We start from the raw sequence: 57,245 nt of genomic DNA, 5'->3' as shown, positions 1-57,245 counted from the left end.
AGGCGAGGATGCGCTGCTCGGGCGTCCAGCAGTCTGATCTTGGCGGCGCGTACGGCGTCGAGCACCGACCCGAGCAGCGCCAGCGGCCTGGCCAGCGCCACGCCGAGCTGGTTGGCCAGGCGGTGCACCAGCATGCCTGGCCAGAGCCGGTCGCCCTGCCCGCTCGACTCCAGCGTCAGGTCGGCGGAGGCGATCCGGTAGTCGCACGTCAGGAGGGCTTCGAGGGCCGCGCCCGAACATCCGCCGGCGCCTCGGCGAGGTTGGGTGCGGTGAGCCGCTCCAGCCGGCGCAGCGCCCGTTCCCAGCGGTTGACGAGATGGATCTCGGCGGGCCCCGGTCACGCGGGGCCCGAGTCTCCGGGACGCAACCGGACTATCGCCACTGCACAAAGCCGTGTCGACGACGAGTGAACACCCGTCGTCAACACGGTGCCGCACGGAACGCGATTCGTCCAGGCGGGGTAGCTCCGGGTGTGCGCCTCACGCCTGCACGTGTGCTAGCCTAGATCCAGTTGCAGTTGTGGTACCCATATGAACTTGTGTGCACCTGACGGTATGTAGCCTCAGGTGCATTTTTTGTTGCCGGTCTTCTCCGGGTGTGTGGTCCTATCGCGGCGACGCGGAACCCGTCTTATGCGGGTTCCGGCTTTGCACCTATCAAGAGGAGAACAACATGGCTTCTGGCACCGTGAAGTGGTTCAACGCGGAAAAGGGCTTCGGCTTCATCGAGCAGGACGGCGGCGGCGCCGACGTCTTCGCCCACTACTCCAACATCGTCTCCCAGGGCGGCTACCGCGAGCTGCGCGAGGGCCAGAAGGTGGCCTTCGACATCACCCAGGGCCAGAAGGGCCCCCAGGCCGAGAACATCGTCTCCGCCTGACACTGACGCATCACGTAGCCGGGGCCCGCACCGCAGGGTGCGGGCCCCAGCGCGTTGCTCTTGTGGCGCCCCATGTGCCGTGACGGCCTCACCGGCCACGAAGGACAGCATGCCCGTTCTTCCGCCGCACAGCGGATGGACCACCGATGGCTCCGGTTCGGGCACCAGTCCGCTCCAGCCCTGCGACCGGCATCGCAACCGCCGTTCTCTCCGGCGAAATGCCGACTGTCCCGACACGAGGCCAGGCTGTTTTCCGTCGGCTCGGCTCGTCTTTCTTCGGCTCGTGCTCGCCGTTCCTGTGCCGCTTATCGCGCCGGGAATCACTTGACACGTGCCGCATCGAGGAAGGTTCTGCATGAACCACGCAACTCGCAAGCACAACCGCTACTCCCTCACCCGCACGGGTGACTCCGCCAACCCCGGCCGGGGTGAGCGATCCGGCTCGTCGACTCGGAGCCGTTCGGGCGCCTCCAGGCACTCGGGTGGTCACGGGCGCCGTCCCGCCGCGCTTCAGGGGGAGTTCGCGCTGCCGGTCACCGTCACTCCGGCGCTGCCCGCAGCCGCGACCTTCGCCGAGCTGAGCCTGCCGCCCGCGCTGATGAAGACGCTCACCAGCCTGGGTATGAAAGAGCCGTTCCCGATCCAGGCGGCCACGCTGCCGAACTCCCTGGCCGGCCGGGACGTCCTCGGGCGGGGGCGTACCGGGTCGGGTAAGACGCTCGCCTTCGGCCTGGCCCTGCTCGTGCGCACCTCCGGGCAGCGCGCCGCATCGCGGCAGCCGCTCGCCCTGATCCTCGTTCCCACGCGGGAGCTGGCCCAGCAGGTCACCGACGCGCTCACCCCGTACGCCCGGTCGCTGAAGCTGCGGCTGGCCACCGTCGTCGGCGGCATGTCGATCGGCCGGCAGGCCAAGGCGCTGCACGATGGTGCCGAGGTCGTCGTCGCTACCCCCGGACGGCTCAGGGACCTCATCGAGCGCGGCGACTGCCGTCTGGATCAGGTCGGCATCACCGTGCTGGACGAGGCCGACCAGATGGCCGACATGGGGTTCATGCCGCAGATCACCCACCTACTCGACCAGGTGCGCCCCGGGGGCCAGCGGATGCTGTTCTCCGCCACTCTGGACCGCAACGTCGACCGGCTGGTACGCCGATACCTGAGTGACCCGGTGGTCCATTCGGTCGACCCGTCGGCGGGCGCGGTCACCACGATGGAGCACCACGTCCTGCACGTCCAGGACGCCGACAAGCAGGCCACCACCGTGGAGATTGCCGCCCGCGACGGCAGGGTGATCATGTTCCTGGACACCAAGCACGCCGTGGACCGGCTCACCAAGAGCCTCCTGAACAGCGGCGTACGCGCCGCCGCCCTGCACGGGGGCAAGTCCCAGCCCCAGCGCACCCGCACCCTCGCCCAGTTCAAGACCGGAGACGTCGCGGTGCTGGTGGCGACCAACGTCGCGGCCCGCGGCATCCACATCGACAACCTCGACCTCGTCGTCAACGTCGACCCGCCGAACGACCACAAGGACTACCTGCACCGCGGCGGCCGCACCGCTCGCGCCGGCGAGTCCGGCAGCGTCGTCACCCTCGTCCTGCCCAGCCAGCGACGAGACATGACCCGCCTGATGGCCGACGCAGGTATCGTCCCGCAGACCACCCAGGTCCGTTCGGGCGAGGCCGAACTCAGACGTATCACCGGCGCCCAGCCCCCCTCAGGGATCCCCGTGACCGTCACCGCCCCAGTGGTCAACCGCCGGCCGGGACGGAACGGCCGACGATTCAGATAACGGTGGATGACCGCCCAGCGGCCCAGGACCTCGGGAATGTCGATCATCGACTTGCTCAGATCGCTGCGCTCGGCCATCGACGCCCGCGACCAATGCGTGGCGTTCTTGGGCGCCTCTTCCAAGGTCGCCACCACGACCTGTTCGACCTGGTCCAGCGTGATCGACGGCGGTCGGCCCGGCCGTGCCTCATCCATCAGCCCGTCCAGACGTCATCGCAGGAACCGATGACGCCATGTCGACACCGTGTCCGGATGCACCCGCAACTGCTCGGCGATCTGCTGGTTGTCCGAACCATCCGCACACGCCAGCACGATCTTCGAGCGCATCGCCAGCACCTGCGAGGATTGCGCCCGCCGGGACCACCGCTGCAGCACCGCCCGCTCGGCGTCGGTGACCGTCAACTCCGCCTTGGGCCGTCCCGTGCGGGCCTCATCGACCAAGGCATCCAAGCCACCGCGAGCCATAATTATCTTGGATTCTTAGCCTCTTCTTGCAGGCCAGAGCGTTGTGATCTTGTCAGGCACGTGAGGCATGTCGGCTGGCGTTGCAGGCATGTGCTCCCGGGCGAGGCCCATGCCTGCGATCGGACCGGCCGTGTCAGCGACCGTGTCAGCGCGACACCGGCTGGGCATCAGAGCGGTCCGCGACCGTAACGGCCATGAACGGTTCAGTGATGGCGGCCGCGACGCCGCGTAAGGCGTAGGAAGACAAGATCGTCCTGGACGGCATCGACTTGCGCCACACGCTGTGGGGCCTGCTGGCCCGCTACGGCGTCATGCTCGGGAGCCGCCGGAAAGCCTGCTTGCCTTCGAGCGCGCTCGAAAGTCTATCTTCGGCGTCATGACTACGACAAACGGGACCAAGACCTGGATCATCACCGGTGCGAGCTCCGGGCTCGGCCTGGCGTTGGCCGAGGCGGCGCTGGCCGCGGGCGAGCAGGTGCTCGGCACGGCGCGGCGGGCCGGCCGGTTCGACGCGCTCCGGGCTCAGTACGGTGACCGGTTGCTGCCGGTCGAGCACGACGTGCGCGACACGGACACGGCCGCGGCGGTTGTACGGCGCGCGCTCGACGCATTCGGGCATGTCGACGTACTCGTCAACAATGCTGGAGCCGGGCAGGTGGGCGCCGTGGAGGAGGTCACGGACGCGCAGTTGCGCGACATGCTCGAGCAGCACCTCTTTGGCCCGGCCGCCTACGTGCGCGCGGTGCTGCCGCACATGCGTGCGCGTCGTTCCGGTGCGATCGTGCAGATGAGCAGTCAGGGCGGGCGGATGTCCTTCCCCGCCGTCGGCAGCTACTCGGCCGGCAAGTTCGCGCTCGAAGGCTGGTCGGAGGCGCTGGCGGGCGAGGTCGCGCCGTTCGGCGTCCGCGTCCTCATCGCCGAGCCCAGCCGCTTCCGCACCGCCTTCAATTCCGCCGAGGTACTCAACACCGTGGACCAGAGCCCGATCTACGACGAGGTGCTCGGCGCCGTCCGCGCGAACATGGCCGAGGCCGACGGCATCCAGGAGGGCGACCCGGCACGCGCCGCCTCGGCCATCCGCGACATGCTCGACAGGCCCGACGCGCCGCTCAGGCTTCCGCTCGGCGCCGAGGCCGTGCGCAATCTCACCCGCAGCTACCGGAACGCGCTCAGCGACGTCGAGAAGTGGGCGTATGTAAGCCAGACGGCCGACTTTCCCGGCATGCCGCCAGCGCTACGCGCGTTCTGAGCTCCGTACCCTGTCGAACATGGCCACCGAAGACCTGATCGAGCGCATCCTCGCCGCCGGCGACGAACCGTCCGCGTCGGTCATCGATGCGCTGCACGAACTCCTCGACGACACCACGATCGAAACCTCGGCGACGCCCAAGAGCGTCGCCGAGGCCGCCCGCCTGATCGGCCTGTCTCCCCACACCCTCCGCTACTACGAGCAGGAGGGACTCGTACGGCCGGCACGCAACGCCTCCGGTTACCGCGAATACTCGGCGTTCGACCTGCGCCGCCTCATCTTCCTCACCCGGATGCGGCTGTCGGGAATGACCATGCAGGATCTCAAGCGCTACATCGCCCTCGTCGAGCAGGGCCCGAGCACCATCCCGGAACGCCGGCGCATCATGCTCGACCAGCGCGACCGCATCGTGCGGCAGATCCGCGAGCTCACGCTCGCCCTGGAGACGACCGAATACAAGATCCGCGTCTACGACGGGCACCCAGAAGGCTGACCGGCGTCCGGGGTGACCGCGCAACAAGCCCTGACGAGCCTTCTCAGGCGCTCCTAGACCTGTTCAGTCCCTTCACAACAGGTCTACAGGCGCACCCGTGCGTCGACGTGGTCCCGGGGGACAATGTCGCGGTGACCAGCCGCTGCGCGACGACGCAATGCGTCGACATCAGCGCCATCCGTTCGCGCGCGACTCGAGGGGATTGAGGGGGTTGATCGTGAGGGCGGCCCCCGCCCAGGAGGAGACGTGCGCTTCACAGCTGAAGGTGTGCTAGGTTGTATGTAGTTGCAGTTGTGGTACCCATGAAACTTGTGTGCACCTGACGGTATGTGGCGTCAGGTGCATTTTTTGTTGCCGGTCTTCTCCGGGTGGGCTCATCGCGGCGACGCGGGATTCGTACAGTGCGGATTCCGGTTCTGCACCTATCAAGAGGAGATCGACATGGCTAATGGAACCGTGAAGTGGTTCAACTCGGAAAAGGGCTTCGGCTTCATCGAGCAGGACGGCGGCGGCGCCGACGTCTTCGCCCACTTCTCCAACATCGTCTCTCAGGGCGGCTATCGCGAGCTGCACGAGGGCCAGAAGGTGGCCTTCGATGTGACCCAGGGCCAGAAGGGCCCGCAGGCCGAGAACATCGTTTCCGCCTGACGAAGCACTGCCACGAGCCAGGCCCGCACCTTTCCGGTGCGGGCCTGGCTCGTTTCCGGGTCAGAGTGTGGCGGAACGCAAATGTACGCTACGACTGTTCCCCTAGGTGACTGGTGTTTTTTGATCTATCTCGCGGTGGTCTGTCCGCTTGTGCCGGGGTGATCCGGGGTTGAGACCCCAGGAACAGCGGTTGGCGCTGAGAATGATCATGGTGCGGGAGGAGGTCTGCCGCCGCGTGGCCGAGGTGATCCGCCTGCGATAGCTCCCCTGATTCAGCCGTCCGTTGGGCCTTGACGGGCCCGGCCGGTCAGATCGCAGTCTGCTGGTCGTGGTCGCGCAGCATGCGCAGGACGGTCGCGGCCGAGGGGTGACGGCCCTTCTTCTTGCCGCTGGTGATGACGAGCCGGGCGGCGATGTCGCGCAGGCTGAGGTCCTGGCCGCGCAGGTGCAGGGCCATGGACAGCATGTTCTCGTCGGTGACGGCGGCGCCGCCGATGTGTTTGCCGCGGGTGCGAGCGGATTCGTGGCCTTCCAGGGTGCGGTCGCGGATGTACTCGCGTTCCATCCCGGACAGCGCGGCGAGCACGGTGAACACCACGTCGGAGGGGTCGTGGGAGCCCTGCAGCTCGCCGGTGAGGAACTCCAGGGCGATGCCTGCCGCCTTCAGTTGCTCGGCGAGGGCGGCCAGGTCGAGGCCGCGGCCGAGCCGCTTGTGCTCGTGTACTACCAGGGTGACCGCCACTCCGGCCGCGCGCAGTTCCCGGGCCAGGGTGACGGCCTTGTCGAGTTCGGGGCGGGTGGTGGCGCGGGTGGAGATCTTCTCGGCGAAGACGCGGGTGACGCCGGCGGCCTGGAGCGCGTCGAGCTGGGTGTCGAGGGACGGGCGGAGGGTGGAGGCGCGGGCGTAGCCGATGCGCGCGTGCCCCGCGGGCTCGGCGTCGGCCGCGGCCGCGCGGGGCAGCTGGGCCCAGGCCGTGCCCGGCTTGCGGAGGGCTGGGGTGGGGACGTTGAGCGCCTTGGCGAGCGCGGGCACGAGCCGGAAGCGGGCGGTGTGGTACTGGACGGCCACCTTGCCCCGGCCGGTGCGGCAGGGCGAGCCGGCCGGGGCGGCGCAGGAGGTCATCGGGCAGTCGTGGGCCTCCACGCGGAGGAAGTCGTCGTGGTGCACCCCGGAAGTGTTTCAGACGGCCACCCGTTTGCACCGACTTATGAAACAGCGTTCGCTGTGGACGCGCTCAGCCAGAGGCGGTGTTTCATAGGTGTTCGCTTGTGAAACACATCTTCTGTGTGCTCGGTTGCGATCGAGGCCGGTCCGCGCGGTGCGCAGTGACCGCGCGGAACGGCTGGACTGGGGCTCACCGGCAGCTGACGGTCTCCTCTTCAGGGAGAGTCTCGGCGTCGGCCAGCGGGCCGAACACGGTCATGCCGATCGGGGTGGCCGGCGCCATCACGATGCCGACGTAGCTGAACACGCGCCCGTGCATGGCCGGTTGGACGGTTTCCTGGATCAGCGTCATGAACGGGGTCGAGAACAACGGCACCAGCAGTCCGAAGGCGAACATGAAGCCGTAGAAGACCCACAGGTTGCCGCTCAGCCCGAGCGCCGCGGTCACCAGCCCGAAGCCGTAGACGGCGACGAGGATCAGCCCGATCCAGCTGCGTCTGGCCAGCACCGTGGACATCAGGAGGCCGCCCAGCAGCATGCCCAGGCTGAAGGCGATCTCCAGCGCCGCCAGCATCCACTCCTGGGTGCCGAAACTGCGCGCGACCAGCAGCGGTGTGACGAACGAGGGCGCCACGGTGAGCATGAAGATGGCCGCGTACACGACGAGCAGCCAGCGCACGATCGGGTGGGTGCGGATGTAGCGCATCCCGTCGGTCAGGTCCTGCCGGTAGGAGACGCGGGACTCGGCCACCCGCTCCAGGGTTGGGACGGCGACCAGGGCGAGCAGGCCGGCGGTCCTCCGACAGGCGGATGTAGGTGTGGGGGACACGTCCCCGCCCGTCGGCCGCGACCAGTGCCGCCGGCTCCAGCACCGCGTGGTTCTCGTCCGGGTCCATGGAGTCCAGCAGCAGCCGGAACTGGTGGTCGGTGGAGTCGGCCATGATGGCCGCCTTCAACTCGGCGAACAGTCCCGCATCGGTGTGGGCACTGCGCCAGTTCAGCCGGGCCACGCCGGGGTCGGGCACGCCGGGCACGGCGATCCGGGCAGCCGCGGCGTCGAGCAGGTTGTCGTCGACCACGTCCCACGCCTCGGTGAGCATGGCCGGGTTGCTCAGGCACAGCGCGGAGAGATGGACCACGCGGTCGAGTAGTTCCGGTATGGCGTTGGCGACGGCGCTGATGGTCAAGCCGCCGAGGCTGTTGCCGACCAGCACGACGGGGCCGTGTTCGGCGAGCCGGCGCAGGGCGTCGACCACGTGCCGCACGTTGTCCTGCAACGTGACGGCACGCAGCGGGGACGCGGCATCAGCCAGTGCCCCGGGGTCGTGCGGCAGCCGGTAATAGGCGGCGGGGACATCGGCTCGATCGCCGGGGCCGGGCAGGTCGACGGCGTGCGAACGGTGCCCGAGCAGGGCCAGTTCGTTCTGCAGGGGCCCCCAGGCCCGGGCGTTGCTGGAACCGCCGTGAACGAACACGAACGAGGGGCGCGAGATTGCGCGCATGAGAAGAATCCTCGTCATCCAAAGGCGGAAAGGTGGACGCGGGACCCGGTGTGGCGACGGCCTACACCACAGTCAGAGCGCCGACCTGGTGCGGATGGACTGCCAGTTGTGGATGACGGAACACGTAGAGCTGAGTGTAGTAGACGGGGGTGCGGCCTTCGCGCACCCCCAGTCGGCGAAATTTCAGCGGATACGCAGGTGATGGCGTCTGTGTGACGCGCCGCGTACATCTCAGTTGGTCATGCTCAGCAGGACGACGGCGGGCACGGCCGCGATGAGGGTCATGATCAGGGCGGCCGGAGCGAGCATGCCGGCGGCCAGCAGCGGTGTGACGATGGCGGCGCCGATTGGGGGCGTCGCCTGCATGAGCGTCCTGAGGAGGGCGAAGCCCCTGCCACGCAGGGGCGCCGGGATGCGCGCCATGCGCAGCGACTGCGCCCAGATGGTCATGGGCGCGCTGAACATCCCGATGACGAGGAATCCGGCGGCGACGGTGATCGTGAGCGGGGCGGTCAGCAGCGCCAGGAAGCCAGCGGCGGCGATGAGCTGAACCAGGGCGATGGCCCTGATCGGGCGGGCCCGGGGCTGTCGGGCGCCGGCGACCGCCGCGCCGGCGAGTTCGCCCGCCGACAGGGCGGCGAGCAGGAAGCCCAGGGCCTGCGGGCCGCCCTGGAGCTGGGTCTTGGCCAGCCAGGGACCCGTGACGAGCAGCATGCCCACGGCGATGTTGAACGCCATGAACGCGAGCGTCGTCGCGACCAGGACCGGGTCGCGCAGCAGCCTCAGGATGGCGCCGCGCGGCCTGGCGGCGTCCGGCGGCGATCCCGGAGCCTCCGCTGCTTGCGGGGTGAGCGGGCGGCGGACGGCGAGGGCGGCGACAGCGAACACCACATAGGAGACGGCGTCGAAGGCCAGCACGGCCTCGCTGCCGAACCCCGCGATCAGGACACCGCCGAGCGCGGGACCGATCATCCCGGATAGGCTGAAGCTCAGGCTTTCCAGCGCGTTCGCCGCGTCCCGGTCCTGTTCGGGGACGAGATCGGGAATCGCCGCGGGGAACCCGGCCAGCGGCACCATCTTGCACAACCCGTACACCGCGGCGACGACGAACGGCAACGCCACTGGCACCTCGCCCAGCAGCGAGACGATCGGGATCGACGCCATCGCCACGCCCCGGATCACGCTGTCGACGGCCAGTACATGCCGCTTGTCGAACCGGTCCAGGATCGGACCTGTCAGCAGCCCTCCCGCGAACACGGGCAGCGTGTAGCAGACGGTCAGCAGCCCGAGCTGCTGGACACCGCCCGGCTGGGACAACACCAGCCACGTCAGGGCGACGAACGTCATCCCGTCACCCACGAGCGAGAAGGACGAGCCCAGCCAGAGCACGCGGAAGTCACGCCGCGACAGCGCCCGCCGGTAGAAGGCCAGGCGGCCACCGGCGACATCGTTCACCATCATGCGGACAGCCTGGTCGCGGCCCACCTCCCGGCGCTGGCGGGCATCGGCCGTCGACCGTCGGCGTCCGATACCCGCCAGTCCCATTCATGCCCCTATGGCACGCTTGGCGGGGTGATTGAGGACGAGGTCGCGTTCGCGGCCATGCAGAGCCGGGACCCGCGTTTCGACGGGTGGTTTTACGTCGCGGTCACCACGACCGGCATCTACTGCCGCCCGAGCTGCCCGGCCGTCATGCCGAAGCCGCAGAACGTCCGGTTGTTCCCGACAGCGGCGGCAGCGCAGCTCAACGCATACCGGGCGTGCAAGCGGTGCCGTCCCGACGCCGCTCCCGGTTCGCCGGAGTGGAACACGCGCACGGACCTGATCGGCCGGGCGATGCGACTGATCGCCGACGGTGTCGTCGACCGCGAAGGCGTGCCCGGACTGGCCGCCCGCCTCGGCTACAGCCCCCGCCAGTTGCATCGCCGGCTCGTCGCCGAGGTCGGCGCCGGACCACAGGCCCTGGCCAGGAGTCAGAGGGCGCAGACCGCCCGGATGCTGCTGGAGGCCGGCCCCCTGCCGGTCAGCGACGTGGCCTTCGCCGCCGGGTTCGCCAGTATCAGGCAGTTCAACGACACCATCAGGCAGGTGTACGCGACCACGCCGAGCCGGTTGCGCGGGTCCAGAAGCGCGGCGCAGGTGCCCGGGGTCACCACGTTGAGGCTCGCCTACCGGCCGCCCATGGACGTTCCCGCGATGCTTTCCTACCTGGGCGCGCGGGCCATCCCGGGCATCGAGCACTATGACGACGGCGCCTACAGCAGGTCGCTGCCGCTGCCGCACGGCGCGGGCGTGGTCACGTTGCGGCCCGGGACCGGTCACGTGATCTGCGAGATGCGACTGGAGGATCTCCGGGACCTCGCCACCGCGGTGCAACGTTGCAGACGGCTGCTCGACCTGGACGCGGATCAGCAGGCCATCGACGCCTTCCTCGGCGCGGATCCGGCGCTCGGGCCCCTGGTCGCGGCCCGCCCCGGCCTGCGAGTGCCGGGCCACGCCGACCCCGGCGAGCTGGCGATCCGGGCCGTGCTCAGCCGCCGGACGCGAGCCGCGACGGTGCGCGGTCAGCTCGCCGACCTGGTCAGGACGTACGGCACGCCGCTCGCGACCCCGTTCGGCGAGATAACGCACCTGTTTCCTGACATGTCAGTCCTGGCGGAGGTCTCGTCCGCCGGCCGTGCCCAGCAGGCGCTGGCCCGCGCGCTGGCCGGGGAAACGCTCAGGCTGGACGCCGGGTGCGACCCGCACCACGCACGCAAGCAACTGCTCGACCTCCCGGGGATGAGCCTGTGGGCCATCTCCTCCATCCGGATGCGGGTCCTCGGCGACCCCGACGTCCTCATGCCGGGCCTGCCGGTACGGCGTTCCGTGCACCGGTTGAGGGCTGATCCGGACCGATGGCGGCCCTGGCGCTCCTACGCCATGCGGCATCTGGCGCTCATGCCCCTGAACACCGGAGTGCAGCCGAGGGGACACATCCGCTGAGACCCGCCCACACTGACGCGGGCCCCACGATGGGATCACGTGGGCTGAGGACCGGTTGCAACGACGATCGCAGCGGCGGGCGCACCACTCAGCTGGCCGCCCGGAACAACCCTGGCGGGCTGTCGCCACGCCGGACATCGCACCAGATGGCGGAAGACCGGCCTCCCAGTCGAGACAGCGCAGCCGCGTTCCGGGGTCTCAAGCTGGTGAGCTCGCACGTTCAACTGCCGCTCATTCCTCCCCGCGCTCCTTTCCGGCGATCACCGTGAGGGTTTTCCAACCTGAAACCGCAGGCTGCGGGCATGCCATGCGGCAGCGCTTGATCGACAAGTAGAAAAGCCCCTGGTAGAAGGGTTGTCGACCAAGATCAACCTTTAGGCCAGAGGCTCCGCGTTGCTGTTCTACCGCGCCGCGCTGCCGTTGTCACATCAAACGCTGTCTTACCTGTCCGGCATACTGCGCCGGCACCGCAAGGCGATCAGCTCACCGTGGCGCCGCCTCAACCCCGGCCAGCAGGCCCTGCTCGTGCTCGTCCACCTGCGCAAAGGCGAGACCCTGGCCGAGGTCGCCGTCGGCGTCGGCATCGCCACCGCCTGGCGCTACATCCGCGAGGCCATCACCCTGCTCGCCCGCCGCTCCCCCCGCCTGGATGCGGCCTTACGCGCAGCCAAGCGGGCCGGCTACCCCTACCTGGTGCTGGACGGCACCCTCATCCCCATCGACCGCGTCGCCGCCGACCGGCCCTATTACTCCGGCAAGCACCGTAAGCACGGCATGAACATCCAGGTCCTGGCCGCTCCGGACGGCACACCCCTGTGGACGTCGGGCTCCTTGCCTGGATCGGTCTCCAGCTGCAACGGCCCCGGATCTTCCTTCAGCTCCTGCAGGAACGCGCGCCCGCCACCGGCTCCCTCAGCCTTGCCGTCTTCGTCCTCGGTTCCGGACCCGGTGTCACCGTCCTGCTCCCCGGCGCGGTCTACCGTCGACCTGGCCTCGCCTTCGTCGCTCTCGCCCTTCTGTGCCCCGCCCGGTGCCGCATCGTTCTTGTCATCGGGGCCCGGCTCGTCCGCGACGATCAACTCCTCCAGCTTCTCGATCGACTCGGTGTTCAGCCGGTCCAGGGTTGTCTCGGTGAAGTGCCGCTCGAACATCGACTCCGCGGCGCTCAGGAGCCGTTCGATCCGGCCCGGCGTCGGTGGCTCGAGCCTCTCCTCCCGGCACCGCGTCAGCAGCGCTGTCCGTAGCCGGTCACGGGAGATCTCCATCGGGCAGATGTCAGAGGCCAGCCACACGACGAGCTTGTCCTCATCGCCGACGGTCGGCTCCTGGAACTGGTGATATTCGCGGATCTGCGTGCGATGATTCACCGCCGTGCGCGAGGTGAAGTCGTAGAAGGCGAACAGCGCGGCGTCCACCTTGACCTGGCCGGCCATGAACTCCACCGCGGCCCGTGGAATGTCTTCCCAGCGCGGGAAGCGCGCCTCCAGCTCGAAGTACTTCAGCATCAAGCCGAAGCCCAGCCTGGTCGCTCCCGATTTGTTGGCCAGCAGCGCCAGCTCCTGCTCATCCAGCGTCCAGCAGTCGGAGGAGGTCTTCCAGTTCCCACTCACGCCGCATCTCGGCACCCTTCTTCCGACGTGCCCCGAAGGTCAGAAGAACGATGGTTCGTATGGCTACCGAGCGGCATACACGAGCCGTGATAGCTGCGTAGCGGATCTGAGATGTGACTCTCAGTTACTTTTTCTCTGGTGGCATCAACTCGAGCGTCAGGCCAACCCGTCAACCCCGAGAGAACCGGAGATTGGGCGCGGTCACGTCAGGGGTGAGTGTGGCGCGCGGGGCGGGTTCGGTCTGGCAGGGCTTGCCGAGCGGGCCGAACGGCTCGGCGGCACCTTCGCGGCAGGTCCTTCGTCGTGCCGGGGCTGGCGAGTGGAGATGGTGCTGCCGATATGACGATCCGCGTGCTCATCGCCGACGATCAGGAGGACGTTCGCGGCGGCTTCGGCATGATCCTCGGCGCGCAGCCCGACATGACCGTGGTCGGGTCGGCCGCCGACGGGATCCAGTCCGTCGAGCTGGCGCGTCACCTGCGGCCCGACGTCGTGCTCGCCGACGTCCGCATGCCCGGGCTGGGCGGGCTCGAGGTCACCCGGCTGCTGTCCGGTCAGACGCGAGTGGTCGTGGTCACGACGATCGACCTCGACGAGTACGTTCACACCGCCCTGCGCAACGGCGCCTGCGGATTCCTGCTCAAACGCTCCAGCCCCACGCTCCTGGTCGAGGCCGTACGAGCCGCCGTCGCGGGAGACACCATGATCAGCCCGCAGATCACCGTCCGCCTGCTGAGCCGCCTACGCGAGCGCGACGTTCCCCCGCCGCCACCAGGAGAACCGCTGACGGAGCGCGAGATGGAGATCGCCCGGCTGGTGGCGCACGGCCGTACGAACGCGCAGATCGCCGCCGAGCTGTTCATCGGCGTGGGCACGGTCAAGACGCACGTCACCAACGTGCAGCGCAAGGTCGGCGCATCCAACCGGGTCGGCATCGCCGCCTGGGCCTGGAGCTCCGGAGCGGTCAGGTAACACGGGATCCGCCGCCTCGTCCATCTGCCATTCGGTAGAACTGCCACGTCACGCGGCGCTTCGATCCCTCCAACGGCGGATGGGCCCGAACCACCCGGTTGCCAGAAGGTAGGACCGTGGTGAAGAACTGGGCTCAATGGGCTGGGCTCGCCGCCGCAGCCTGGTCCCTCGCATATGGCTTGCCCGGTCTCTGGTGGGCGCTCGGCGGCGCAGGCTTCCCCTTCGGCCGTGCCGATCCCGACTGGGAGCCCGGCCTGTCCGTGCTCGGCGACGCCCAGCCGGCGCCGACCGGCTGGGCCACCGCCGCACTCGGGTTGCTCGGCGCGATCGCAGGGATCGCCATGGCTCGCGGCTGGGTCGCGGGAAACCGCCCTGCCGCCGCAAAAGGCCTACCCGGCATCCTGCGCCACGTCATGCCGGCGTTCGCCTGGACGGTCGCCGCCGCGCTGACGATCGTGATCGCCGACAGCCGCGTGCTCATCGCGGTGGCCTACGCGCCGTTACTGGCAGTTTGGGCGTTCACGGGGACGGGGGTGCCCGGCGGACAAAGCATGGCGGAGCTCATGCCGTGGTCGCGCATCAATCTCCTGATCCTGGTCGTGGGGGCCTGATGTGGGCCATGGCCGCTCTCGCATATCAGCGGCGCATGGCCGCCCTCGCCGACCATCGGCGCATGGCCGCCGACGCGCACCACAGAGGCACCCCCGGCAGACGCGCTCCAGACCCGGCCGGCCCGCTGGAGGAGTCCCGAACGCGTCAACCGCTGGGGCAGATGGGCAGCGGCCGTCGCAGTCATCATCCCCGCCACCTACGACGCCAGCCGCATCGCCTGGGCATGGGGCTTTCCTCTGGGCGTCACCGAGGAGTTCTGGCAATGGCTGAACGAGTCGGGCCTGAGGTGGGGTGGCCTGTTCCTCAGCGCCATGGCTATCGGCGGCGCCGTCCTCACCTTGGGGCTCATCCAGCGCCGGGGCGAGGTATATCCGCGCTGGATCTGGTTCAAGGCAGGCAAGCAGGTGCCGCCCATGCTCGCCGTCGTGCCCGCCTCCATCGTCGCGGTCGCCCTGACGTCGGCCGGGTTCACGTACTGGAGGCTCCGCTTCGTACACGGCTTCAAGCCCACGGGACTGTGGGCCACCTGGGCGCCCTCGCTCCTCTGGCCCGTCTGGGGCATCGCTCTGGGCACCGCCGCCCTGGCCTACTACCTGCACCGACGCGCCGGAATCTCCCGTCACGATGCGGAACCCACTGTCACGACGCAAGGCCAGCCGTGAAGATCCGGAAACTTGTGCGCGAACGTGCCGGACGTGTGTGTGAGCGCACGGGATCTGTGCGTGAAGGTGCTGGCCTCTGCCTGGAGATGTGCTGTGCGTGGGCGTGCCAGTGGTGGTGGCGCCTCAGAACCGGGTCGGCGGCAATCAGGCACGATCTCCCCATCCAAGACCCCACAACGTCAAAGACGAGAGGACCACGCTTGACATGGAGCAACGAGAAGGCGAGGAGCCCCTGGATACCCAGTTCGGGATTCTGGGGCCTCTGGAAGTGGTGAGAGCGGCCGGACGGATTCCCATTCCTGCGGCCAAGCAGCGGATCGCGCTGGCTACCCTCCTGCTGCACGCCAACCAGCCCGTCTCCAGTGAGCAGCTGATCGAGTACATATGGCCCCATGACACTCCGAACGACGCACGCGCGGCGCTCCATATACATATCGCCCGCCTGCGGCGCGTCCTGGACGGTGGCCGGGCCGGCGAGCAGTTGATTCACACCAGGGAGCACGGATACCTCATCCAGGTCGGCGCCGCTGAGCTCGACGTCACCCAGTTTCACGAACTCGTGCGCCGTGCTGAACGTGCGGCGCGAACGGCCGATGCCACCGCCGAGGCCGCCCGGCTCCACGACGCGCTGGCTGTGTGGCGGGGACCTGCCCTGGCCGACGTGCCTTCGGAATCGCTGCAGCATGACCACGCCGGCCGCCTCGAGGAAGAACGGCTGCGGGCGCTGGAGCGCTGGCTCGAGCTCGGCCTGCTGAACGGCCGGCACGAGCAGATCGTGGCGGAGCTGACCGCCGCGACGGCCGCGCACCCATTGCGGGAACGGCTGTGGGCGCAGCTGATGCTCGCGTTGTACCGATGCGGCCGCCAGGCGGAGGCGTTACAGGCCTACCACTCGGTCGCGAACCTCTTGAGAGAGGACCTCGGCATCGATCCGGGGGACGAGCTGCGCCAATTGCGCCAGTCCATCCTGGTCGCCGACCCCATGCTCATGCCGCCGGCGACTGCCGTCATACCAGTCATCAAGCAGGCGGAACCGGCCGGCGTGTGCCCCCGGCAGCTGCCTTCGGACATCGCCGCGTTCACGGGCCGCTCCAACCAGCTCGGGGCTCTGGATCGCCTGCTGGAGCCGGCCGGAGACGGCCCGGTGAAGATCGCCGCGATCACCGGTACGGCGGGCGTGGGCAAGACCACTCTGGCCGTCCACTGGGGCCACCACGTGCACCAGCAGTTCCCCGACGGGCAACTGTATGTGAACCTGCGTGGCTTCGGACCGGACAACCCGATGGAACCCGCTGCCGCATTGGAGATGCTGCTCCAGGGACTGGACATTCCCTCGCAGCGGATCCCCGCGGGGCTGGACGCTCGTTCGGCGCTCCTACGCAGCGAACTGGCAGGGCGTCGCGTGCTGATGCTGCTGGACAACGCGCGAGATGCGGCGCAGGTGCGCCCGCTCCTGCCTGGCTCGGACTGTGTGGTGCTGATCACCAGCCGCGACCAACTGCGCGGCCTGTCCGTGCACGGTGACACCTCGCATGTGACGCTCGGCGTCTTCTCGCCGGAGGAGTCCGCCGCACTGCTCGCCTCGATCCTGGGCCCCGATCGCGCGCAGGCGGAGCCGGAGGCCACGGCCGAGCTCGGGCAACTGTGCGCCCACCTTCCGCTGGCACTGCGGATCGCCGTGGCCAACCTCACCCTGGACCATTACCAGAGCGTGTCCGGCTACGTCGCCGAACTGCGCGAGGGCACACTCTCGAGGCCGCCGCCGCCCTCAGCGGGTCCACCGCGGAGGAGGCCAGGCAGGAGCTCAACCGGCTGGCCCCGCACACCTGATCCACCGATACGCGCCCGGTCGCTACCGCTTCCATGACCTGCTACGCCTGTACGCGGCCGAACACGCCCGCGACGAGGAGCGCCCGGAGGGCCTGAAGGAGGCCAGGCAGCGGCTGGTATCTGCTGAGCCGTTCGAGCCGCCGTCGAAAGAAGTCACCCGTACTGGGCCAGGCTGCCGCTAACCGTGAGCCGCACCGGCGGGACAGTAGCCTCTTTCGCCGATCTCACCTCAGCGGCGGCGTGGCTGACCACCGAGCATCGCACCCTCGTCGCCGCCATCCACCAAGCGGTCCTGTCCGGTCCGCGTCAAGCGGTGTGGCTGCTCACCGACGCCATGCCCAGCCATTTCTGGGCGAGCGGGCGCATGAGCGACTGGCTCTCCTGCGGGCAGGCGGCCGTGGCGGTCGCCCGCGAGGAAGGGGATGTGCCGGGAATGGCCGCAGCCATGCTGGCTCTGGCGGACGCGCATGTGTTTCAGGAACGCGACGCGTTCTCGTTGTACGCCGGTGCAGGGCGTGGCGGCCTCCGTGGTAGCCGGGAAAGGCGCGGTACAGGGCTGTCCGCCACAGCCGCTGGTCGTAGGAGTTGCCACTGCCGAGAAGGCTGACCCAGAACCCGAACGGCAATTCGGCGACCACGTGCGCCGGGGCGGGCACCGGGCCTCGCCGGCTCAGCTGGCGGACCGCCTCATCGATCTTGGCGCGCGCGCCGTGGTGCAGGTTGGCCTGGGAGTGGTTCCACCAGTCGTCTTGGCCGAACAGCTGGAACAGGTGCTGGTCTTCGGGCAGGCGGGCCTGGCTGAGCATACGGTGCAGGTGCTCGGCGTCGTGCTGCTCCACAGGCGCTCGCTCTCTCGGCAGGCGGCTCGTGCGAGCGTGGATGACATAAGCCCCGGGATCGCCTCTGCCAGCACGCAGCCCCGGGGCACAGCCATATCGGAGGCCAGCCGTACGACGCCGTCAACGATGTGTGCACGAGTGACCTTACTTCGGTGATCACCGCAGGTGGAACGCGGTTTTGCGGTTCTAGACGCTTCCTGATAGTCGTGATCTTTTCGTGATCTCTGAGGAAGATTCGCGCCTGAAATAGGGACGGCTGCAAGAGCTCAGGTGACCAGCAGGGGAGTCGTCCGGGGCTGGTGGGCCGACCAGGACACTGGCGCGCCGCACGTCAGCGTGATGTGAGTTAGATCACTCGCGCTAAGGAAGCGACCTCATCTGTAGACGGCGGGGCTGCGAGCACGGGCCGCGGGCGGGGCGGGCGGCAACGGGGCGAACTGCTGCCGACGCGGGGTGTTGGACGCGCGCACCTTCCTGAAGCGCCGCTCTACTGGACGTGGACGTTCGGGAACAATACGAACCTTCCGGTGAGCCTGATCCAGGCTTCAACGGACGAGCGGCAAGTCCGTACGGGCCTGCTCCAGGTCCGACGCCCGGATCCAGAGCCGGTGCTGCGGCGGTACGGCGTGGTAGCCGTACAGGCCGACCTCGGTCATCGTGCGAAGATCCACGCAGACCCGCTCGTAGGCCTCGGCGATGGCCTTTGCCTTCCCCGCAGCCACCATGGGCATCACTCACGACGCCGAGGCCCGGTGGCTCAGGACGGTACACACACCGTCTGGAAGGGCTCGCCGGGCAGGTACTGCTCCCACTCCTCGGCGCTGAGCGTACGGCCGGCGCGGGCGCAGGCGGCGGCCACCAGGTCCGCGGGTTCGGCCACGCCCCACACCCGGAAGGTGTCGTCATCGTTCACCGTGGCCAGCACGCCGTCGCCGAACTCCACCTGCGAGACCCTGCTACGGCCAGGAAGAGCGGCGCCAACCTGCTCCTGCGTGGCCACGTCCCACAGCCGGACGCTCTTGTCGTCGCTCGCGGTGGCGAGGGTGGCGCCGTCGGCGCTGAAGGCCACCGCGGTGATCACGCCGGAGTGCCCGCCCAGGTCCCGGCCGAGCTGCTTGCGGGAGGCCAGGTCGATCAGCCGCGTTCCGGTGTTGCCGGCCACGGCCAGGGTCCTGACGTCGGGGGAGAAGGCGACGCTCTTCGCCCTGCTGATGGGCGGGCCGGCCTCGGCCTGGGTGGACAGCTCCCACAGCTGGGCGTTCTCCCCGATGTCCACCGCGGTCAGGTATCTGCCGTCGGGGCTGATGACCAGCTGCGCGATGTTCTCGGGGCGGACGATGCGGTCGATCCGGCGATGGGTGCGCGCGTCGAAGAGCCATATCTCGGGCTTCGCCTCGGTCTGCGGGTCCGGTGTGAGCGCGATGGCCAGGGTCCGCCCGTCCGGGCTGTAGGCCGCCGGCCCGATGACGTGGCGAGGGGTTCGCACCGAGCTCACCTGGCGCCGGCTGGCGACGTCCCACCAGGTCAGCTCGGACTCCAGGCCGATCGCCAGCGTGCCACCGTCCGGGCTGCCCACCGCGGTGTTGATGGGCTGCCCCGGCCTGATGGTGAAGATCGGCGTTCGCGAGCCGAGGTCCCAGAGCCTGACTTGCCGCGCGTCGGAGGTCAGGATGCCGCGCCGATCGCTGCTGAACGTCGCGGCGCGCGCGGTGGTGCCCGCCGTGGGCAAGGGAGCTCCCAGCTGCCGGTGTGTGAACGGGCTCCACAGCCGCAGCCCGTCGAAGCCGCCGGCGGCCAGTAGTTTCCCGTCGGGGCTGAAGGCCACGCTGTACAGGCCGATCGTGTGACCGGCGAGCCTGGGACCGAGCTCCTCGCGCGTGGCCAGGTCCCACAGCCGGGCCCGGCCGCCGTCGCTCGTGGTCGCCAGGACTGAGCCGTCCGGGCTGAACGCCACGCGGATGCCGCCGATCTGCCTGTTCATGAGCGGCTTGCCGATGGGCCGCCACGTGGCGACGTCCCACAGGCGCAACGCGTGGCTGCTGGTGACCAGCCGCTTCCCGTCGGGGCTGAAGGCGAGGTGGCTGATGCCGGAGGGGGAGAGGTGCGCTTGGAGCGAGGCGACCTGCCTGCGCGAGGCCACGTCCCAGACCCGGGCCTCGGTCTCGCGGGAGGAGTGGGTCGCCAGCAGCCTCCCGTCCGGGCTGAAGGCGACGGCGTTGGCCCCGGGGAGCGCGTCACCGACCTGTGTGCGCGTGGCCACGTCCCACAGCCGCACTCTGTCGCCGCCGGTGGCCAGGAGCCTGCCGTCCGGACTGAACGCCACGGTGCCGCCGCCCCGGAGCGGCTCGCCGACCTGCTCGTGCGTGGCGGCGTCCCAGATCCGCACGTCCTCGGCCGCCGCCGCGACGAGCCGGCCGTCGCTGCTGAACGCCACCTCGGTGACCATCTGCTTCTGGCCGGTCAGGGAGCCGGTCGGACGGTGGGTGACAGGGTCGCGGAGTGTCACGACGCCCTCGTCGTCCCCGTTGGTCGCTAGGACCTTGCCGTCGGGGCTGAAGGCCAGCGCGAGCGCCGGGCCTGGCCTGGTGAAGACGGCGGGCCCGGCGAGCGCGTTACGGAGGCTGTGGCGGGCCTCCTTGGTCGGCGCGAGCCGCCAGGCGGTGACCGCGAGCAGGTGTCCGACCGTCGGCTCGGTGCCGACGAGCCGGACGCTCTGCGTCGCCAGTTGCCGGGACAACGCCTGCCGCTTCTGCGCCTCCGCCCGCTCCCGCTCCCTGTTGGCCTCGCCCGCGGCGGACACGGCCGAGACCGCGCCGGCGAGAGCGACGACGAGCAACGTGACCAGCGTGACCAGCGCGCCGCGCCGCATCTTCCTGGATCGGGCCAGCGCCCGGCGGCTGGAGTCGAGGAAGTCCCGCTCCAGACTGGTGAGCGTCATGTGGCGGCGCTCGGAGACGGCCCAGCTCTCGACCGCCTGCAGCCGGCTGCCGCGCAGCAGGTCGCCGTCGCCGCGACCGTTGTCGTCCCAGTGGCGGGCGGCCTGGCTGAGCTGCCCGACGACCGCCAGGCCCGGTCTCTCCGCGCTCACCCAGCCGCGCAGGCGAGGCCACGCGCGCAGGACGGCGGGACGGGTCAGGACCATCTGGCCGTCACGCTCGGAGAGCACGTAGGAGAACGCCCGGAGGATGGCCCGCAGGTCCTGCCCGCCGTACTCCAGTTCGGCCACGGGCACCGGGCGGGTCGTCTCCATGTCGTACTCGTCCAGGGTGAGCAGCCGCAGGAACACTCCGGGCACCAGTCGCCGCTGCTCCTCCGGGAGCGCGGTGTAGGCGTCCTCGGCGATCGTCCCCAGCCCCGGGTCCAGGCCATCGTCCGAGGCGATCTGCCGCGCCCGCTCACTGCCCGCCCGCAACAGCCCGGTCGCCTCGCCGTTCCCGCTGACCAGGGCGAGCAGCAACTCCCGGGCCGTAGGCCGCGCCTGCGGCTCCTTGGCCAGCGCCGCCGCCACCAACGGGCGCAGCGCCGGCGGCAACCCGTCCACGTCGGGTATGGCCGACAGGACCTGGTGGATCACCGCAGCGGCGTTGTCCCCGGCGAAGGCGTCCGTTCCCCGTGCGGCGAAGAGCATCACGGCGCCCCACGCGAACACGTCGCCCGGCGCGCCCGCCCGCCGCCCGCTGAACGACTCGGGTGGCATGTAGGCGGGCGTGCCGGCGATCAGTCCGGTGGACGTCACTGACATCTCCTCGGTACGCGCGATACCGAAGTCGATCACCCGCGGGCCGTCCGGACCGAGCAGGACGTTGTCGGGCTTCAGATCACGGTGGATCACCCCTGCCTCGTGAACCGCGGCCAGCGCGGTGGCGATCGCCGTGGCCAACCGGTGCAGGTCGTCCCCCGCGAACGACCGCCCATCCCGTACGGCTGTGCGCAGGCTGGGCCCGCTGACGTACTCGCTGACGATGTACGGCCGCGGGCCCGCCAGATCGGCGTCCAACACCCGAGCCGTGCAGAAGGAGGCCACCCTTCGCGCGGCCTCGACCTCCCGGGCGAATCGGTCCAGTTGCGTGCGGCCGCTGTCGGCGTGCAGGAGCTTGAGCGCCACCCGAGTGCCCTCACCGTCGTACGCCTCGTAGACGACACCCTGGCCTCCCTGCCCCAGGCGGCCGGCCAGCCAGTAGCCGCCGACCGTGTGCGGGTCCTCTCCCAGCAACGCTCTCATGGTCGCTGGGACGCGCACCTGCGGCCAAGGGCTCGGGCGCCCGGAGGCCGCCGGCGGCGGCGCGGCCCCTGCCCGGGAACTCGGGCCGGCGCCGGCTGTAGTTGAACGGACATCTCTCTTGCGCATATGGGGTCATCCGTTGAGGGGGGAGACGTAAACCGGCTGCTGCCGGTGATGAGGGAGGGAGGCGCCGACCACGTCATGATCTTCTGGGAGCACGGCTCTTAGTAGTCGGTGACCGAGATCTTCACGCGGACGGCGCCGTCGTTGTCGCGCAGGCAACCGTCGGCGTCGTTGACGCGCAGCTGGAGGAAGCCCGCCTGGCGCGCCTCGATCAAGGCCCTGCTGCCGACCCTGTAGTGGTCGTTGTTGATCCTCGCGATCATCGAACCGTGCGGGTGCCTGCTGAGGATCTTGCACCCCTGGTAGATCCTGCGGTCGATGCGCCAGGCGTAGCCGGCCGAGGACACGTAGGGGAACTCGCGGTAGTCGACCGTCCACCGGCCGCTGACGTAGTGGATCCGCACCATGTCATCCGGCTCGAGGTAAACGCCCGCGTTCTGCCAGCCGCTCTCGGAGCTGATCCATCTGCCTTTGCCGTAGCGCGTCGTGGCCGAGGCGGGCGAGGCGCCGGCGAGGACGCAGCTGCCGGCGGCGAAGGTAGCGAAGAACAGGGTGGCCAGCTTCGATTGCATGCAATGAATGCCTTTCCTGTCTATTTTCAGGTTCGCCGTACATGTGGGTTGGACAGCGCCCGGGGGAGGAAGGTTCGCAGCCTTGCGATCCTTTTCCGCCCCGCTCAACGCGTTCAACCGCACGACCACGAGTCAGCTGATCGTACGGGCCGTGCCGCCACGAACTCCTCACGCGCACGGGCCGGAAGCCTGGCTGGCCGGGGCAGGCGGCCGGCCTCGCGCTCGACATAGGTGGTCGGGGAAACCCAGCCAGCGGCCACGCAGTAGTCTTTCTGAATTACGGAGGAAGCGTCTTGGGCCTCTAGACCGAGCCGTGCCATTACGCTATGCGACCATGAAACTTCAGAGCGGGTCGTCCGGCGTCCTGCGAGCGGAGGGGCAGTCGTTCGCCTCCCATGTGGATGAAACCGTCAGCGCCCTCCTGCAACAGGTGACCGACCAGGGCATGGATGCGTCAGCGATCCGGTTGATCCCAACGTCACGAACCTGCCGGACGACCACATCGCCATCGTCGTCGAGCGTATGGCCGCTGCGGGGTTCACCACGAACCTGATCGATGATCGGACTCCTCCCCGGCCCGGCACGGTCCGATCGGGCAGCCTGGCGGCGCACGAACTGGCGGTGATGGACCAGGCATCGGCGGCCCGTGCGGAGGCAGAAACCGAAGGGCGCGATAGGACCCCCTCCAAGGCGGGAAGGTCATGATTCCGCGTCCATCCCGCTGCTGCTGGCCGCACCTGCCGGGCACCCTGATCGAACGGTTCTGGTGCTCACCGACGATGGACGCTTCGCCTACGCCGCCCCGCAGGCTGTGCTCGATCGTGGGACCGGACGCCTCGTTCTGACCCGAGTCAAGCTGCTCGACGCGGGGATCCGCGTACTATCCGGCAGCGGCGGCCGTTTGCCTCCGGTTGCGGGCCACTGCTGGACGATGTGCTCGACTACCTCAACGAATGGCTGGCCAGCGAGCAGCTGATCTCCGCATCGACCGCCGGCGAAGCACCTGGCAGGAAATGACGACCTCGAGGGAGCACGAAGCCGCCGTCGGTCCCATACCGAAGTAGGTGGCGTCATGACCCACCTACACGCCGCCTGTTCCAGCGCCGCGATGGTTGTCTGGGGTGGTAGGACCCTTCCAGCAGGTCAGAGGAAGATGATCTCTTCTTTCGCCTAGGCCAAGTTGGCCTTCGGCCCGCATAAGCTCAGAATCCGCATTCAGTGGATCTTGTGCCCTGTTTTTCCTGGTCAGGGGGCCGCTGGATGGTTCCGGGCAGGCGGCACCGATGGCGCGGCCTCCGTGCGGGCCACCTCGGCGGTACGGCGGACGCTGGCCCTCGCCCGTGCGCCCGTCTCTCGCGCGGAGATCGTCGAAGCGCTGATCACGCTGCCCGGCGCCACGCCGGAGAAGGCCGATGGGCTGATCGACGACCTGCTCCGCCAAGGGTTCCTGCACTACGACCTGCGGCCGCCGCTCACCGGCGACCCCCTCCGCCACGTGCAGGAGCGGCTCGTAGGCCACCCCCTTGCGGAGGACCTCGCCGGGTTGCGCAAGGCCTTGCGGGAGTGGGACGCCCGCCCGCTCGATGACCGGGTCGAGGCGTGGCCAGGCCTGCTTGACCGGGTCAGCACGATCGCGGCCGGGACCGACCCGCGCAACCTCCTCCAGACGGACCTCGCGCTACCTCTGGCCGGCACCGGCCTGAGCCGGCGAATCGGCTCCCAGGCGGCCGTGGCCGCCGAACTGCTGCTGCGGCTGAGCCCATACCCCGCAGGACCGCCTCATCTCAACGCCTACCGCCGAGCTTTCGAGAGCCGCTATGGCACGGGCCGCGAGGTCCCGCTGCTGGAGCTGGTGGATCCGGACTTCGGGCTGGGCAGCCCCACCGACCGGGCCAACGAGATCTCGGCGCCGGCCGCCCGCCACCGGCTCCTGTCCGGCCTGGCCATGAACGCCTGCCGTGACCGGCTGACCACCGTCGAACTCGACGACGACCTGCTGAGACGCCTCCAGACCTGGACGCCGGAGGCCGCCTTCGCCCCGCCGTCCCTCGACATCGCGGTCCTGGTGGCGGCGTCCAGCGCCGAGGCCGTCGACAAGGGCGATTTCCTGCTCGTCGTGGGACCGAATCTGGGCGCCGGCGCGGCCGGGCGAACCCTCGGACGCTTCGCCGACCTGCTGGGACCTCCGGCGGTGGCCGCACTGGCGCAGGCGGCGCGGGCCGAATCCCGGGATACGCCCGCCCGCCTCCTCGCCGAGGTGGTCTACACGCCAGAGCGAGCCCGTTCCGGCAACGTCGCCATCCGCCCGTCAGGTCACCGCCACGAGATCCATTTCGGTCCCTCCGCCGGCGTCTCGGACGAGTGGCTCGTACCGGTCGACGAGCTGGTCGTGGGCCTGCGCGACGGCATCTTCACCGTCCGGTGGCCCGCACGCGACGTGGAGGTCATCGCCACGCGGTGCCACATGCTCAACCCGGCGCACGCGCCTGCCGCGGCCCGTTTCCTGCTGGACGTCGCCCGCGACGGCCGGTGCGTGTTCACGTCGTTCGACTGGGGACCGGCCGCCGGCCTCCCATTCCTGCCACGGATCCAGCGGGGCCGCATCGTCCTCTCCCTGGCCCGCTGGCTGGTCGACCCCGCGGCCTTGCGTGATTCGCACAGCCTGGCCGCCTGGCGTGAGGCGCACCTCGTGCCCCGCCACGTGTACCTGGCCGGCGGCGACAACCGGCTGCTGCTCGACCTGGACGACGCCGATCAGGCCGAACTGCTGCGCATGGAGCCACCCGGACGTCCCGTTCTCCTCCAGGAAGCCCTGCCCCATCCCGCTCACGCCTGGTTGCCGGGTCCCGAAGGCACCCACCTCAGCGAGGTGGTGGTGCCGCTCGGCCTGCGGCAACGACGACCCGTCTCGCCGGGACGCCGCCGCCCCGAAGCCGTGCCCGCCAGGACCCGGCTGCGACCGCCCGGCAGCGACTGGCTCTATCTCAAGGTGTACGGCCCCCGTCGATTCGAGGACGAGCTGATCGTCGATTCGCTTCGCCCCTTCGCGCAGTTCGTCACCGGGGCGGGACTGGCCGACGGCTGGTTCTTCCTGCGCGATCCGAGTCCTCTCGGCACGACACCGCACGACCGGGCCCTGATGTCCCTGCTCGCCGCCCGCCGTCATGCTCTGCCGGCCACCCGCCCTTCCCCTGAAGTGTGCCGCAGCCATGTCCATCTGCACTGCAACCGCTTGCTCGGCGCCGGTCATGATCTCGAACACCGCGTCCTTGAACTCCTTCGTCGCACGCGCGAAAGCCTCATGCACACGGCCGGCGACCAGGCGGCACCGTAGGCCGGGGGATGGGCCGCCGGCGCCGCGAGGACTCCGTTGAGCGGAGAGAGATGAGCCGGCACAGCCGGCTTCGATACGGCTCAGGGCAACTGCGCGGGCAGGCTACGCGGGCTGACCTTCGCGACGATCAGCGCTGGGGCGGCGGAATCTTTCGCCTCGTCGAGCGCCCGATCGAGCTCCGCCGCGGTGTCCACGGAGTAGGTGCTGCGGATACCGACGCCGTGGGCGAACTTGGTGAAGTCCCACGGGTTGAGCACGACGTACGGCTTCGGCGCCGCGTCGGGGTCGTCGTAGTAGCCCGAGTCGATGATGTACTGCTCCAGGCCGTAGATGCCGTTGTCGATGACCAGGACGACGGCGTTGCGGCAGTAGCGCGCGAACGTGGACAGCGCCTGGGCGGTCGTGTGGAAGCCGCCGTCGCCGCAGATGACCAGGGGGCGCCGTTTCGATCCGAAGGACGCGCCGACCGCGGCGGCCACGGAGTGGCCGATGGAGGCCCACACGGCACCGGACAGGTACCCGTCGCGGCCTTTGACCGGCAGGTTCGCGGCTGAGGCGCTGCCGAGGAAGGTGTCGGGTATCACGAGCCATGAGTCGTTCAGCGCGTTCAGCGCGTTCAGCGCGGCGCCGACGCGGTCGAACACCTGGGCGTAGGTCAGCGGGCCCGCGGCGGGCGGCGGGGCCGGGTCGACGGCCGCGGGCACGGGTCGCGGCGCCTGCTTGGCAGCCTCGGCCACGAGCGCGGTCATCAGGGCGCGGATGTCCGCGTCCTGCTTGGTCCCGGCCTTGATCTTGATTTTGCCGTCGTAGGCGGTGACGATGTCGTTGGTACGGTTGCGGATGAACGAGGCATAGCTGCTGGGGAAGACGCAGCCGAGCATCACGATCAGGTCCGCCTCCTGAATGGCGGTGGGCAGGGAACTCGGCGGGGCGAAGATCCCGACCCAGCCGTCTCCCTCCTCAGACAGCGCCGACTTGGCCGGCACCTGGGCCGACCAGCGGATCCCGAGCTTGGCGATCAGGTCGGCCATCGTGTCGGCGAGCCCGTAGCGCTGGATCTCGAGGCCCACGAGAAGCACCGGCTTCGTGGCGGCGCGGACGAGCTCGATGATCGTGGTGGCGAGTTGTTGCTCGGTGCCCACCGCCGGGTTGGCGACCGGCAGCGATCCGTCGGGGGGCGTGCAGTCCTCCGTCCAGATGGCCCGGTTGACCTCGATGTAGACCGGCCGTTTCCTCCTGATCGCCGTCGAGATCGCGTTGTCGACCAGCGCGGGCACGTCGGCGGTGCGCTCGGCGCGGGCCGCGCTCGCGGTGACCAGCCGGTAGGCGTTGAGGTCTCCGTCCGGCTGACCGGTCGAGTGCGAGAACAGGACGTCGAAGTCCTTCAGGTTGGTCAGGTTGGCGGCGTTCGGACCGCCGTTCACGACGACGACCGGGCTGCGCTCCACGAACGCTCCGGCGATGGCGTTGATCATGCTGAGCACGCCGACGCCGTTGGCCACCGAGGCGACGCCGAGACCCTTCGTACGCGCGTAGCCGTCGGCCGCGTACCCCGCTTCGAGGTCGGTGGCGGTCACGACCGGCTTGATGTCGTGCGCGGCCACCGCGTCGAACAGCGGCGCACCGTACGCGGCGGGCACGCCGAACAAGGTGTCGACCTGGTGCTGGCTCAGCCGCTTGAGGATGTAGTCGGCGACAGTGAATGGCACGATGACGCTCCTGGTCATGCCCGCCGTACGGCAGATCGGTCGGAAACAGGCAGGCGCGGATCGTCCGGCCGCTGGGACGCCTACCCGGCGCGCGACCGGGCGAACGCGCGGAATCAAAGGCTTGACCGTTTGTTTTCGCAGGTCGGAGGCGTCTGGTCGGCTGCTCGGGTAGGCGTACCGGTGGCTATGCGTCTGAACCATCGGAGGCCGGAAATGTTGCTGGACGAGCGTGGCGTGAGCGCACTCCCTGATCTGCCGACCGCGGATTTCACTTTCGATCCCCATCAGCCGGGCGCGTGCGTCGCGGGTCTGAGGCCCTACCGCGTGAACTCCTATCGGCTCGAAGGGGAGACGCTGGGAGACAAGTTCGTCCTCCACAACTATGGCCATGGCGGTGGAGGCATCACGCTGAGCTGGGGCTGTGCCGCCAGGGTGCGGGACCTGGTCCTCACCCACCAGCGCCGGAGCGAGGTCGTCGAAAGGGACATCGCGGTGATCGGCGCCGGTGTCATGGGGCTGACCGCCGCCACGCTGCTGCTCGACCTCGGGCTCAATGTCACGATCTATTCCGACCGGGAGCCGGTCGAGACCACGTCGTACAAGGCCGGCGGCCAATGGGCCGTGTCCCTCCTGGAGTTCTCCAAGGACTTCGACAAGGTGCGGGAGCTCCAGTACATCCTCAGAACCGCCTACACGATGTTCAAGGCCGCCATCGGCAAGGGCTTCGGCGTCTCCGAGGTCGACAACTACAGCGTCAACTCCACCTCGGGCATCGACGTGGTGCACGACCTGGTGCCGGGGCTGCTGCCGCAGCGCGAATACCTGCGGCGCCTGCCGTTCGAGGGGCACAACGTCTCCGGCTACAGGTACCGGACCCTGCTGGTGGAACCGCCGATCTTCATTCCCCGGCTGGAGCGCGATCTGAAGGCGCGTGGCGTCAGGTTCGTGAACCGGAGGTTCATCAACAGCGCGGACGTGCTCACCTCCCTGACGCAGAAGATCATCATCAACTGCACCGGGCTCGGCGCGAAAAACCTGTGGAACGACTCCGACATGATGCCGCTCAGGGGACAGCTCGCGATGTTGCGACCGCAGCCGAACCTGGAATATCTGTACGGCCAGAACGGGTACCTGTTCCCGCGCAACGACCACGTCGTCATCGGCGGCACCGTCGAGGAGACCTGCGACGAGGCCTTCGATCCGGTGAAGTGCCAAGAGCTGGTGGGGTACATGGCCGGTGTGTTCGGTCAACTGCCGCCGGAGCCGATGCCGGAGTTCTTCATCCACCACCCGCGCAACGAAGTTCTGGTCGATCCGAGGTTGTCGATCTCCCCCTGACCGGGTCCGGAGCTGGACCGTCCGATCGCTGAGCGACAAGTCCGCAGTCGACAGCGTCCGCGGATCGCATCCGGCCGGACACCCACGTGGCGTTCACTGACCAGGTCCTGCTCACCGGCAGCACCAGCACCGGGCCTTCCATCGAACCCTTGCGGTGCAGTGCGGCGACAGCCGGACCACGCTTGCCGCACCCACCCGGAGTATCGGCGCACTCCCTCAACCAGCGCGGCATCGACGTCCCACTCGAACCTTCGCCTTGACGCGGTGCGGGCGCTGGGCCGTGTACGAGGATGGAACCGAAGCCGCGTCCTCACCACGGTCTGGATTGTCAGGCTCATGGGCAAGTGGCCGAGCGGGCGATGACCTCGGCAAGGTGGGATCGGGGCATCGTCGCGACCGGAGCCCCATTGCATCTGGGCAGGCGGATCGGAGCCTGGGCCGTCGTCGGCGACAGAGCTGCTCAACGAGGCATTCCCAAGCCAGAGCCGCCCCGACGTCCGGTAGCGACGACAGAACCGGCGGTGAGGACGACACGGTACTCGCACGGGTGAGGCTGCTCGTCCGCTCTACTGAGGGCGGCAAGAACTTGATCCAGGCGGGACTCCCGCCTGGACAGACTGTCGTCGAGCCGCTGCTCCATCGCCTGCAGGTCCTGGCGGGTGGCGAGGGTGGCGCGCCCGGCCATGATCTCGCCGAGCACGGGCTCGGTGTATTCCAGGATCTCCGCGCGGATCGTGGCGGGCAGCTGTTCCAAGCCGGTCTTGATGTCCGTGACGTCGCCCTTGATGTCGGCGAGGTCGCCGCCGGAGATGAAGGCGAACGACTCCAGCCGCTGAACGCGGTCGGCGAGGTGCTCGCGATGCTGGGGAGGCGGCGTCATACCCGTCATGGTAGTCCGGGCGGTGGGGAGGCGGGAGGATTCGGGACGGTCGAGGTCACTGCACGGCAGCCCGGACGCGGCCCCCGGCACAACGCGGGTGTTCCGGGCTGGCGGCGGCTCTGGACCGTCGCCATGGCGCCGGCCCGTCGCTTCTGGCCTGCGGCGGGGTCCATCCGTTCGAGGACCGCCTGCAGGCGACTGCCCTGTGCTGCTGCCGATACCCGGGGTGGACGATCTTTCCGGCAGATCAGCCGGGTCGGCACTCTTGGACACGCCCACAGGCGCACGATCCGCGTCGATCTGCAGCGGCACCATCCTCGCTTCATGCGCCACGCCCTCGGAACGCCATCGGTGCACCGCTGGTCACCCTCGCCTGCCCGGTCCGGCTCTGAAACCATTGGTCGCGGATCTCACCGTGCAGCCGCTGCCACCGAGACTTCCGCTTCCCATTCCTTCCTGGAATACCGCAAGATGATCGTCCGCGGCCCCCACCAGGTCCGTCTGCGAGCGAGCACCAGAACATCATCGGACCCCTCAATGTCGATCTCGGTGTCGTCGGGGAAACGCTGCGCCGCCAGGACCACATCGGCAGCGGCCATCCTCTCCGGCAGCGGCACGACGACGAGGAACGCGACCATGCTCACGAGCCCGAGGACCCATCCCATCCACAGCCAGGACCAGACGCCCGTCACCAGGCATCCGACCAGAGCGCCCGCCGGGATGCCGGCGATCGAGCCGAGGAGCCAGGTCGCCACCCGCGTCCGAACCGCGACAGATAACCGCATGTGCAACTCCTGCGACCTCGCGTTACATAACCATCGCAGTAGGAGAAACCGGACACGGCAAGAGGAAGCACGTCAATTCCCGCGACCAGCTGCTGGGCGGCTGTGCGTACCCCTGCGGCTCCGGTCAGCGAGAGACACTCCGCGCGAGGCCGGCCGACCCGGACCTCCGTCGTTCCTGCGTACCGGATCGTTCCGCGGAGGCCAGTGGCGTGCTCGCGCCTGTGTTCTCCGCGCTGGCCGGCCCCCTGGCTGACGCCGTCGGGGATCGGCCCGTGCTCGCCGGCTGCGCCGCCATCACCGTGGCCGGCGCGGCCACCGCCTTCAGCCTGCGTGACGTGCGCCACCTCGGTGAATCCGCCTCAACTGACATCTCGTGTGAAGGACAGGCTCGCCTGGCGATGGACAGTGAAACCAGGCCCTGGTCAAGATTTCGGGGCCGGTAGATGATGATGGCGCAAGCGGCCTTCCCCCAAACTCGGCGAGCAGACTCGTTTACCGAGATTCGGACGTCCCCAATGGTGCACGCCGACGTCCGGTAGGCAGGCCAGTCGTCGTACGACTTTCCATGTCAAATCAGCACTAGGAGGGCAATGTGAACGTACCGAAGGACGATCCGGCGGGGCGGGGCCGCTTACGGACTGGGCGGCGGTGGCACACCCGGCTCGCCGCAATAACCTCGATCGCGATCTTGTTCTCTGGGCTCCTCACTCCGGGCACGGCGCATGCCGGGAAAATCGTCCCCTGCCCCGCGGACATCACCGAGTGGAGACACATCGGCTGGGGCGGTCCCTTGCAGGTCCTCTGGGAGGGATACCGGTTCACGACGCTGTCGGTCACGCCGCAGTTCCTCGTCAGCGACGGCCGACTGCTCGACAATCAAACAGACCGGCCTGTCGACTACAACATTTCGTCGTCGGTGTCCCAGACATTTACTGTCTCGGCTTCGACCGGGGTCACCGCGAATGTAGGCTCTTACCTCACCACCACCGTAAACCGAAACATCCTGGCGAGCCGCGTCACCGCCATCGGAGTCTCCCTGACGACGACGGTGCCGGCATTCACCCGTCTGATCGCCGAATACGGCGTGGAAGGATACAACGTGTCCTACGCCATCGAGGCCTGGCGCGTAAAGCGCCGCGACGACAAGACGCCAACGACCGGCGACCAGTGCGAGGAGTGGGGTTGGTACCCGCAGAACACCATCGCACCGACCCACCTCGAAGGGTGGCGGCTGAGGACGGCATGACTCCAGCCTGCAGGCGCACCGGCGCCGGTCAGCCGAGCAGGCGGCGTCCGAGCGCAGCCACGGCGACACGTCCACCGCCAGCACGATCCGCCCGTCCGGCCAGCGCAGTAACGGCAACTCGGCCAGCACTTACGCAGTTGTCCGGTGTCGATCCGGCCGTGGTTAAGCCCGCTGTACAAGGCGCCGCGCCCGCGCCGATACTCTGGCGACAAGCTCAGCGCCACCGGCGAGTGCACCGGCCCCGGCTCGCACAACAGCGCGTCGGCCGGCTCGAATATCGGCCGGCGCCTTGAGGCAGGCATAGACGTCGTTCGGGAAGCCGGACAACACCCTGGAAAACTCGACACGGACGGCATCGTTCAGCGGGCTCACCCTCACGGCCTTCAGCGATCACTAGCGACTCGACACCGCACATGATCACTTAAGGCTATCCCGCTGTCAGCGAAATGACCAACTCGCCGCTCAGCACAACAATTCTGAGGATAAGAACAAGCTCAGCTGGGACCGACGGTGCCGCCCAGTGTTTCTTGGTCTGACATCAGGACAGCCAGGAGGTGATGGCGGCGCGCCTGCGGCTCCAGGTCGCAGGCGCGCTCGCTCCCCACAGCTCAGTGAGGGCGGCGCCGATCTCGGTGTCAGTGATGTCGGCGAGTGGCCGGTCGCGGCCGATCAGCCCGGCGGCGCGGTCAATGGCCGAGGCGTAGGCGCGGTGGGTGTCGGGATTGGCGGTACGCGGGGATGCCCGCGACGAGCAGGGCCTCCACCGGACGGCGCCAGGCGAGCCCCAGGCTCTCGCGGATATCGTCCCGGACGTTGGTCGGCCCTACCCGGCCGTGCTGCGCATCCGGAACGCGATCGCTGCAGCTTCCCGCCGAGCAGCAGGCTGGCCCGACGTGCCTGCGGCCGGGTTCCTTGGCGGCACGGCGGCACCTGTTCCGTCTCAGGGGGTTATCGGAGTAATGCGGACGGTGTCCGCGGCGATGAACGATCGATGGACGTCCCACCAGCGCCGCGCTCCGGCGAGCCCGAGCAGCAGCAGCCGGTCCAGATGAAGGCCGCCGCCTCCGACCACGGCCGGGTATACCAGGCGGGGCACAACCAGACCTTCTACCGGACAGTGCTGCCGGAAGCCGCGCTGCGGCCGGTCACTGAAGTGGCAGCCCCGCCGGGCCTGGTCAACCTGCCCCGCCACACGAGCGTGTTCGTCGGCCGGGACGTGGAGCTGACCGACCTGGCGGCGGCGTTGCGGGGCGGCGGGGAAGTGGTGCTGGCCGCGGTGCATGGTCTGGGCGGCATCGGCAAGTCCACGCTGGCCGCCCGCTACGCCCGCGCGCAGATTGCCACCCGCAACCCGGTGTGGTGGATCACCGCTGACACCGCCGGCGGGCTTCAGGCCGGCCTGGCCGCCCTGACGACCGCGTTGCAGCCGGAGCTGACGACCGCGCCGTTGCCACTCCTGGCCGAGCGGGCCACGGCGTGGCTGGCCGCCCACGACGGGTGGCTGCTGGTGCTCGACAACGTCGCCGACCCCGCCGACGTCCGTCCGCTGCTGGAGCGGATCCCGGCCGGACAGGTGCTGATCACCACCCGCCTGGGCGAGGGCTGGCACCGGCTGGGCGCGCAGGTGCTGCGCCTGGACGTCCTGGACGAGCGGGAGGCGATCGAGCTGCTGACCCGGATCGCCCTCCCCGCCGGCCCCCTCGCCGACGCGGGGCCGCCCGAGGACGTGGACGGGGCGGCCGAACTGGTACGCGAGCTGGGCTGCCTGCCACTGGCGATCGAGCAGGCAGCCGCGTACCTGCACCAGACCCGGCTCACCCCCCGCGCCTACCTCGAACTGCTCCGCGACCGACCGGCGGTGATGTACCACCGGACGGCCCGCGGCTCCGACGCCGAACGCACCATCGCCCGCATCTGGCGGATCACGCTCGACCGGCTGGCCGAGGTTCCGCTGGCCGGGCAGGCACTACGCGTCGCCGCCTGGTACAGCGCCGAGCCGATCCCCCGCGGCCTGCTGGAGGGCGACGGCGAAACGGCGCCGGACGTGCAGGACGCGCTGGGCCACCTCGCCGCCTACAACATGATCACTCTCGACGACGAGCACGTCACCGTGCACCGGCTGGTACAGGCCGTCGCTCGCACCCCTGACCCGGAGGACCCGCACCGCCAGGCCACGGACCTGGACACCGCCAGGGGCCTGGCCACCGTACTGCTCGCCGAGGTCGTCCCCGAATCGGGGAAGGACCCGGACGACTGGCCGATCTGGCGGGCGCTGCTGCCGCACATCACCGCTCTGGCCGACCACACCTCTCCCGACACCGACAGCACGTTCACCGCGTTCCTGCTCAACGCCACCGGCTTGTTCCTGGGCGACCAGGGTGCGGTCTTCGACGCGATCGACTGTCTCGAACGGGCCGCCGAGGCGTTCGAGCGGCTGGAGGGCGCCGATCATCTCGCCGCCCTGACCTGCCGCAACAACCTCGCCGGCGCCTACGAGTCGGCGGGCCGCCTGGACCGCGCCGCTGTCCTTTACGACAGCACGCTCGCGGCGTGCGAGCGGGTGCTGGACGCCGGTCATCCCCTCACCCTGACCTCGCGCAACAACCTTGCCGGCGCCTACCTTCTGACCGGCCGCCTGGAGCGCGCTGTCGCCCTGTACGAGACCACGCTCGCGGCGTCGGAGCAGGTGCTGGGCGCCGACCACCCCGACACCCTCACCACCCGTAACAATGTCGCCTACGTCCACCAGATGACGGGCGACCTGGGCCGGGCCATCCCGCTGCACGAGGCGACGCTGGCCGACCGGGAACGCATCCTGGGCCTCGACCACCCGGACACCCTGCAATCGCGTACGAACCTGGCCGGCGCCTACCGGATGGCAGGCGATCTGAACAGGGCCATCTCGCTGTTCGAGGCGATACTCGCCGACCGGGAACGCATCCTCGGCGCCGACCACCCCGACACCCTGAACTCCCGGAACAACCTCGCCGGCGCCCTTGCGGAGGCAGGGGAGCTGAGCCGGGCCATCCCCATGCTGGAGGCGATACTCGCCGACCGGGAACGTGTCCTGGGCGCCGACCATCCCGACACCCTGATCTCCCGCAACAACCTCGCCGGCGCCTATGCGGAGGCGGGCGACCTGAGCCGGGCCATCCCGCTGTTCCAGACGACGCTGGCCGACCGGGAACGCATCCTGGGCGCCGACCGCCCAGAAACGCTGACCTCCCGCAACAACCTCGCCCACACGTACCAGACAGCGGGAGACCTGGGCCGGGCCATCTCACTGTTCGAGGACACGTGGGCGGCCCGGGAGCGTGTACAGGGCGCCGACCACCCCGAGACGTTGATCTCCCTCAACAATCTCGCCCACGCCTGCGCGGCAGCGGGCGATTCGGGCCGGGCCGCTTCCCTGTACGCGACCGCCCTTCCACGCTGCGAGCGAGTGCTAGGCGTGGATCACCCATTGACGACGGTCGTACGAGGCGGCCTGGCGTCACTGCGATAGCGTCGGCGATTCATGGTTCTCTCCTCAAGCGCGATCCGCACACCGTTCAAGCGGCATCGCCTTCGACCCTGGCTGTCACCTGGCAAGCGAAACGTCAACCGCGCCCACGCTCGCATTCGAGCCGCCGGTGAGCGTGCCGTTGCGAGCTTGAGAGCCCGAAGGCGCTGCCCAAGCTGTGCTGTCGCCCGTGTCGTGCGACTGCACTCGTACAAGCGATCCTCGTGCTGCAACTCCTCGAGGAGGCGTCCACGAGTGGTGGTTGAGCAGTACCGGAGACGCCCTGACGAAGATTGTTTCCCAGCATGGTCATGATCGTCTCCCAGCCGGGGCATACGCGCTGCAACGCTACTGGGAGCTGGCCATCGAGCCGGTGTGGCCGCAGATGCAACTGGTGCTGGAGGCCGACATGACCTACCGGGCGCGACGACTGGCCGTGGGCGGCGCGCGCCTGCTGTTCGCCGACATGCATGCCAACCTGCGCCGGCATGACGGAGTGCTGTCCATCGACCAGATGATCGGCCGGCACCACGTGGCGGTGTCCGGGCGTGGACTGCTGCTCATGCCGTCGGTGTTCGCCCACAAGCCCGCCCCGCCGGTTCACCTTGAGGAACCACTGCGCCTGACCTATCCCAGCCGCGGAGTGGCCACCTTGTGAGCTCCGGCGCCAGCCCCAGATGCCACCGCTCTGGCGTCGCTGCTCGGCGCGCCGCGCGCCACGCTGCTCGGCCTCCTGGACGAGCCGCTGCCGACCGCGGAACTCGCCCGCCGCCTGAAGACGACCCCCAGCGCTGTCTCCCAGCACCTGCGCGTGCTGTACACCGCTGGTCTGCTCACCCGGGCCCGTGACGGACGGTACGTCCTGTACCGCCGAAGCGACCTCGGCGATCAACTCGCAGCCTTGCCCGCGCCCCCCGAACCCGGGCTTGACACAGAACTAGTCGTGCTTTGTCAGGTCGCGTTCGTGAAGCCGGGAGCGAATCAGGTCAGCTGGTGCCGATCGCGAAGATGGGTGGTCGTGGCGGGCAGGTCGTGCAGGTCGTGCAGCATCGGTTCGGCATCGCGGACGGCGTGCACTGTCTGAGGGTCGAGGTCTGCTGTGATCAGCTGGGGTTGATCTGGGCCCGCCTCGGTGAGCAGCCGTCCGTCGGGGCCCCAGATGGCGCTGGCCCCGCAGGCGTTCCAGCCGCCGGTGGTGCCGATGTGGTTTGCCATGACGGCGTAGCAGGTGTTGTCCAGGGCCCGGGCCGGGAACCAGGTGCGTGATTCGTGATAGCCGTTGCCGACGCTGAACAGCGCGCTGACGACGTAAGCGTGGCAGCCGTCCAGCGCCGCCGCGCGAGCGTGCTCGGGGAAGCCGGAGTCGTAGCAGATGCCCAGTCCCAGGCGCCAGCCGTCGAGTTCGAGGGTGCAGCCGGCCGCGCCCTCGCGATAGATCTTGCGTTCCGACTTGAACAGGTGCTGCTTGTCGTAGCGGGTGACGAACTCCCCCTTCGTACCGATGATCAGCGACGAGACGTACAGATCACCCTGATCGTGGAATGCGGCGCCGACGACGGCAACGGTACTGGTCTCCTGGCACGCGTCGGTGATGGGGCCGAGGCGCGGGTCGTCCGGCTGCACGGCGTGGCGCCACGGGTCGCCTTGGATGAGATCGGGCTCGTAGCCGCTGAGAAACTTCTCCGGAAAGACCACGAGCCGGGCGCCGACCCGGGCGGCCTCACGGATCATGCCCACCGCGATGGCGGTGTTGGCCTCGATGTCACCGGCTTGCGCCTGAGCCTGCGCAGCGGCTATGCGGATCGGGCGCATGGGAAGCGGGTAGACGCCCGGCCGGCCGGTATTTTCTGTCACGATCTTCATGCTAGTGCTGCGTTCCTGGTAGTGCTCTGCTGGGTCGGCGCGTGGTAGGGCGGCCGTGCCGGGTGTGGGTTGGTGCTGGACGGGCGGCGTAGGTCGATGCAGCCGATGGCGGAGCGGCTCGGGGCGTCCTCCACCCACAGCGCAGCCCTCAGACTCGGGTGTGTGGGGGGCGATGCGGTGCCCTGGCTGTTTGATCGCATTACCGGCTTCTACCGTGGTGCAGGCGTGCAAGGCGGTGGTGGCGATGGGGTCGTTGCTCGAGGAACTGGTGCGGCGGCAGGCCGAAAGCCCGCCAGCGGATCGAGGAAACCGGCCGACAACTCGCCGAGGTGCAGGAGGCCGACGCCGACGCAGGCAAGCGCGCCTTCACCCGCAACGAGCTGATCGCTCTGTTCGACCACGCCGACGAGCAGGTCGAGCGCATCCGCGCCGCCGGGCGCAAGGGCTGGCTCCCGGCATTCCGCGACGCAGCCCTGCTCAAGACCGCTTACGCGTTCGGGCTGCGCCGCAACGAGGTACGGATGCTGGATGCCGTCGATTTCGGCAGCAACCCCGACGGGCCGGAGTTCGGCGAGTACGGCGTGCTCTACGTCCGGCATGGCAAGGCCAAGAAGGACTCCCCGCCCAAGCGCCGCAGCGTGCTGACCGTCTGGGACTGGTCGGCGGAGATCCTGCAGGAATGGATGGACGACATCCGCCCGCTGTTTCCCACCGCCGGGACATCGGCATGCTGGCCCTCCGAGCGCGGCCCGCGCATCGGGTTGAGCTCGATCAACACTCGTCTGGCGGCCTACCGCGACGAACTCGGCCTGGATCCTGTGCTCGACTTTCATTCGCTGCGTCGCTCATGCATCACCCACCTCATCGAAGACGGCTGGGACGCCCGCCTCGTCCAGGAACAAGCAGGCCACGACCATGCCAGCTCCACCTCCATCTACACCTGCGTGTCCTCCGACTTCCGCACCCGCACCCTGCGCCGGGCCCTGGACGCCACCCTCGAGGCCGCACTCAAGCCAGCCAGGAGAGCCCGATGAAACGACACGTCAGCTATCAATGGCGCCTGCGCGAGATGATGGCCGTGGCCGGCATGTTCGCCGCCACCGACCTCGAACCGCTCCTGCACGAGCGGGGCATCAAGCTGTCCTGAGTGCAGGTCTGGCGCCTGGTCACCCAGCCCCCCGAACGCCTGTCGCTGCCGGTGCTCACGGCGCCGTCGACCGGCACCTGCTGCTGCTTCAGCGATGGCTGACCGAACGGCTCACCGGCATCGACGACGTCGAGCACCGGCGCCTGCTCGAACGCTTCGCCACCGGGCACCTGCTGCGCAAGCTCCGCACGATCGCCAACCGGCAACCCCTCGGCACGAAACGCAACCAGGACGCCCGCCGCGTCCTCGGCCAGGCCGCTACCTTCCTGACCTGGATGGATGATCACGACACCCGCCTCGGCGGCTGCACCCAGGCCGACCTGGACGCCTGGCACGTCACCGCCTTCCTGGTCCGGCGCCCCGCCCAGGCGTTCCTGCACTGGTGCATGACCACCTGCCACATGCCCGAACTGGCCATCCCGACCCGCAGCACCGTCAACCCGGCCCCGATCAGCCAACGGCAACGACTCGCCCTGATCCGCAAGGTCCTCAGCGACGAGAGCATCCCCGGCCGCGACCGGGTCATCGCCCTGCTCGTGCTGCTCTATGCCCAGCCCATCAGCCGCATCCTCCGGCTCACCCTTGACGACCTCACTCGCGACGGCGATCAGGTCCTCCTCCGCCGGCTACGACGGAGACACCGCCACCCGGCTCGCCACCGCAGCCGGAAGCCCATGGAGCCGCTACGCCCCCGGCGACCACGAACAGTGACTCCTCTCAGGCGATCAGGTAGGAACACAGATCACTCGATCATTGGTCCCTGCCAGTGTGGCACCCGTGCCCGCCCCGATGGCGGGCCCGAAGCCGCTTGCGTGAAAGGCCGTTCGCCGATGATCTTCCCTGCCCGGCCCCTAGAGATCTGCCTGTCTCTCGGCAGGGGCCAGCGCTTCGGATTGCTCGGCCGGCTTGGGGCAGGGGCGTCCCATGGACGAAACAAACGCAAAGAAGGAGGCTGTCGAGCGGTTCACCGTGTCGGTGGGCAGGCACGCGGGTGTGATCGTGGCCTGCGCTGCCGGGGAGTTGGACTACGAGTCCGCCGAACTGCTGCGGCGCCAGGTCGGTGAGGTGTGGTCGGCGACGCCGTCGGCTGCGCTGGTCCTGGATCTGAGTGGTCTGACCTTCTGCGACTCGCGATGTGTCGGGGTGCTGGTGTACCTGCTGAAGCACAGCCACGACCAAGGCAAGGTCCTGATCCTGTCCGGCCTGCCATCCCAGCTGGAGCGTCAGCTGTTGGTGATGGGACTGCGGTCGGTGTTCCGGGTGGCGCCGTCAGTGGATGAGGCCATCGCGGTGGTGAAGGGGTTGTCGCCGGAGGCCTAAGAGCGAAGGAGCCGTCTCAGTGGTTCCCGCTCTCGCTGAGGTGGGGACGCGGACGTCCTGGTGACCGGCACCGCCGGGGCTTGGCTTTGCGTGCGCGGAACTACTTCTCGGAGGCTGCGCTCATGTGCCGGATCTCGCGTCTCCGCTCCCCGGGAGTTGTCCGGACGCTTCCTCGGTTCGGAGGCAGCGCCGCGAGCGCTGCTCGCCGGGCAGGTCGTCGGCTTCTGTCCGCGTGGCGGGTGCTGGGCCGGGTTGGTCGCCCTTCAAGGCGGCCGGCCCGGGCCCGAGTTCCCCTTCCTCGTCAGGGTCCGTCTTGGGCTCGGGCCTGCAGCAGTTCGCTGAGCAGCACGGTTTGCCCGGACAAGGTCTCGGTCAGCAGTTCGCGGGCCGCGCGCAGCAGCTCGACCACTCTGCTGCCGGTCAGCGTGTACACCACGGTGGTGCCCTCGCGCCGGGCGGTGACCAGGCCCGAGCGGCGCAGCACCGCCAGATGCTGTGACAGTCCGGGCGGCTCGACGTTCAAGGCGGTCAGCAGGTCCCGTACCGGCTTGGGCCCATCCTGTAGCAGTTCGAGCACGTGTATCCGTATCGGGTGACCCAGCAGCCGAAACAGCTCTGCCTTGGCCTGATACATGGGCGGCGACATCACCACATCGCCTGCCCGCTCGCTCGTGTCCCGTTCATCGACATCACCCCTTGCGCGCGGCTCTTCCGGGTCTTCGCCCGATCCCTCCCACTGACTCTCTTATTTCACTAATTGCGTCATTTCGCAATTACAGGTTAGCGCACAATATGGCGGGGCAGCTCAACAGGACCGGCCCTGTTCCCGGCTCGGCAACGGGGTGGAGCCCCGAGGCAGTCGGGGAAGGGAGGGGCGATGTCCGCGCTGCTGTTGTCGCACCAGCACCTGCCCGGTGTCACCATGATCTGCATCGAAGGGGACGTGGACGCCACCACTCACCTCCAGCTGGAGGCCTACATCGAGCAGGTCCGCCAGCAGCCGGGCGATCAGATCGTGTTCGATCTGTCCGAGACCACGTTCATCGACAGCGGCGGGCTACGCATCCTGATCAACACCCACACTGTCAGCGTCCGTCACGGCGGCGCGGTCCATTTAGCAGCACCGGCCCCCATACCAGCCCGTCTCCTGCACATCGCCGGCATGGCCCAGCACGTGCCGGTACACGCCAGCGTCGAGCAAGCGCTACGCGCGGCGCTCTCTGCCGCCGCCGAACGCCCAGGCTGAACCACACGACGTGCTCATGGCGGTGCTGGACGGCGGTGCTGCCACGGTGGTCCTGGCCGGCTGCGGCACGTCGGTCGGCTGGAAATCGCTCATCGGGCACCTCATGCCCCGGCATGACGGAGGGCCGGGAACGCGTGACGTTCCCAGCCCCTTGCCCTGATCGGGCGCGCGTCAGTGGCAGTCGCTGCCGGGCGCGCACGGCGTGCACCTGGCGTAGTCCGCCTCCCGCAGCGACCAGTCCGCCTCGAAGCCGTTACCGGCCACGACGTGCGCGGTCTTCTGCGCCGAGCCGTCGACCTTGAATGCGATCAGTGGCCCAGGGCGGGGTTGCCGGCCGCCACCCTCGCGCTCGGACCGTCCGACGCCTTCTGGAGTAGAGTGACTTTAGACCTAAACTCAGGAGGGGGCCGAGATGACGCGGACGATAGTGGTGACCGGCGGCGGCACCGGCATCGGCAAGGCGGTGGCGGCGCGTTTCGCGGCCGGCGGCGACCGGGTGGTGCTCATCGGCCGGCGTGCCGACGTGCTGGAAAGGGCGGCCGAGGAGATCGGCGGCACCGCGCTGCCGGCCGACCTGAGCGAGCCCGCGCAGGTCGAGCGGGTGCGCGCCGACCTGGCCGAGCGTTTCGGCGCGATCGACGTGCTGATCAATAACGCGGGCGGCAACGTCGAGGGGGCCGGTGCCCGCGAGGGCGTCGCGGAGCGCTGGTCGGGTAACTTCCGGGCCAATGTGCTGACGGCGGTGCTGCCGACCGAGGCGTTCCGCAATCTGCTGAACGCGTCCGGGCGAGTCGTGTTCGTCAGCTCGATCGCGGCCTTGCGGGGCTCGGGCGGCAGCTCTTACGGCCCGATGAAGGCGGCTCTGCACCCGTACGCATTCGACCTCGCCGCTGCCCTGGGGCCGCGCGGCATCACGGTCAACGTCGTCGCCCCCGGCTTCATCGAGGACACCGAGTTCTTCGGCGGCGATCTGAATGATGAGCGCCGTGCCACGCTCATCGCGCAGACCGACACCGGCCGGGCCGGAACGCCGCAGGATATCGCCGAGACCGTGCAATGGCTCGCCTCGCCTGGCGCCGGACACGTCACCGCGCAGATCATCCAGGTGAACGGCGGTGCCGAACGTGGCCGGTGAGCCGTTCCCCGACCGGGCCGACGCGATCCAGGACGCCTGGCGGCGTGAGCTGCCGGGCGTCCCGGTGGAGTCGATCGGGATCATCACCCGCATCTGGTGGGCCGCCAAGGCCTTCGGTGACGAGCGCCGCCGTCTCCTCGCGGACTTGGGCGTGGACGTCGCGACCTTGGACCTGCTGTCGACGCTGCGGCGCGCCGGCCCGCCGTACCGGATGAGCCCAGGCGACTTGGCCGACGCGTGCATGGTGACGCGCGGCGCGATCACCCAGCGCGTGGAACGCGCGGTCAGAGCCAGGCTGGTCGAACGCACCACCGCCGGATCGGGTTACCACGCGCGCGCGGTCACCCTCACCGACGCTGGCAACGCCCTACTCGACCGCGTCGTCGCTGACCTGCTCACGGCCGAGGACCACCTCGTCAGCCACCTCGTACCCGAACGCCGCGAGCAACTCGCCGGGCTGTTGCGCGAGCTGCTCGCCGGGCTCGGCGGCCCGGGCCTGGCTGGCCAGGTGGGGGATTGAGCGGTGGCCGTCCCCTCCGTGTATGGCCGCCACCAGCACACCCTCACGGTTCGGCTCTGGAGCCTGGGGTCGTAAGTGCCGTTCACCAACAGGACGGGCAGTGGTTCGCCTGGGCGCGGAAGCCCAGTTCGGCCGGGGTGCGGTCGGCCGCGTAGGTGAGGCAGTGGTCGTCGTACTTGATCAGGTAGGTCTTCGGGGCCGCCAGGGCGGGGGAGGGGACGAGCGCGGCGGGGATGGCCAGGGCGAGGACGGCCGCGAGCGTTGATCGTCTGCTCATGGCAGGGCATGCTACGACGATCTTCCGGGCGCGGGGCGCCGCTCGCCCGCCGTCACGGTGCCGGGTGCCTTGAGCCGGTACGGCGGTGTCTTGCTAGCCGCGTTCCGGCCGGGGGTCCTCGGGACCGGCGCGGGGACAGCCTTCGGCGGCCTGCGGGTCGTGGCGAGCCCTGCGCCTGATGGACGGGGACGGGGTTCCGCCAAGTGGCGCAGTACCTGGTCACGCCGCCGTCAGGCCTGGCCATGCGCCGTCCGCCGCCCCGTCCGGAGCGCTGACCACCATACCTGACGTGCCCGACAAGATCATTTGACTCTGGCCTGCCGGGAGGCAGAAAAACCCAAGCTACCCATTGCTCGGACAGGTCGTGCAGGGGGACGGCCACCGGCTCGATCACCTGCATCGTGGCCGCGGGCGTGGGGTGCGCGGGCGCAGGCGGGGCGCGTCTACGCGGGCCGGGCGGCGTGCGCGGGCTCGGGGGGCGGGGCCGGCCGCGCCGGCGCGTCGGCGTGCACTGACGGGGCTGCGTGCGCTGACGGGACGGCGGGTGCTGATGGGGCGGCGTCCGCGACCTCCGTGGCCTTCCTGAGGTGGCGAGGGTGGCGGCCGAGGCCAGCGCCGCTTCGGTGCCCCGCAAGGTGCGCGTAGGTGGGATGCAAGGTGACGATCCTGTCCGGGACTCGCGGTCTCCCTTCGGTCTCCCCGCCTAGCACGCGAGCCATCCGGTTTCGCCGGATTGCCCGAAAAGCCGCAGCCATGCGGGCAGGCCGCAGGAAACCGGGCGCCCCCGTCCACGAACCGGGAAGCCGTCGTCTCCTGCGGCCCACAACGTGTGAATGCGCGGCTCAAGTCACTGATCGATGGCGTCCTCCACCTTCCGCCAGTCCACGAACTTGAAGTTGGTCACCTCACGGTCACCATCCCCCGGCGCGTCGGCCCCGTCGTGCACGACCAGCAACCCCTCGGGATACGCGCTCCCCAGCGAAGCGCTGGTGACCATCGCCCCGTCGCTGACCTCCGCCCCGTCCGCCCGTGCCCCGGGCCCGACGCGGAACTGGGCGACGTGGTCGTTGTCGTCGCGGTCGTAGACGGCGAACGTGTCGTCGCCCTGGCTGGAGGCCAGCAGGTAGCCGTCGTCGCCGTCCTCGTAGATCGTCAGGCCCTCGGCGTCGGCCGACAGGTGGGAGCCGCCGTAGCCGCGGTCCTGGCCCGGCACGCACTCCTCCGTGGCCGGGTCGTAGGTGTCCTGCCGGCCGTACTCCCTGACCTTGTCCATCAGCACGGGACGGCCGGTCAGGTCGGCACGCAGGCGCCAGATGCCGACGTCCTCCTGGGCCGCGTACAGGGTGCCGCGGTCCACGACCATGCCCTCGACCTGGGGCAGCTCGCCGGGCTCGCCGCAGGGGACCCAGGTGGTGCCGTCGGGCAGGGGGAAGGTGGCGGGCAGGTCGAGGGTGCGGACGCGGTGGTAGGTGACCTTGCCGCCGGGGGCGGCGGCGAGCTGGAGCAGGCCGATCGTGGTCTGGTGGCGGCGGCTGACGACGACGCGGGTGCCGCTGACGGCCAGCCCGTAAGCGGTCCGCGCCTCGTCCACCTCCTCCTGGGTGGCGTTGAAGACGAACGGCACCGCGGGGTCGGTGATGTCGGTGAGCGGTGGCCGGCCCGCGGCGGCCGCGGCCGGGTCGATGGCGTAGACGCGGAGCTGGTCGCGGCCCCGGTCTGAGGCGACCGCGAGGTCCACCTTGGCGCCGGTGGACAGGCGGAAGCCGCGGACGAGGTCGACGTTGTTCAGCCGTCCGGGCTCGTGCTCCGGGCCGGGCGGCGGCTGCGCCGGCAGGTGCTGGAGCTGGGCGCCCGAGAGGGAGTAGGCGTACAGGCCGCCCTCCTTGGCGGTGGTGATCACGATGCTCCTGCCCGGGCGGGTGGGGTGCACCCAGATCGCCGGGTCGTCTCCGTTGGCGAAGCCGCCCGCCTCGTCGTCGTACAGCGGGGGCGTCTCCGCGGCCGCCGTGACGACGGCGGGCTCGGCGGCCGCCGGCGCGAGAGGGGTGACAAGCAGGAGGACCGTGGATAAGAAAGCACGCACAGGCATCTCCTCACGATCATCGATCACCGTGAACGCGGAGTGAACGTACCTCGCATAAGTCAGCATGTCTATACAAACAGATGACATTGATGTAGAACCAGGGCGAGCCCGTTGGTCTTGGAGGTGTCCTGTGAGACGTACCCCGATCGTGCTGGCCCTGCTGGGCGCGCTTGCCGTCACCGGCTGCTCCTCTTCCGGAGCAGGGGGGCAGCAGAGCGCCGCCCCGCCGGCGTCCTCAGCGGCCCCCCAGGGAAGCGGCGCCGGCTTCGCCGTCATCACCCACGGAGCCCCGGGCGACTCCTTCTGGGACGTGGTCAAGAACGGCGCGGAGGCCGCGGGCAAGCAGTACGGGGCGCGGGTCACCTACCAGGGAGACGGCGACCCGGCCAAGCAGTCGCAGCTCATCGACCAGGCCGTCTCCGAGAAGGTGGACGGCATCGTGGTGTCGATGGCCAACCCCGACGCGCTGAAGGAGGCCATCGGCAAGGCCGTCGCCGCGAAGATCCCCGTCGTGACGATCAACTCGGGGGCCGAGTCGTCCAAGGAGTTCGGCGCGATCACGCACGTCGGCCAGTCCGAGGACGTGGCCGGGCGCGGGGCGGGCGAGCAGCTCAAGGCGGCCGGCGTCACCAAGCTGCTGTGCGTCATCCACGAGGCCGGCAACGTCGGGCTCGACCAGCGCTGCAAGGGCGCCGAGGAGACGCTGGGCGGCACGGTCGAGCGGCTGCAGGTGGACGTGAGCAACCTGGCCGACGTCACCTCCAAGGTCACCGCCAAGCTCCAGTCCGACCAGCAGGTCAACGGCGTGCTGTCGCTCAACCCGGCCATCGCGATCGCCGCCAGGGACGCCATCAAGGACGCGGGCTCGCAGGCGAAGCTGGCCACGTTCGACCTGTCGGCCGACGTGGTGACGGCGATCAACGACGGGGAGGTCCTGTTCGCGGTGGACCAGCAGCAGTACCTCCAGGGCTATCTGCCGATCACGTTCCTCAACCTCTACAAGGCGAACCTGAACACCGTCGGCGGCGGCCTGCCGGTCAACACCGGGCCCGGCTTCGTGACCAAGGACAACGCCTCCCAGGTGGCCAAGCTGGCGGAGGCGGGCACCCGATGACGGTGACGGCCGACGAGCGGGTCGCCCACGTCGGGCCGGCCCGCCGCCTGCTCATCCGGCCCGAGCTCGGCGCGGTGGTCGGGCTCGTGGTGGTGTTCACCTTCTTCGCCGCGCAGTCGCCGGTGTTCCGCTCGCCGGACGGCATCGCCAACTGGCTCGACCCGGCGGCCACGCTCGGCATCATGGCGGTCGCGGTCGCGCTGCTGATGATCGGCGGCGAGTTCGACCTGTCGGCCGGGGTGCTGACGGGGACGAGCGGGCTGATCCTCGTCACGCTGGCCACCCGGTTCGGGTTCAACGTGTGGCTGGCCATGCTGGTGGGCCTGGTCGTGGCGCTGGCCGTCGGGCTCGCGAACGGGCTCGTCGTCACGCGGACCCGACTGCCCAGCTTCATCGTGACGCTGGGCACGTTCCTGATGCTGCAGGGCGTCAACCTGGGCGTGACGAAGGCGATCACCGGGACGGTGCAGGTCAGCGGGCTGCGGCGGGCCGAGGGGTTCGAGCCGGCGAACGCGATCTTCGCCGGCACCGTCGAGATCGGCGGTACCTCGTTCCGGGTGGCGATCCTGTGGTGGATCGTGGTGACCGCGGTGGCCACGTGGGTGCTCATGCGCTCCAAGGTCGGCAACTGGATCTTCGCGGTGGGCGGCAACGAGCAGGCCGCCCGCGCGGTGGGCGTGCCCGCCGCCCGGACGAAGATCGCGCTGTTCATGACCACCGCGTTCGCCGCCTGGCTGGTCGGCTCGATCCTGGCGCTGCGGTACACCTCCGTGCAGGCCAACATCGGCATCGGCCAGGAGTTCATCTACATCATCGCCGCCGTCATCGGCGGCTGCCTGCTCACCGGCGGGTACGGCTCCGCCATCGGGGCCGCCATCGGCGCGGTCATCTTCGGGATGGCCGACAAGGGCATCGTGTTCCTGGGCTGGGACGCCGACTGGTTCAAGTTCTTCCTGGGCGGCATGCTGCTGCTCGCGACGCTGGCCAACCGCCTGGTGCGGCGGTACGCCGAGGAGGTGAAGCATTGATCCTGGAGACCAGGGGGATCGGCAAGACGTTCGGCTCGGTGCTGGCGCTGCGCGAGGTGTCGATGGGCGTGGCGGCCGGGCAGGTCACCTGCGTGCTCGGCGACAACGGCGCGGGCAAGTCCACGCTCATCAAGATCCTCGCGGGCGTGCACCGGCACGATACGGGCGCCTACCTCGTGGACGGCCAGGAGGTGAGCTTCGCCAGCCCCCGCGACGCGCTCGACCGCGGCATCGCCACCGTCTACCAGGACCTGGCGATGATCCCGCTCATGTCGGTCTGGCGGAACTTCTTCCTCGGCTCCGAGCCGCGCAAGGGGCTCGCGTTCGACGTGGCCAAGGCCCGGCGGGTGGCCCGCGAGGAACTGCGCGCCATGGGCATCGACATCCGCGACGTGGACCAGCCGGTCGGCACGCTGTCCGGCGGTGAGCGGCAGTCGGTGGCCATCGCCAGGGCCGTGTACTTCGGCGCCCGCGTCCTCATCCTCGACGAGCCCACCTCGGCGCTCGGCGTCAAGCAGGCGGGCGTGGTGCTGCGCTACATCGCCCGCGCCCGCGACCGGGGGCTCGGCGTCGTCTTCATCACCCACAACCCGCACCACGCCTACCCGGTGGGGGACCGGTTCCTGCTGCTCAACCGGGGCACGAGCATCGGCGAGTACGGCAAGGGCGAGATCACCGCGCAGGAGCTGACCGCGCTCATGGCGGGCGGGGCGGAGCTGGAGGAACTGGCCCACGAGCTGGGACGCGAGTGAGCTTGGCCGACTCTTGACGCGTCGTGGTGGTCGCCGGGAGGGGCGGGCAGGTACGAACACCTCGGGACCAGCAGCCTCGGGGGATCGCCATGACCACGATGATGAGCAGGAACGTCGTACTGGAGCCGGCGGCGCAGCAGTTCGCCGACGCGAACGCCAAGCCTCCGTTCATCTACGAGCTCCCGCCCGAGCAGGGCAGGGAGGTGCTGGAGAAGCTCCAGTCCGACCCGAGCGTGCCCAGACCGGAGATCGACGAGGAGTGGATCCAGGTGCAGGGCGGCCCGACCGGCGTCATCCCGGTGCGGATCGTCAAGCCGAAGGGCGCCACGGGCACGCTCCCGGTGATCTTCTACATCCACGGCGCCGGCTGGGTGTTCGGCTCCGCCCACACCCACGACCGCCTCGTCCGCGAGCTCGCCGTACGCTGCGGCGCCGCCGTGGTCTTCCCCGAGTACGACCGCGCGCCGGAGGCGAAGTACCCCACCCAGATCGAGCAGAACTACGCCGCCGCCCAGTGGGTGATGGAGCACGGCGCGGAGAAGGGCCTCGAGCCGTCGCGGATGGCGGTGTGCGGCGACTCGGTCGGCGGCAACATGTCGATCGTGCTGGCCATGATGGCCAAGGAGCGCGGCGACGTGCGGCTGCTCGGCCAGGCGCTGTTCTACCCGGTCACCGACGCGAGCTTCGACACCGGGTCGTACAAGCAGTTCGCCACCGGCTACTACCTCAACCGCGACGGCATGAAGTGGTTCTGGGACCAGTACACCACCGACCCCGCCCAGCGGGCCGAGCCGCACGCCTCGCCGCTGCGCGCCAAGGACGAGGACCTGCGCGGCCTGCCGCCCGCGCTCGTGCTGAACGGCGAGGCGGACGTGCTGCGCGACGAGGGCGAGGCGTTCGCGGCGCGGCTGCGCGAGGTGGGCAACGACGTGACCGCGGTACGGCTGGCCGGGATGGTGCACGACTTCGCCATGGTCGACCTGCTGCGCGACACGAACGCCAACCGAACGGCCATGGAGCTGGCCGCGGGCGCGCTGCGGCGGTGGCTGGGCACGGAATCCACCAAGTAAGGGCGTCCGGCGTGGAGCTGTGGCCGGGCAGACCCCCGGGACCGTTATTACCCGGCTGCCCGATCCGGGCGGGCCGCCCGGGACCGGCCCCGGGCGGCCCGCACAGGTCAAGGGGGCCGGACAGGGCGGCACGCACAGGCACGGCGCCACCCGCCCGCCGTAGGGTGCGGCCAGATTCCGCCCCCCTCCGTAGGAGCACCATGACGGCCATCGACTCACCAACCCTGCCGATCGGCGCGGCGTTCGACCGCATGCCGTTCACGCGCAGGCACGTGCTCATCGCGCTCGCGCTGTTCGTCGCGTTCGTCATCGAGTCGTGGGAACAGCTCGCCCTCGTGTACGTCTCCGGCGATCTCGCCGCGAAGCTGGGCATCGACGAGGCGGGCGTCGGGCTCGTGCTGTCGGCGGTGGCGTTCGGCATGATCCCCGGGGTGCTGGTGTGGGGGCCGGTGGCCGACAGGATCGGGCGCCGGCCGACGGCGTTCTGGTCGCTGCTGGCGTACGGGGTGATCGCGCTGGCCTCGGCGTTCGCGCCGAACGCGGAGGTGCTGGTGGCGCTGCGGGTGGCCTCGGGGCTGGCGCTGGCCGGCGTGTACACGATCACGTTCCCGTTCTTCCTGGAGCTGCTGCCGACCCGGCATCGCGGCCGGGCGGCGGTGTACCTGTCGATCGGGTGGCCGATCGGCATGCTGGCCGCGATCGGCGCGTCGACGGCGCTGGGCGGGCTCGGCTGGCACGTGGTGGTGGTCGCCAGCGCGGTGGCGGGGCTGTGGGCGTTCGCGATCAGGGCGTGGGTGCCGGAGTCGCCGTATTGGCTGGCCGCGCGCGGCCGACAGGAGGAGGCGCGGGCGGTGCTGCGCACGCTGGGCAGCCCCGACGCCGAGGCGACGTTCACGGTGGCCGCCCACCGGGTGGGGCGCCCGCTGGACCTGTTCCGCGGCGGGCTGGCGCGCATCACGCTGGTGATGCTGGCGCTGAACTTCGTCTTCAACTGGGGTTACTGGGGGCTGCAGACGTGGCTGCCCACGCTGCTGCAGGAGCGCGGCCTGACGCTGTCGGCCTCGCTCGGCTTCGCCGCGCTGAGCGCGCTGATGATGATCCCCGGCTACGTGAGCGCGTCGCTGCTGACCGGCCGGTTCGGCCGCAAGCGGGTCTTCCTGGTGTACGTGGTGGCGGCGGCGCTCGGCGGGCTCTGGTTCGCCACCGCCGGGTCCTCCTTCGGCCTGTACGCGGGCAACTTCGTGCTGTCGTTCTTCAGCATGGGCGCGTGGGGTGTATGGAACACCTGGAACGGCGAGTTCTACCCGACCGCCCTGCGCGGCACCGGCTACTCGTGGGCCACGGCGGCACAGCTCGTGGCGACCACGGTGGCGCCGTCGGCGGTGGGCGCGCTGCTCGCGAACGCCACCGGGTTCACCACGACGATGCTGGTCATCAACGCGTTCATGGTGGCGACCGCGCTGATGGCCGTGCCGTTGCCGGAGACGGAAGGGCGCGAGCTGGAGTGATCCTCGGCGTCGCCCTCGGGGAGGCCGCGCCCACGGTGGTGGCCGTCGGCGACGGCGCCGCGACCTGGCCGGTGGCCCGTGGCGCGGCCCGTAACGCGTCGCGCGCGTGCGTGGCGGTGGACCTGGGCGGGGTGCCCACGGCGCCGGTGGCGGCGATCCGGGTGGGCGGCCCGTGCCCCGAGGCGCTGGGGCCCGTCGTCGGGTCGGGGGCCGCCACGATCGTGCGGGGCGGCCACAGCGTGACGGGGCGTCCGCTGGCTCCGCTGGACACCGAGGCGGTGCGGCGGTTCGCGGCCACGTGCGGGCTGGTGGACTTCGCCGTGACGGCCACGGGGTCGCCGATGCTGGCCGATCACGAGCTGGAGGTGGCGGCGATCGTGGCGGCCGAGGTGCCGCAGGCGCGGATCACGTTGTCGTACGAGTTCGGGTATCCGGGGTTGCGGGAGCGGGAGGCGGACGCGATCCGCAACGCGGCGCTCGGGCCCGAGGCGGGGCGGATCGCGGACGAGGTGGCGCGGGAGCTGCCGGGGGTGCCCGCGTACTTCGCGAGGTCGGGAGGCGGGCTGGTGTCGGCGCACTACTTCCGGCGCTTTCCGCTGACCTGTGATCGGGGGGCGGCGGCGAGCCTGGCCCGGGGGCGGGCGGCGCTCTCCCGGGGCGATGGACGCGTGGAGGTCTTGGACGGGGGGACGGCTTTGGGTGGTGGGACGGCTTCGGGCGGGGCGCAGGCTCCGGATCGGGCGGGGAGCACGGCTGGAGCGCAGGTTCCGGATCGGGTGGAGACCACGGCGGGGGTGGAGATCCCGGATGGGGTGGCGACCGCGTACGGGGCGGCGCTCGGGCGGCCGGAGGCGCACGTGGAGCGGATCGTGCAGGCCAGGGGGCGGGCGGAGCTGGACCGGGTGCTGCGGGACGCCAGGGACGAGGCACTCACCCGGGTGGTCAGCGCGGGAGCGGCGCCGGGCTCTGCCGGGATCGACGAGGTCACGGTGAACCCGCTGTCGTACCTGCCCCACGGCCTCTACCGGGTACGGGTGACGGCGGGCGGGCGGCCGTGGGCCGGCTGATCGACCTCGACGGGCTCGGCCGGTTCTCGGCGGGGTCGCGGCTGTTCGCGACCGGTGCGGCGCAGTCGTCGTACAACCTGGCCTACGACTGGGCCGCGTCGGTGGTCGGGCCGGGCGTCGAGCTGGTGGCGGCCGGTGAGCTGGCGCCGGGCACGCTGTGCGTGGTGGTCAGCCTGGTGGGCTCGACGACGGCGCTGGGCGAGCAGTTGCCGGCCGGGGACGAGCCGGAGCGGGCCGTGCGGGCGCTGGAGCGCAGGCTGGGGGAGCGGGCCGGGGCGGTGGTGGCGCTGAACCTGGCCGCCGAGAACGCGCTGATCCCGCTGATCGCGGCGGCCGGGCTGGGGCTGCCGCTGGTGGACGGCGACGGTACGGGGCGGGTGTTCCCACTGGTGGAGCAGACCACGTACACGCTGGGCGGGATGAGCGCGGCACCGCTGGCGCTGGCGGGCGGGTCGGGGGAGCTGGTGCTGCTGGAGACGGCGGCCGACCGGGTGGAGGAGCTGCTGCGTCCGGTGGTGCTGGCGGTCGGGGGGTGGGCGGTGGCGGCGTGTTATCCGATGGCGGCGGGGGATCTGGCGCGGGTGCTGGTGCCGGGCACGGTGAGCCTGCTCATGCGGGCGGGAGAGCCCGGGGCGCCGCGATCGGCGGCGGCGCCGTACGGGGTGCGGACGTTGTGCAGGGGGCGGATCCAGGCGGTGGAGGGCAGCACGGGGCACGGGGGCGAGCTGGCGCTGCCGTCGCTGCCGTCGAGCATCGTGCTGCGGGAGTCGGAGGGGCTGCGGCGGCTGGTACGGCTGGAGGCGCACAACGAGATCCTGCTGGCCCTGGCGGACGGGGCGGTGGTGGCGACGGTGCCGGACCAGATCTGCATGATCTCGACGGCGGACGGGATGGTCGTGGACGTGGACAAGGCCGAGCCCGGCCTGGAGGTGGACATCATGGTGGTCAAGGCCGCGCCGGTGTGGCACACGGACCGCGGCCTCGCGCTGGGCGGGCCGCGTGCGTTCGGGATCGCGCTGTGAGCGGGCTCCCGCGGCCGGGGGCTCGCGGTGAGCGGTTGCCTGGGTGCGGGGCGCGGGACCGCCGGACGGGGGGTTCGCGATGAACGGGGTGCGGGCGCCGGGATGGGAGGCGCCGGTCACGGTGGCGGAGCTGGTCAACGCGGGGCCGCTGGCCGGGGCGCGGATGTACGGCGCGGGTGAGAACCCCGTGCGCGGGGTGCGGATCGTGGATGAGCCGTCGGTGTTCGCCACGGTCGCGCCGCACACGGCGGTGGTGCTGATCGGGACGGCGGCCAGCGGGGGCTGGGCGGTGGAGATGGCCATGCGCCGGGCCTGGGAGCAGGCGGCGGCGTGCGTGATCGCGCCCGCGGGCAGGCTGAGCGAGGGCTCGGGGGAGATGCTGGCGGAGCGGCTCGGCGTGACGTTGATCTTCGTGGACGAGGATCCGCTGATCGTCGCGGTGCGGGTCGCGTCCGCCGCCTCCCGCCCGGACGCGGCCCGCACGCAGCTCGTGGCCCGCTGCGCCACCCGGCTGGCCGAGGCGGGCGCGTCGGCGCGTCGGGTGCTCGGCGTGCTGAACGCGGAACTGCCGGGCACCTCGGTCGCCTTCCTCGACCGGTACGGCCTGCCCCTCGCGGGCCGGCGTGACGCCGTCGGCGACACAGCCGCGTGGCGGGGGCAGCGTGACGCGGGGAGCGGCCCGGTTGCGGAGCGGGGCCGGCGTGACGCGGCCGGCGGACCGGTCGCGGGGCCGGGGCGGGGGGAGGTGGGGGGTGAGTCCGCCGGTGGGCGGGGCCGGTGGTCGGCCGAGGTGGCGGTGCCCGACGAGGAGGGCGGGGTGCTGGGGATGCTGGTGGCCGCCGGGTCGTCGCGGTCGCCTGGCTGGCCGGCTGTGGTCCGTACCGTGCTGGGGCTGGCGGTGGCGCCGCTGACGGCGTGGGCCGCGCGGGAGCGCCTGCGTGCCTCCCGAGACTTCACCCTGCAGGCGTCACTCGCCGAACGCGTCCTCACCGCGCCCGAACACGTTCTCGCCGCGCCGGAGCCCGCCCCAGAGCCCGCACCAGCGCCAGCGCCCGCGCCTGGCCGCGAGTCCGCCCCCGAGTCCGCCCCCGAGTCCGGTCGCGAGCCCGGGCCTGAGCTCGCGACCGAGCCTGGCCGCGAGCCAGAGCCAGAGCCAGAGCCCGAGCCCGGGCGTGGAGCCAGACCCGAATCCGGATCAGAGCACGAGCCCGAGGCGACGGCGGGCGACAGTGTGCGGGCCGCCGCGATCGCGCTCGGCTGGCCGGTCAGGGGCCCGCTCACGGCGTACCGGATCCGCCCGCTGACCGAGCCGGGCGACGCCCAGCTCGCCTACACGCTCATCACCGCGACCCTCGGCCAGGTCCCGGTCATGGTCAGAGGAGAGGGCTGGGCGGGCTGGTCCGCGCTGGGCCCGGACGAGCTGGCCGAACGCATCCGGCAGGCACTGCGGAGCATGCCGTGGCTGTGCGCCGGGGGAGTGGGCGGTCAGGTGGAGGGGCTGGACGTGCTGGCGGAGTCGCTGCTGGGGGCGGAGGCGGCGGCGTACGTGGCGGGCGCGGGCATGGTGCAACGGGCCGACCGGATCGGCCCGGCGGAGCTGCTCGGGGCGCTCCCGACGGGGGCGCTGCGGGCTCCGGCGGCCGTCGTGCTGCGCCCGCTGCTGGCGATCGACAGGGACGGCACGCTGCTGGAGACGCTGGGAGCGGTCCTGGACGAGGGCGGCGCGCTGAAGGCGGCCGAGCGGCTGGGCGTGCACCGCAACACGATCACCACCCGGCTGGACCGCATCAAGTCCGCCGGTTTCGACCTCGACGACGCCGCCACCCGCCTGGCCCTGCAGCTCGCCTGCCACGTGATGCTGCGCTGAGAACGCGCATGGCATGCTCGTAACGGCACTTCCGGAAGGAGATCCCGTTGGCGGAGGCGGAGCTGTCAGGCGCGAGCAGGTTGCTGGCCGTCAGTGACCTGCACATCGGCTATCCCGAGAACAGGGCCATCGTGGCGGAGCTGAAACCCGTCACGCCAGGCGACTGGCTGCTGGTGGCGGGCGACGTGGGGGAGCGGCTGGAGGGCATCACGTGGGCGCTGAGCCTGCTGGCGAGCCGGTTCGAGCGGGTCGTGTGGGTGCCGGGCAACCACGAGCTGTGGACCGTGCCGGGCGAGCCGCCCGAGCTGCGGGGGGTGGCGCGCTACGAGCACCTGGTGGGGGTGTGCAGGGAGCTGGGCGTCGTCACCCCGGAGGACGAGTATCCGTTGTGGGAGGGCGCGGGCGGGCCGGTGCGGATCGTGCCGCTGTTCCTCCTGTACGACTACACGTTCCTGCCGCCGGGCCACCACACGAAGGAGAGCGCCCTGACCTACGCCCACAGCACGGGCGTGGTCTGCACCGACGAGTACGTCCTGCACCCCGACCCGTACCCGACGCGCGACGCCTGGTGCCGTGCCCGGGTGGCGCTGACCAGCCGGCGGCTGGCCGAGCTGGACGACGACGTGCCGCTGGTGTTCGTCAACCACTACCCGCTGGTGCGCGAGCCGACGGACGTCCTGCGTTATCCGCAGTTCGCGCAGTGGTGCGGCACCACGGCCACGCGCGACTGGCACCGCCGCCACCGCACGGCCGCCATGATCTACGGTCACCTGCACATCCCGCGCGTCACCTGGCACGACGGGGTGCGTTTCGAGGAGGTCTCGCTCGGCTACCCGAGGGAGTGGAAGCCGCGCCCGGGCAACCGCCGCCTGCTGCGCGACGTGCTGCCGAACTCATAGCCTTTTCAGGGCCGAGCTCATGGTCCTTCCAGGGCCGAACTCATAGCCCTTTCAGGTAGGCGGCGAAGGCGCTCAGGGCGGGCTCGGGGTCGGCGCGTCCCACGCCGATCCTGAACCGGTCGCGGGGCGTGTCCGTCAGCTCGGAGCGGTAGATGCTCGCGGGCAGCAGCAGCACGCCGGCCCGCTCGACCAGTTCGGTGCAGAACGACTCGACGCCGTCGGGGCCGAGGTAGCGGGGGAAGGCCACGCAGCCGCCGTCGGGCGCCCGCCACTCGAACAGGTCGCCGTACTGGGCGAAGAACGCCTCGAACCGGGGCAGGTTCGCGGCGATGATGCCCCGGTTGCGTTCCAGGATCCGGTCCCTGGCCTTGATCGCGATCCGGGCGAGCACCTCGCTGGGTGCGGAGTTGCAGATGGTGGTGTAGTGCTTGGCGCGTTCGAGCCGGGAGCGCAGCTCGCGGTCGCGGCAGGCGATCCAGCCGATCCGCAGGCCGGGCAGGCCGAGCGACTTGGAGGTGACGTTCAGCGACAGCGCGGTGGGCGACAGGTCGGCGGCCTGCGGCAGCGTGCGGGCGGGGTCGAGTTCGAGGCCGCGGTACACCTCGTCGCTGAACAGGTGGATGCCTCGCTCCTCGCACATCGCGGCCAGGCGGGCCAGGTCGGCGGCGGGGATGAGCGTGCCGGTGGGATTGTGGGGGAAGTTGATCGACACCACGCGGGTGGCGGGGCGGATGGCCGCCTCCACGGCGTCGAGGTCGAGCGCCCAGTCGCGCTCGGGGTCCAGGGCCACTCCGGTGACCTCGCACAGTGACAGGGGCACGGTCTCGGCGGCCTGGTAGTTGGGGGTGATCACGACGGCGTGGTCGCCGGGGCCGAGCAGGACCTGCATGGCCAGGTAGAGGGCCTCCTCCGCGCCGGTGAAGCAGATCACGTCGTCCTCGCCGACCTGCTCGTACGTGCTCGCGACGGCCTGGCGCAGCTCCTGGGCGCCGAACGTCTCGGTGTAGCCGAGCGAGAGCGTCTCCCAGGCGCGGGCGTCGTCGGGGTCGGCCAGGGCGAGCAGCTCGGTCATGGTCATGGTCTGGGCGTCGGAGGCGGTCAGGTGGTGCCGCGCGGTGAACTCCCAGCGGGAGAAGTAGACCTCCAGCCGGAAGTCGGGCAGTCGGCTCATGGACGGCTCCTTCTGGGCTCGGCGGGCGGCGCGTACGGGGTGGATCGCGTCGGATGTTATGCCCAACCCGGACGTTTCATTCGATCCGGGCGGGGACAACGCTAACCGCAAACACTTCTTCGCGAACAACTCTTTGCGAAGAACTGTTTGCGGTCTAGTCTCCAGATCATGAGCGAACCCGACAAGAGCGTCGTCGTCCTCGACGCGCGCGGCCTGCGGGCCCTGGCCCACCCCGTGCGTGTCCAGCTCGTGGACCTGCTGCGCAAGCACGGCCCGTCCACCGCCACCCGGCTGGCCGAGCGCCTGGGGGTGAACTCGGGAACGGCCAGCTACCACCTGCGCAGGCTCGGCGCGGCCGGGTTCGTCGAGGAGGACGTCGAACGCGGCAACGCGCGCGAGCGGTGGTGGCGCTCGGTGCACCGCATCACCCGGCTGACGGGTGAGGAGCTGGCCGAGCGCGAGCCGGAGGCGGTGCTGGCGTACATGCAGTCCGTCGCCGCCCTGTACAACATGCGCACCCAGCAGGCGCTCAACGAGATGCAGACCATGTCCAGGGAGTGGCGCGGCGTGCTGGACCTCAGCTCGTACGCGCTGCGCCTGACCCCGGAGGAGGGGCGGCGGCTGCGCGCGGACCTGGGCGAGGTGATCTCCCGTTACCGCCGGGACGAGCCCGATGCGCAGGCGCCCGACGACGCGGTCCGGGTCTCGCTCATCACCCAGGTCCTGCCGGACCCGGCATGAGGTCG

51 protein-coding genes and 3 pseudogenes (1 of these 54 cut by a window edge) are annotated in these 57,245 nt (G+C 70.1%); 36 read left to right on the top strand and 18 right to left on the bottom strand.

Features of this window, described 5'->3' with window-relative positions; all coding sequences use genetic code 11:
* The first annotated feature begins 672 nt into the window (after positions 1-672).
* Both AB0I79_RS49380 and AB0I79_RS49375 read left to right on the top strand, forming a co-directional pair.
* Complete coding sequence (locus AB0I79_RS49380; protein WP_219502854.1) at positions 673-879, top strand: cold-shock protein; 207 nt, start codon at positions 673-675, stop codon at positions 877-879.
* 355 nt (positions 880-1,234) lie between these two features.
* Complete coding sequence (locus AB0I79_RS49375; protein WP_357889410.1) at positions 1,235-2,668, top strand: DEAD/DEAH box helicase; 1,434 nt, start codon at positions 1,235-1,237, stop codon at positions 2,666-2,668.
* 209 nt (positions 2,669-2,877) lie between these two features.
* Here AB0I79_RS49375 and AB0I79_RS49370 read toward each other — a convergent pair whose 3' ends face one another.
* Positions 2,878-3,108: a helix-turn-helix domain-containing protein gene (locus tag AB0I79_RS49370; protein WP_357889407.1), complete on the bottom strand. Its 231-nt coding sequence runs from the start codon at positions 3,106-3,108 to the stop codon at positions 2,878-2,880.
* Positions 3,109-3,508: 400 nt separating this feature from the next.
* On the opposite strand from AB0I79_RS49370, the gene AB0I79_RS49365 reads away from it, so the two are divergent.
* The 3 genes from AB0I79_RS49365 to AB0I79_RS49355 all read left to right on the top strand — a co-directional run bounded on the left by AB0I79_RS49365 (position 3,509) and on the right by AB0I79_RS49355 (position 5,522).
* Positions 3,509-4,381 (top strand): SDR family NAD(P)-dependent oxidoreductase, encoded by an 873-nt coding sequence (locus tag AB0I79_RS49365; RefSeq protein ID WP_357889404.1) that lies wholly within the window; start codon positions 3,509-3,511, stop codon positions 4,379-4,381.
* Positions 4,382-4,400: 19 nt separating this feature from the next.
* Positions 4,401-4,874: a MerR family transcriptional regulator gene (locus AB0I79_RS49360; protein WP_357889401.1), complete on the top strand. Its 474-nt coding sequence runs from the start codon at positions 4,401-4,403 to the stop codon at positions 4,872-4,874.
* A 441-nt stretch (positions 4,875-5,315) separates the two neighbouring features.
* A complete protein-coding gene (locus tag AB0I79_RS49355) occupies positions 5,316-5,522 on the top strand; it encodes a cold-shock protein (RefSeq protein WP_357889456.1) in 207 nt (68 codons plus the stop codon).
* A gap of 307 nt (positions 5,523-5,829) precedes the next feature.
* Here the strand turns inward: AB0I79_RS49355 and AB0I79_RS49350 are convergent, their stop codons facing one another.
* From AB0I79_RS49350 to AB0I79_RS49335, 4 genes and pseudogenes are all read right to left on the bottom strand, one after another.
* Positions 5,830-6,690 (bottom strand): recombinase family protein, encoded by an 861-nt coding sequence (locus tag AB0I79_RS49350; RefSeq protein WP_357889398.1) that lies wholly within the window; start codon positions 6,688-6,690, stop codon positions 5,830-5,832.
* 187 nt (positions 6,691-6,877) lie between these two features.
* Positions 6,878-7,516 carry an MFS transporter gene (locus AB0I79_RS49345; protein ID WP_357889396.1) on the bottom strand — a complete coding sequence of 213 codons (639 nt, stop codon included), beginning with the start codon at positions 7,514-7,516 and terminating at the stop codon, positions 6,878-6,880.
* A 244-nt stretch (positions 7,517-7,760) separates the two neighbouring features.
* Positions 7,761-8,189 (bottom strand): annotated as a pseudogene (locus AB0I79_RS49340) (alpha/beta fold hydrolase); the annotation flags it as partial.
* 231 nt (positions 8,190-8,420) lie between these two features.
* Positions 8,421-9,650: an MFS transporter gene (locus AB0I79_RS49335; RefSeq protein WP_357889393.1), complete on the bottom strand. Its 1,230-nt coding sequence runs from the start codon at positions 9,648-9,650 to the stop codon at positions 8,421-8,423.
* Positions 9,651-9,761: 111 nt separating this feature from the next.
* Between AB0I79_RS49335 and AB0I79_RS49330 the strand changes: the two genes are divergently transcribed.
* The gene (locus AB0I79_RS49330) at positions 9,762-11,174 is read left to right on the top strand and encodes an AlkA N-terminal domain-containing protein (RefSeq protein WP_357889390.1); all 1,413 of its coding nucleotides are present in this window, start codon (positions 9,762-9,764) and stop codon (positions 11,172-11,174) included.
* 393 nt (positions 11,175-11,567) lie between these two features.
* A pseudogene (locus tag AB0I79_RS49325) lies at positions 11,568-12,017 on the top strand (transposase family protein); the annotation flags it as partial.
* On the opposite strand, the gene AB0I79_RS49320 reads toward AB0I79_RS49325, so the two are convergent.
* On the bottom strand, positions 11,921-12,784 hold the full coding sequence (locus AB0I79_RS49320) for a DUF4158 domain-containing protein (protein ID WP_357889387.1): 864 nt from the start codon (positions 12,782-12,784) through the stop codon (positions 11,921-11,923). The pseudogene AB0I79_RS49325 and the gene AB0I79_RS49320 overlap by 97 nt on opposite strands.
* Before the next feature lie 339 nt (positions 12,785-13,123).
* Between AB0I79_RS49320 and AB0I79_RS49315 the strand changes: the two genes are divergently transcribed.
* The 5 genes from AB0I79_RS49315 (at position 13,124) to AB0I79_RS49295 (ending at position 17,467) form a co-directional block, all read left to right on the top strand.
* Positions 13,124-13,756, top strand: a complete 633-nt coding sequence (locus AB0I79_RS49315; RefSeq protein WP_357889384.1) for a response regulator transcription factor — start codon at positions 13,124-13,126, stop codon at positions 13,754-13,756.
* Positions 13,757-13,872: 116 nt separating this feature from the next.
* On the top strand, positions 13,873-14,367 hold the full coding sequence (locus AB0I79_RS49310; protein WP_357889381.1) for a hypothetical protein: 495 nt from the start codon (positions 13,873-13,875) through the stop codon (positions 14,365-14,367).
* A gap of 312 nt (positions 14,368-14,679) precedes the next feature.
* Positions 14,680-15,030, top strand: coding sequence for a hypothetical protein (locus AB0I79_RS49305; protein ID WP_357889378.1), 351 nt, complete (start codon positions 14,680-14,682; stop codon positions 15,028-15,030).
* A gap of 205 nt (positions 15,031-15,235) precedes the next feature.
* Positions 15,236-16,897, top strand: coding sequence for a BTAD domain-containing putative transcriptional regulator (locus AB0I79_RS49300; RefSeq protein WP_357889375.1), 1,662 nt, complete (start codon positions 15,236-15,238; stop codon positions 16,895-16,897).
* A 147-nt stretch (positions 16,898-17,044) separates the two neighbouring features.
* Positions 17,045-17,467 (top strand): hypothetical protein, encoded by a 423-nt coding sequence (locus AB0I79_RS49295; RefSeq protein WP_357889372.1) that lies wholly within the window; start codon positions 17,045-17,047, stop codon positions 17,465-17,467.
* A 777-nt stretch (positions 17,468-18,244) separates the two neighbouring features.
* Here AB0I79_RS49295 and AB0I79_RS49290 read toward each other — a convergent pair.
* The 3 genes from AB0I79_RS49290 to AB0I79_RS49280 form a co-directional block, all read right to left on the bottom strand.
* Entirely contained in the window at positions 18,245-18,424 is a 180-nt protein-coding gene (locus AB0I79_RS49290) for a hypothetical protein (protein WP_357889369.1), read from the bottom strand.
* A gap of 32 nt (positions 18,425-18,456) precedes the next feature.
* A complete protein-coding gene (locus AB0I79_RS49285; protein WP_357889366.1) occupies positions 18,457-21,912 on the bottom strand; it encodes a protein kinase in 3,456 nt (1,151 codons plus the stop codon).
* Between the two features lie 233 nt (positions 21,913-22,145).
* Complete coding sequence (locus AB0I79_RS49280; RefSeq protein ID WP_357889363.1) at positions 22,146-22,616, bottom strand: hypothetical protein; 471 nt, start codon at positions 22,614-22,616, stop codon at positions 22,146-22,148.
* A 1,180-nt stretch (positions 22,617-23,796) separates the two neighbouring features.
* On the opposite strand from AB0I79_RS49280, the gene AB0I79_RS49275 reads away from it, so the two are divergent.
* On the top strand, positions 23,797-25,950 hold the full coding sequence (locus AB0I79_RS49275) for a lantibiotic dehydratase (RefSeq protein ID WP_357889361.1): 2,154 nt from the start codon (positions 23,797-23,799) through the stop codon (positions 25,948-25,950).
* A gap of 80 nt (positions 25,951-26,030) precedes the next feature.
* Here AB0I79_RS49275 and AB0I79_RS49270 read toward each other — a convergent pair whose 3' ends face one another.
* Positions 26,031-27,659, bottom strand: coding sequence for a thiamine pyrophosphate-dependent enzyme (locus AB0I79_RS49270; protein ID WP_357889358.1), 1,629 nt, complete (start codon positions 27,657-27,659; stop codon positions 26,031-26,033).
* On the opposite strand from AB0I79_RS49270, the gene AB0I79_RS49265 reads away from it, so the two are divergent.
* Complete coding sequence (locus tag AB0I79_RS49265; protein WP_357889355.1) at positions 27,612-28,997, top strand: FAD-dependent oxidoreductase; 1,386 nt, start codon at positions 27,612-27,614, stop codon at positions 28,995-28,997. The genes AB0I79_RS49270 and AB0I79_RS49265 overlap by 48 nt on opposite strands.
* Before the next feature lie 460 nt (positions 28,998-29,457).
* Here the strand turns inward: AB0I79_RS49265 and AB0I79_RS49260 are convergent, their stop codons facing one another.
* Positions 29,458-29,877, bottom strand: coding sequence for a hypothetical protein (locus tag AB0I79_RS49260; RefSeq protein ID WP_357889352.1), 420 nt, complete (start codon positions 29,875-29,877; stop codon positions 29,458-29,460).
* 410 nt (positions 29,878-30,287) lie between these two features.
* On the bottom strand, positions 30,288-30,662 hold the full coding sequence (locus AB0I79_RS49255) for a hypothetical protein (RefSeq protein ID WP_357889349.1): 375 nt from the start codon (positions 30,660-30,662) through the stop codon (positions 30,288-30,290).
* Positions 30,663-31,254: 592 nt separating this feature from the next.
* Between AB0I79_RS49255 and AB0I79_RS49250 the strand changes: the two genes are divergently transcribed.
* The 5 genes and pseudogenes from AB0I79_RS49250 (at position 31,255) to AB0I79_RS49230 (ending at position 36,494) form a co-directional block, all read left to right on the top strand.
* Positions 31,255-31,908, top strand: a complete 654-nt coding sequence (locus tag AB0I79_RS49250) for a hypothetical protein (protein WP_357889346.1) — start codon at positions 31,255-31,257, stop codon at positions 31,906-31,908.
* 991 nt (positions 31,909-32,899) lie between these two features.
* Positions 32,900-35,413 carry an FxSxx-COOH system tetratricopeptide repeat protein gene (fxsT, locus tag AB0I79_RS49245; RefSeq protein WP_357889344.1) on the top strand — a complete coding sequence of 838 codons (2,514 nt, stop codon included), beginning with the start codon at positions 32,900-32,902 and terminating at the stop codon, positions 35,411-35,413.
* A gap of 30 nt (positions 35,414-35,443) precedes the next feature.
* Positions 35,444-35,676: pseudogene (locus AB0I79_RS49240) on the top strand (IS5/IS1182 family transposase); the annotation flags it as partial.
* Between the two features lie 119 nt (positions 35,677-35,795).
* On the top strand, positions 35,796-36,068 hold the full coding sequence (locus AB0I79_RS49235; protein ID WP_357889341.1) for a hypothetical protein: 273 nt from the start codon (positions 35,796-35,798) through the stop codon (positions 36,066-36,068).
* A 30-nt stretch (positions 36,069-36,098) separates the two neighbouring features.
* Positions 36,099-36,494, top strand: a complete 396-nt coding sequence (locus AB0I79_RS49230) for a winged helix-turn-helix domain-containing protein (RefSeq protein ID WP_357889452.1) — start codon at positions 36,099-36,101, stop codon at positions 36,492-36,494.
* Here the strand turns inward: AB0I79_RS49230 and AB0I79_RS49225 are convergent.
* Complete coding sequence (locus tag AB0I79_RS49225) at positions 36,392-37,273, bottom strand: carbon-nitrogen hydrolase family protein (RefSeq protein WP_357889338.1); 882 nt, start codon at positions 37,271-37,273, stop codon at positions 36,392-36,394. The genes AB0I79_RS49230 and AB0I79_RS49225 overlap by 103 nt on opposite strands.
* Before the next feature lie 329 nt (positions 37,274-37,602).
* Between AB0I79_RS49225 and AB0I79_RS49220 the strand changes: the two genes are divergently transcribed.
* On the top strand, positions 37,603-38,307 hold the full coding sequence (locus AB0I79_RS49220) for a site-specific integrase (protein WP_357889335.1): 705 nt from the start codon (positions 37,603-37,605) through the stop codon (positions 38,305-38,307).
* Positions 38,308-38,323: 16 nt separating this feature from the next.
* Here AB0I79_RS49220 and AB0I79_RS49215 read toward each other — a convergent pair whose 3' ends face one another.
* The gene (locus tag AB0I79_RS49215) at positions 38,324-38,800 is read right to left on the bottom strand and encodes a hypothetical protein (protein WP_357889332.1); all 477 of its coding nucleotides are present in this window, start codon (positions 38,798-38,800) and stop codon (positions 38,324-38,326) included.
* A gap of 202 nt (positions 38,801-39,002) precedes the next feature.
* On the opposite strand from AB0I79_RS49215, the gene AB0I79_RS49210 reads away from it, so the two are divergent.
* Positions 39,003-39,131, top strand: coding sequence for a hypothetical protein (locus AB0I79_RS49210; protein ID WP_357889329.1), 129 nt, complete (start codon positions 39,003-39,005; stop codon positions 39,129-39,131).
* 213 nt (positions 39,132-39,344) lie between these two features.
* Positions 39,345-39,740 (top strand): STAS domain-containing protein, encoded by a 396-nt coding sequence (locus tag AB0I79_RS49205; protein WP_357889326.1) that lies wholly within the window; start codon positions 39,345-39,347, stop codon positions 39,738-39,740.
* Between the two features lie 301 nt (positions 39,741-40,041).
* Here AB0I79_RS49205 and AB0I79_RS49200 read toward each other — a convergent pair whose 3' ends face one another.
* Entirely contained in the window at positions 40,042-40,386 is a 345-nt protein-coding gene (locus tag AB0I79_RS49200; RefSeq protein WP_357889449.1) for a metalloregulator ArsR/SmtB family transcription factor, read from the bottom strand.
* Between the two features lie 231 nt (positions 40,387-40,617).
* Here AB0I79_RS49200 and AB0I79_RS49195 point away from each other — a divergent pair, with 231 nt between their 5' ends.
* The 3 genes from AB0I79_RS49195 to AB0I79_RS49185 all read left to right on the top strand — a co-directional run bounded on the left by AB0I79_RS49195 (position 40,618) and on the right by AB0I79_RS49185 (position 42,641).
* Complete coding sequence (locus tag AB0I79_RS49195) at positions 40,618-40,986, top strand: STAS domain-containing protein (RefSeq protein WP_357889324.1); 369 nt, start codon at positions 40,618-40,620, stop codon at positions 40,984-40,986.
* 412 nt (positions 40,987-41,398) lie between these two features.
* A complete protein-coding gene (locus AB0I79_RS49190; RefSeq protein WP_357889321.1) occupies positions 41,399-42,121 on the top strand; it encodes an SDR family oxidoreductase in 723 nt (240 codons plus the stop codon).
* On the top strand, positions 42,102-42,641 hold the full coding sequence (locus AB0I79_RS49185; protein WP_357889318.1) for a MarR family winged helix-turn-helix transcriptional regulator: 540 nt from the start codon (positions 42,102-42,104) through the stop codon (positions 42,639-42,641). Before AB0I79_RS49190 ends, AB0I79_RS49185 begins: the two co-directional genes overlap by 20 nt.
* A gap of 82 nt (positions 42,642-42,723) precedes the next feature.
* On the opposite strand, the gene AB0I79_RS49180 is transcribed toward AB0I79_RS49185, so the two are convergent.
* Both AB0I79_RS49180 and AB0I79_RS49175 read right to left on the bottom strand, forming a co-directional pair.
* Positions 42,724-42,918: a hypothetical protein gene (locus AB0I79_RS49180; protein ID WP_357889315.1), complete on the bottom strand. Its 195-nt coding sequence runs from the start codon at positions 42,916-42,918 to the stop codon at positions 42,724-42,726.
* Between the two features lie 847 nt (positions 42,919-43,765).
* Positions 43,766-45,007: a phytase gene (locus tag AB0I79_RS49175; RefSeq protein WP_357889312.1), complete on the bottom strand. Its 1,242-nt coding sequence runs from the start codon at positions 45,005-45,007 to the stop codon at positions 43,766-43,768.
* A gap of 124 nt (positions 45,008-45,131) precedes the next feature.
* Here AB0I79_RS49175 and AB0I79_RS49170 point away from each other — a divergent pair, with 124 nt between their 5' ends.
* The 9 genes from AB0I79_RS49170 to AB0I79_RS49130 all read left to right on the top strand — a co-directional run bounded on the left by AB0I79_RS49170 (position 45,132) and on the right by AB0I79_RS49130 (position 55,328).
* On the top strand, positions 45,132-46,115 hold the full coding sequence (locus AB0I79_RS49170; RefSeq protein WP_357889309.1) for a sugar ABC transporter substrate-binding protein: 984 nt from the start codon (positions 45,132-45,134) through the stop codon (positions 46,113-46,115).
* Positions 46,112-47,143 carry an ABC transporter permease gene (locus AB0I79_RS49165; protein WP_357889306.1) on the top strand — a complete coding sequence of 344 codons (1,032 nt, stop codon included), beginning with the start codon at positions 46,112-46,114 and terminating at the stop codon, positions 47,141-47,143. The genes AB0I79_RS49170 and AB0I79_RS49165 overlap by 4 nt, the downstream gene beginning before the upstream one ends.
* The gene (locus AB0I79_RS49160) at positions 47,140-47,895 is read left to right on the top strand and encodes an ATP-binding cassette domain-containing protein (RefSeq protein WP_357889303.1); all 756 of its coding nucleotides are present in this window, start codon (positions 47,140-47,142) and stop codon (positions 47,893-47,895) included. The genes AB0I79_RS49165 and AB0I79_RS49160 overlap by 4 nt, the downstream gene beginning before the upstream one ends.
* A gap of 89 nt (positions 47,896-47,984) precedes the next feature.
* On the top strand, positions 47,985-48,965 hold the full coding sequence (locus tag AB0I79_RS49155) for an alpha/beta hydrolase (protein ID WP_357889300.1): 981 nt from the start codon (positions 47,985-47,987) through the stop codon (positions 48,963-48,965).
* A 200-nt stretch (positions 48,966-49,165) separates the two neighbouring features.
* Positions 49,166-50,473 carry an MFS transporter gene (locus tag AB0I79_RS49150; protein ID WP_357889298.1) on the top strand — a complete coding sequence of 436 codons (1,308 nt, stop codon included), beginning with the start codon at positions 49,166-49,168 and terminating at the stop codon, positions 50,471-50,473.
* Positions 50,470-51,540 carry a hypothetical protein gene (locus AB0I79_RS49145; protein ID WP_357889295.1) on the top strand — a complete coding sequence of 357 codons (1,071 nt, stop codon included), beginning with the start codon at positions 50,470-50,472 and terminating at the stop codon, positions 51,538-51,540. Before AB0I79_RS49150 ends, AB0I79_RS49145 begins: the two co-directional genes overlap by 4 nt.
* Positions 51,528-52,562: a DUF917 domain-containing protein gene (locus AB0I79_RS49140; RefSeq protein ID WP_357889292.1), complete on the top strand. Its 1,035-nt coding sequence runs from the start codon at positions 51,528-51,530 to the stop codon at positions 52,560-52,562. The genes AB0I79_RS49145 and AB0I79_RS49140 overlap by 13 nt, the downstream gene beginning before the upstream one ends.
* Positions 52,563-52,641: 79 nt before the next feature.
* A complete protein-coding gene (locus tag AB0I79_RS49135) occupies positions 52,642-54,429 on the top strand; it encodes a helix-turn-helix domain-containing protein (RefSeq protein ID WP_357889289.1) in 1,788 nt (595 codons plus the stop codon).
* 62 nt (positions 54,430-54,491) lie between these two features.
* A complete protein-coding gene (locus AB0I79_RS49130; protein WP_357889446.1) occupies positions 54,492-55,328 on the top strand; it encodes a metallophosphoesterase in 837 nt (278 codons plus the stop codon).
* Between the two features lie 40 nt (positions 55,329-55,368).
* On the opposite strand, the gene AB0I79_RS49125 is transcribed toward AB0I79_RS49130, so the two are convergent.
* Positions 55,369-56,499, bottom strand: a complete 1,131-nt coding sequence (locus AB0I79_RS49125) for an aminotransferase class I/II-fold pyridoxal phosphate-dependent enzyme (RefSeq protein ID WP_357889286.1) — start codon at positions 56,497-56,499, stop codon at positions 55,369-55,371.
* 168 nt (positions 56,500-56,667) lie between these two features.
* On the opposite strand from AB0I79_RS49125, the gene AB0I79_RS49120 reads away from it, so the two are divergent.
* Both AB0I79_RS49120 and AB0I79_RS49115 read left to right on the top strand, forming a co-directional pair.
* A complete protein-coding gene (locus AB0I79_RS49120) occupies positions 56,668-57,240 on the top strand; it encodes a winged helix-turn-helix domain-containing protein (protein WP_357889283.1) in 573 nt (190 codons plus the stop codon).
* Positions 57,237-57,245 carry the 5' portion of an MFS transporter gene (locus tag AB0I79_RS49115; protein WP_357889280.1) on the top strand. 1,290 nt of this gene lie beyond the right edge of the window, so 9 of the gene's 1,299 nt are visible here — the first part of the coding sequence; the start codon lies at positions 57,237-57,239; its stop codon lies off the right edge, out of view. Before AB0I79_RS49120 ends, AB0I79_RS49115 begins: the two co-directional genes overlap by 4 nt.

It is taken from the genome of Nonomuraea sp. NPDC050202 (assembly GCF_040656115.1).
Lineage (GTDB): Bacteria > Actinomycetota > Actinomycetes > Streptosporangiales > Streptosporangiaceae > Nonomuraea.
This window is presented reverse-complemented; position numbering and strand designations above follow the sequence as displayed.

Coding starts and splice junctions, on each gene's coding strand:
- AB0I79_RS49255 (WP_357889349.1), bottom strand. CDS start 30,662: ATGCGGTTATCTGTCGCGGTTCGGACGCGGGTGGCGACCTGGCTCCTC.
- AB0I79_RS49335 (WP_357889393.1), bottom strand. CDS start 9,650: ATGATGGTGAACGATGTCGCCGGTGGCCGCCTGGCCTTCTACCGGCGG.
- AB0I79_RS49195 (WP_357889324.1), top strand. CDS start 40,618: ATGTCCGCGCTGCTGTTGTCGCACCAGCACCTGCCCGGTGTCACCATG.
- AB0I79_RS49315 (WP_357889384.1), top strand. CDS start 13,124: ATGACGATCCGCGTGCTCATCGCCGACGATCAGGAGGACGTTCGCGGC.
- AB0I79_RS49360 (WP_357889401.1), top strand. CDS start 4,401: ATGGCCACCGAAGACCTGATCGAGCGCATCCTCGCCGCCGGCGACGAA.
- fxsT (WP_357889344.1), top strand. CDS start 32,900: ATGGACGTCCCACCAGCGCCGCGCTCCGGCGAGCCCGAGCAGCAGCAG.
- AB0I79_RS49355 (WP_357889456.1), top strand. CDS start 5,316: ATGGCTAATGGAACCGTGAAGTGGTTCAACTCGGAAAAGGGCTTCGGC.
- AB0I79_RS49120 (WP_357889283.1), top strand. CDS start 56,668: ATGAGCGAACCCGACAAGAGCGTCGTCGTCCTCGACGCGCGCGGCCTG.
- AB0I79_RS49155 (WP_357889300.1), top strand. CDS start 47,985: ATGACCACGATGATGAGCAGGAACGTCGTACTGGAGCCGGCGGCGCAG.
- AB0I79_RS49300 (WP_357889375.1), top strand. CDS start 15,236: ATGGAGCAACGAGAAGGCGAGGAGCCCCTGGATACCCAGTTCGGGATT.
- AB0I79_RS49190 (WP_357889321.1), top strand. CDS start 41,399: ATGACGCGGACGATAGTGGTGACCGGCGGCGGCACCGGCATCGGCAAG.
- AB0I79_RS49200 (WP_357889449.1), bottom strand. CDS start 40,386: ATGTCGCCGCCCATGTATCAGGCCAAGGCAGAGCTGTTTCGGCTGCTG.
- AB0I79_RS49365 (WP_357889404.1), top strand. CDS start 3,509: ATGACTACGACAAACGGGACCAAGACCTGGATCATCACCGGTGCGAGC.
- AB0I79_RS49125 (WP_357889286.1), bottom strand. CDS start 56,499: ATGAGCCGACTGCCCGACTTCCGGCTGGAGGTCTACTTCTCCCGCTGG.
- AB0I79_RS49180 (WP_357889315.1), bottom strand. CDS start 42,918: ATGAGCAGACGATCAACGCTCGCGGCCGTCCTCGCCCTGGCCATCCCC.
- AB0I79_RS49175 (WP_357889312.1), bottom strand. CDS start 45,007: ATGCCTGTGCGTGCTTTCTTATCCACGGTCCTCCTGCTTGTCACCCCT.
- AB0I79_RS49375 (WP_357889410.1), top strand. CDS start 1,235: ATGAACCACGCAACTCGCAAGCACAACCGCTACTCCCTCACCCGCACG.
- AB0I79_RS49380 (WP_219502854.1), top strand. CDS start 673: ATGGCTTCTGGCACCGTGAAGTGGTTCAACGCGGAAAAGGGCTTCGGC.
- AB0I79_RS49280 (WP_357889363.1), bottom strand. CDS start 22,616: ATGCAATCGAAGCTGGCCACCCTGTTCTTCGCTACCTTCGCCGCCGGC.
- AB0I79_RS49305 (WP_357889378.1), top strand. CDS start 14,680: ATGGCTATCGGCGGCGCCGTCCTCACCTTGGGGCTCATCCAGCGCCGG.
- AB0I79_RS49165 (WP_357889306.1), top strand. CDS start 46,112: ATGACGGTGACGGCCGACGAGCGGGTCGCCCACGTCGGGCCGGCCCGC.
- AB0I79_RS49225 (WP_357889338.1), bottom strand. CDS start 37,273: ATGAAGATCGTGACAGAAAATACCGGCCGGCCGGGCGTCTACCCGCTT.
- AB0I79_RS49235 (WP_357889341.1), top strand. CDS start 35,796: ATGCAACTGGTGCTGGAGGCCGACATGACCTACCGGGCGCGACGACTG.
- AB0I79_RS49260 (WP_357889352.1), bottom strand. CDS start 29,877: ATGACGCCGCCTCCCCAGCATCGCGAGCACCTCGCCGACCGCGTTCAG.
- AB0I79_RS49290 (WP_357889369.1), bottom strand. CDS start 18,424: ATGGTGGCTGCGGGGAAGGCAAAGGCCATCGCCGAGGCCTACGAGCGG.
- AB0I79_RS49150 (WP_357889298.1), top strand. CDS start 49,166: ATGACGGCCATCGACTCACCAACCCTGCCGATCGGCGCGGCGTTCGAC.
- AB0I79_RS49135 (WP_357889289.1), top strand. CDS start 52,642: ATGAACGGGGTGCGGGCGCCGGGATGGGAGGCGCCGGTCACGGTGGCG.
- AB0I79_RS49205 (WP_357889326.1), top strand. CDS start 39,345: ATGGACGAAACAAACGCAAAGAAGGAGGCTGTCGAGCGGTTCACCGTG.